The 56680-nt window shown below is 65.6% G+C and carries 49 protein-coding genes and 2 rRNA genes; 31 read left to right on the forward strand and 20 right to left on the reverse strand.

Translation table 11 applies throughout. The annotated features are described in order from the left end of the window. Positions 1-115, forward strand: a 23S ribosomal RNA gene (locus tag LGM56_RS16855); the annotation flags it as partial. A 187-nt stretch (positions 116-302) separates the two neighbouring features. After that, positions 303-415 (forward strand): 5S ribosomal RNA (gene rrf, locus LGM56_RS16860). A gap of 137 nt (positions 416-552) precedes the next feature. Here rrf and LGM56_RS16865 read toward each other — a convergent pair. The 4 genes from LGM56_RS16865 to LGM56_RS16880 all read right to left on the reverse strand — a co-directional run bounded on the left by LGM56_RS16865 (position 553) and on the right by LGM56_RS16880 (position 2580). Then, positions 553-1269 (reverse strand): O-methyltransferase, encoded by a 717-nt coding sequence (locus LGM56_RS16865; RefSeq protein WP_089498229.1) that lies wholly within the window; start codon positions 1267-1269, stop codon positions 553-555. Between the two features lie 106 nt (positions 1270-1375). Continuing rightward, complete coding sequence (locus LGM56_RS16870; RefSeq protein ID WP_413226781.1) at positions 1376-1678, reverse strand: 4Fe-4S dicluster domain-containing protein; 303 nt, start codon at positions 1676-1678, stop codon at positions 1376-1378. Then, a complete protein-coding gene (locus LGM56_RS16875; RefSeq protein WP_226205853.1) occupies positions 1675-1983 on the reverse strand; it encodes a hypothetical protein in 309 nt (102 codons plus the stop codon). The genes LGM56_RS16870 and LGM56_RS16875 overlap by 4 nt, the downstream gene beginning before the upstream one ends. Positions 1984-1995: 12 nt before the next feature. Continuing rightward, positions 1996-2580, reverse strand: a complete 585-nt coding sequence (locus LGM56_RS16880) for an RNA polymerase sigma factor (RefSeq protein ID WP_226205855.1) — start codon at positions 2578-2580, stop codon at positions 1996-1998. Positions 2581-3117: 537 nt separating this feature from the next. On the opposite strand from LGM56_RS16880, the gene LGM56_RS16885 reads away from it, so the two are divergent. Continuing rightward, positions 3118-4947 (forward strand): methyl-accepting chemotaxis protein, encoded by a 1830-nt coding sequence (locus tag LGM56_RS16885; protein WP_226205857.1) that lies wholly within the window; start codon positions 3118-3120, stop codon positions 4945-4947. A gap of 49 nt (positions 4948-4996) precedes the next feature. Here LGM56_RS16885 and LGM56_RS16890 read toward each other — a convergent pair whose 3' ends face one another. The 4 genes from LGM56_RS16890 to LGM56_RS16905 all read right to left on the reverse strand — a co-directional run bounded on the left by LGM56_RS16890 (position 4997) and on the right by LGM56_RS16905 (position 6927). Further along, the gene (locus LGM56_RS16890) at positions 4997-5461 is read right to left on the reverse strand and encodes a GNAT family N-acetyltransferase (protein WP_226205859.1); all 465 of its coding nucleotides are present in this window, start codon (positions 5459-5461) and stop codon (positions 4997-4999) included. 109 nt (positions 5462-5570) lie between these two features. Beyond that, positions 5571-5942: a nuclear transport factor 2 family protein gene (locus LGM56_RS16895; RefSeq protein ID WP_226206382.1), complete on the reverse strand. Its 372-nt coding sequence runs from the start codon at positions 5940-5942 to the stop codon at positions 5571-5573. 93 nt (positions 5943-6035) lie between these two features. Further along, positions 6036-6635, reverse strand: coding sequence for a hypothetical protein (locus LGM56_RS16900; protein ID WP_226205861.1), 600 nt, complete (start codon positions 6633-6635; stop codon positions 6036-6038). Positions 6636-6723: 88 nt separating this feature from the next. Beyond that, positions 6724-6927, reverse strand: coding sequence for a hypothetical protein (locus tag LGM56_RS16905; protein WP_226205864.1), 204 nt, complete (start codon positions 6925-6927; stop codon positions 6724-6726). Between the two features lie 91 nt (positions 6928-7018). Here LGM56_RS16905 and LGM56_RS16910 point away from each other — a divergent pair, with 91 nt between their 5' ends. The 3 genes from LGM56_RS16910 (at position 7019) to LGM56_RS16920 (ending at position 11667) form a co-directional block, all read left to right on the forward strand. Beyond that, on the forward strand, positions 7019-8524 hold the full coding sequence (locus LGM56_RS16910; RefSeq protein ID WP_226205866.1) for an aldehyde dehydrogenase: 1506 nt from the start codon (positions 7019-7021) through the stop codon (positions 8522-8524). An 81-nt stretch (positions 8525-8605) separates the two neighbouring features. After that, positions 8606-9997 carry an aspartate aminotransferase family protein gene (locus tag LGM56_RS16915; RefSeq protein WP_089498237.1) on the forward strand — a complete coding sequence of 464 codons (1392 nt, stop codon included), beginning with the start codon at positions 8606-8608 and terminating at the stop codon, positions 9995-9997. A 284-nt stretch (positions 9998-10281) separates the two neighbouring features. Beyond that, positions 10282-11667, forward strand: a complete 1386-nt coding sequence (locus LGM56_RS16920) for a purine-cytosine permease family protein (protein WP_226205869.1) — start codon at positions 10282-10284, stop codon at positions 11665-11667. A gap of 48 nt (positions 11668-11715) precedes the next feature. Here the strand turns inward: LGM56_RS16920 and LGM56_RS16925 are convergent, their stop codons facing one another. Further along, positions 11716-12735: an AraC family transcriptional regulator gene (locus tag LGM56_RS16925; RefSeq protein ID WP_226205871.1), complete on the reverse strand. Its 1020-nt coding sequence runs from the start codon at positions 12733-12735 to the stop codon at positions 11716-11718. Positions 12736-12879: 144 nt separating this feature from the next. Between LGM56_RS16925 and LGM56_RS16930 the strand changes: the two genes are divergently transcribed. Genes LGM56_RS16930 through LGM56_RS16940 form a run of 3 tightly spaced genes read left to right on the forward strand, consistent with a single transcriptional unit; the run spans position 12880 to position 16546 of the window. Beyond that, complete coding sequence (locus LGM56_RS16930) at positions 12880-14547, forward strand: acyl-CoA synthetase (protein WP_226205873.1); 1668 nt, start codon at positions 12880-12882, stop codon at positions 14545-14547. Between the two features lie 22 nt (positions 14548-14569). After that, the gene (locus LGM56_RS16935; RefSeq protein ID WP_226205875.1) at positions 14570-15337 is read left to right on the forward strand and encodes a 3-hydroxyacyl-CoA dehydrogenase; all 768 of its coding nucleotides are present in this window, start codon (positions 14570-14572) and stop codon (positions 15335-15337) included. 18 nt (positions 15338-15355) lie between these two features. Further along, positions 15356-16546 carry an acetyl-CoA C-acetyltransferase gene (locus LGM56_RS16940; protein ID WP_226205878.1) on the forward strand — a complete coding sequence of 397 codons (1191 nt, stop codon included), beginning with the start codon at positions 15356-15358 and terminating at the stop codon, positions 16544-16546. A gap of 132 nt (positions 16547-16678) precedes the next feature. Here the strand turns inward: LGM56_RS16940 and LGM56_RS36955 are convergent, their stop codons facing one another. Next, positions 16679-17332 carry a response regulator transcription factor gene (locus LGM56_RS36955; RefSeq protein ID WP_089498243.1) on the reverse strand — a complete coding sequence of 218 codons (654 nt, stop codon included), beginning with the start codon at positions 17330-17332 and terminating at the stop codon, positions 16679-16681. A 293-nt stretch (positions 17333-17625) separates the two neighbouring features. Here LGM56_RS36955 and LGM56_RS16950 point away from each other — a divergent pair, with 293 nt between their 5' ends. The 6 genes from LGM56_RS16950 to LGM56_RS16975 all read left to right on the forward strand — a co-directional run bounded on the left by LGM56_RS16950 (position 17626) and on the right by LGM56_RS16975 (position 24573). Continuing rightward, a complete protein-coding gene (locus tag LGM56_RS16950; protein ID WP_089498244.1) occupies positions 17626-18258 on the forward strand; it encodes a DUF1120 domain-containing protein in 633 nt (210 codons plus the stop codon). Positions 18259-18548: 290 nt separating this feature from the next. Further along, positions 18549-19241 (forward strand): DUF1120 domain-containing protein, encoded by a 693-nt coding sequence (locus LGM56_RS16955; RefSeq protein WP_089498245.1) that lies wholly within the window; start codon positions 18549-18551, stop codon positions 19239-19241. A gap of 211 nt (positions 19242-19452) precedes the next feature. Beyond that, positions 19453-20094 carry a DUF1120 domain-containing protein gene (locus tag LGM56_RS16960; RefSeq protein ID WP_175240525.1) on the forward strand — a complete coding sequence of 214 codons (642 nt, stop codon included), beginning with the start codon at positions 19453-19455 and terminating at the stop codon, positions 20092-20094. A gap of 522 nt (positions 20095-20616) precedes the next feature. Then, positions 20617-21390 carry a fimbria/pilus chaperone family protein gene (locus LGM56_RS16965; RefSeq protein ID WP_226205879.1) on the forward strand — a complete coding sequence of 258 codons (774 nt, stop codon included), beginning with the start codon at positions 20617-20619 and terminating at the stop codon, positions 21388-21390. Next, positions 21390-23975, forward strand: a complete 2586-nt coding sequence (locus LGM56_RS16970) for a fimbria/pilus outer membrane usher protein (RefSeq protein WP_226205880.1) — start codon at positions 21390-21392, stop codon at positions 23973-23975. The genes LGM56_RS16965 and LGM56_RS16970 overlap by 1 nt, the downstream gene beginning before the upstream one ends. Positions 23976-23997: 22 nt before the next feature. After that, entirely contained in the window at positions 23998-24573 is a 576-nt protein-coding gene (locus LGM56_RS16975) for a hypothetical protein (protein WP_089498249.1), read from the forward strand. A 75-nt stretch (positions 24574-24648) separates the two neighbouring features. Here LGM56_RS16975 and LGM56_RS16980 read toward each other — a convergent pair whose 3' ends face one another. Next, on the reverse strand, positions 24649-25347 hold the full coding sequence (locus LGM56_RS16980) for a TetR/AcrR family transcriptional regulator (protein WP_226205881.1): 699 nt from the start codon (positions 25345-25347) through the stop codon (positions 24649-24651). Positions 25348-25703: 356 nt separating this feature from the next. Here LGM56_RS16980 and LGM56_RS16985 point away from each other — a divergent pair, with 356 nt between their 5' ends. The 8 genes from LGM56_RS16985 to LGM56_RS17020 all read left to right on the forward strand — a co-directional run bounded on the left by LGM56_RS16985 (position 25704) and on the right by LGM56_RS17020 (position 36414). After that, positions 25704-26984: a Zn-dependent hydrolase gene (locus LGM56_RS16985; protein ID WP_226205882.1), complete on the forward strand. Its 1281-nt coding sequence runs from the start codon at positions 25704-25706 to the stop codon at positions 26982-26984. Positions 26985-27119: 135 nt separating this feature from the next. Continuing rightward, complete coding sequence (locus LGM56_RS16990) at positions 27120-28457, forward strand: NAD(P)-dependent oxidoreductase (protein WP_226205883.1); 1338 nt, start codon at positions 27120-27122, stop codon at positions 28455-28457. Positions 28458-28521: 64 nt separating this feature from the next. After that, positions 28522-29838, forward strand: a complete 1317-nt coding sequence (gene preA, locus LGM56_RS16995) for an NAD-dependent dihydropyrimidine dehydrogenase subunit PreA (protein ID WP_089498253.1) — start codon at positions 28522-28524, stop codon at positions 29836-29838. Positions 29839-29938: 100 nt separating this feature from the next. After that, positions 29939-31447 (forward strand): NCS1 family nucleobase:cation symporter-1, encoded by a 1509-nt coding sequence (locus tag LGM56_RS17000; protein ID WP_226205884.1) that lies wholly within the window; start codon positions 29939-29941, stop codon positions 31445-31447. A 34-nt stretch (positions 31448-31481) separates the two neighbouring features. Beyond that, on the forward strand, positions 31482-32939 hold the full coding sequence (hydA, locus tag LGM56_RS17005; protein WP_226205886.1) for a dihydropyrimidinase: 1458 nt from the start codon (positions 31482-31484) through the stop codon (positions 32937-32939). A 340-nt stretch (positions 32940-33279) separates the two neighbouring features. Continuing rightward, positions 33280-34554, forward strand: a complete 1275-nt coding sequence (locus tag LGM56_RS17010) for a NupC/NupG family nucleoside CNT transporter (RefSeq protein WP_206139005.1) — start codon at positions 33280-33282, stop codon at positions 34552-34554. A 38-nt stretch (positions 34555-34592) separates the two neighbouring features. Continuing rightward, positions 34593-35909 carry a thymidine phosphorylase gene (gene deoA, locus LGM56_RS17015; protein WP_226205888.1) on the forward strand — a complete coding sequence of 439 codons (1317 nt, stop codon included), beginning with the start codon at positions 34593-34595 and terminating at the stop codon, positions 35907-35909. A gap of 115 nt (positions 35910-36024) precedes the next feature. After that, the gene (locus LGM56_RS17020; protein ID WP_089498257.1) at positions 36025-36414 is read left to right on the forward strand and encodes a cytidine deaminase; all 390 of its coding nucleotides are present in this window, start codon (positions 36025-36027) and stop codon (positions 36412-36414) included. A gap of 34 nt (positions 36415-36448) precedes the next feature. Here the strand turns inward: LGM56_RS17020 and LGM56_RS17025 are convergent, their stop codons facing one another. The 5 genes from LGM56_RS17025 to LGM56_RS36810 form a co-directional block, all read right to left on the reverse strand. Beyond that, complete coding sequence (locus tag LGM56_RS17025; RefSeq protein ID WP_039343232.1) at positions 36449-37564, reverse strand: aromatic ring-hydroxylating oxygenase subunit alpha; 1116 nt, start codon at positions 37562-37564, stop codon at positions 36449-36451. A 247-nt stretch (positions 37565-37811) separates the two neighbouring features. After that, positions 37812-38507 (reverse strand): peptide-methionine (S)-S-oxide reductase MsrA, encoded by a 696-nt coding sequence (gene msrA / locus LGM56_RS17030; RefSeq protein ID WP_226206384.1) that lies wholly within the window; start codon positions 38505-38507, stop codon positions 37812-37814. 123 nt (positions 38508-38630) lie between these two features. Continuing rightward, entirely contained in the window at positions 38631-40508 is a 1878-nt protein-coding gene (locus tag LGM56_RS17035) for a cytochrome c biogenesis protein DipZ (RefSeq protein WP_226205890.1), read from the reverse strand. 37 nt (positions 40509-40545) lie between these two features. Beyond that, positions 40546-41076: a peptide-methionine (R)-S-oxide reductase MsrB gene (gene msrB / locus LGM56_RS17040; protein WP_226205892.1), complete on the reverse strand. Its 531-nt coding sequence runs from the start codon at positions 41074-41076 to the stop codon at positions 40546-40548. 216 nt (positions 41077-41292) lie between these two features. Continuing rightward, complete coding sequence (locus tag LGM56_RS36810; RefSeq protein WP_264170923.1) at positions 41293-41424, reverse strand: hypothetical protein; 132 nt, start codon at positions 41422-41424, stop codon at positions 41293-41295. Here LGM56_RS36810 and LGM56_RS17045 point away from each other — a divergent pair. The 3 genes from LGM56_RS17045 to LGM56_RS17055 all read left to right on the forward strand — a co-directional run bounded on the left by LGM56_RS17045 (position 41414) and on the right by LGM56_RS17055 (position 42925). After that, positions 41414-41719 (forward strand): hypothetical protein, encoded by a 306-nt coding sequence (locus LGM56_RS17045; RefSeq protein ID WP_226205894.1) that lies wholly within the window; start codon positions 41414-41416, stop codon positions 41717-41719. The genes LGM56_RS36810 and LGM56_RS17045 overlap by 11 nt on opposite strands. Before the next feature lie 122 nt (positions 41720-41841). After that, complete coding sequence (locus tag LGM56_RS17050) at positions 41842-42378, forward strand: DUF4189 domain-containing protein (protein ID WP_226205896.1); 537 nt, start codon at positions 41842-41844, stop codon at positions 42376-42378. 19 nt (positions 42379-42397) lie between these two features. Then, positions 42398-42925 carry a DUF4189 domain-containing protein gene (locus tag LGM56_RS17055; protein ID WP_226205898.1) on the forward strand — a complete coding sequence of 176 codons (528 nt, stop codon included), beginning with the start codon at positions 42398-42400 and terminating at the stop codon, positions 42923-42925. Positions 42926-42986: 61 nt separating this feature from the next. Here the strand turns inward: LGM56_RS17055 and LGM56_RS17060 are convergent, their stop codons facing one another. The 4 genes from LGM56_RS17060 to LGM56_RS17075 all read right to left on the reverse strand — a co-directional run bounded on the left by LGM56_RS17060 (position 42987) and on the right by LGM56_RS17075 (position 48786). Beyond that, positions 42987-43793, reverse strand: a complete 807-nt coding sequence (locus LGM56_RS17060; RefSeq protein ID WP_226205900.1) for an oxidoreductase — start codon at positions 43791-43793, stop codon at positions 42987-42989. A 37-nt stretch (positions 43794-43830) separates the two neighbouring features. After that, positions 43831-46971 carry an efflux RND transporter permease subunit gene (locus LGM56_RS17065; protein WP_226205902.1) on the reverse strand — a complete coding sequence of 1047 codons (3141 nt, stop codon included), beginning with the start codon at positions 46969-46971 and terminating at the stop codon, positions 43831-43833. Then, positions 46968-48086, reverse strand: coding sequence for an efflux RND transporter periplasmic adaptor subunit (locus tag LGM56_RS17070; RefSeq protein WP_226205904.1), 1119 nt, complete (start codon positions 48084-48086; stop codon positions 46968-46970). Before LGM56_RS17070 ends, LGM56_RS17065 begins: the two co-directional genes overlap by 4 nt. A gap of 82 nt (positions 48087-48168) precedes the next feature. Continuing rightward, positions 48169-48786, reverse strand: coding sequence for a TetR/AcrR family transcriptional regulator (locus LGM56_RS17075; RefSeq protein ID WP_089498268.1), 618 nt, complete (start codon positions 48784-48786; stop codon positions 48169-48171). Positions 48787-48863: 77 nt separating this feature from the next. On the opposite strand from LGM56_RS17075, the gene LGM56_RS17080 reads away from it, so the two are divergent. From LGM56_RS17080 to LGM56_RS17100, 5 genes are all read left to right on the forward strand, one after another. After that, entirely contained in the window at positions 48864-50324 is a 1461-nt protein-coding gene (locus LGM56_RS17080) for an efflux transporter outer membrane subunit (RefSeq protein WP_226205906.1), read from the forward strand. 63 nt (positions 50325-50387) lie between these two features. Further along, complete coding sequence (locus LGM56_RS17085) at positions 50388-50816, forward strand: TetR/AcrR family transcriptional regulator (RefSeq protein ID WP_226205908.1); 429 nt, start codon at positions 50388-50390, stop codon at positions 50814-50816. Positions 50817-51524: 708 nt separating this feature from the next. Beyond that, positions 51525-54218 carry an aminopeptidase N gene (pepN, locus tag LGM56_RS17090; RefSeq protein ID WP_226205909.1) on the forward strand — a complete coding sequence of 898 codons (2694 nt, stop codon included), beginning with the start codon at positions 51525-51527 and terminating at the stop codon, positions 54216-54218. A 638-nt stretch (positions 54219-54856) separates the two neighbouring features. Further along, positions 54857-55348 (forward strand): RNA polymerase sigma factor, encoded by a 492-nt coding sequence (locus tag LGM56_RS17095; RefSeq protein ID WP_071335583.1) that lies wholly within the window; start codon positions 54857-54859, stop codon positions 55346-55348. Between the two features lie 42 nt (positions 55349-55390). Next, positions 55391-56365 (forward strand): FecR family protein, encoded by a 975-nt coding sequence (locus tag LGM56_RS17100; protein WP_226205911.1) that lies wholly within the window; start codon positions 55391-55393, stop codon positions 56363-56365. The last annotated feature ends 315 nt before the right edge of the window (positions 56366-56680 follow it).

A 56680-nucleotide genomic window follows, 5' to 3' on the forward strand; every position in this document is an offset into this window, starting at 1 on the left:
TGGGGACTAGATCCCCTTGAAGGGTCGTTCGAGACCAGGACGTTGATAGGTCAGGTGTGTAAGCGCAGTAATGCGTTCAGCTAACTGATACTAATTGCCCGTAAGGCTTGATCCTATAACAAGTCTGTTTCGACAGTCGTTAGCGCTTCAGCGCTCTACGAATGTCGAACGTCGAGTGCAAGGCACTCGACGTACAGCGGTTGAACTACCGCGTATGTGTGAGATACAACCTCACAACCCAACGAAATTACTGCTTCTTCCCAGATTGGTTGTGCTGCGAAGCAGCGCAACAACCCTCTTTGCCTGATGACCATAGCGAGTCGGTCCCACCCCTTCCCATCCCGAACAGGACCGTGAAACGACTCTACGCCGATGATAGTGCGGATTCCCGTGTGAAAGTAGGTAATCGTCAGGCTCCCTAAGCCAAGAACCCCCGCCCGAAAGGCGGGGGTTTTTGCATTGGCGCGGCAGAAATGCACAAGAAATCGGAGCGGGTGGCGGTGTTCTTTAGCCCGAGACCCCACGGAAGAAACGCTTCAACGGACTCCCCACTCAAGAAACGACGACCGTAAATTCAACCCCCGATTCAAAGTCCAGGGTCGTGGTCGAAAACCGCGGATCGTTGTCGAGGTAGTGCTTGTACGGTCGAACGGCGTCCTCGGCCGTGTACATGTTGTCGGCCAGTACGACCGATCCCGGGCGCAGCAGGCGCTCGATCTGCTTGAAGAGTCTCAGATAGGCGTCGGCCCATACGTCGATAAACACCATGTCGAACGTACCGTCCAGTTCGGCGACGGTCTCGAATACGTCGCCCTCCCGCATGTCGACATAGGCATCCAGCCCCGCCGTCCTGACGTGATCGCACAAGCGTGTGAACTTGAGCGCATCGCGTTCGGTCGCGACGACCACGCCACGGCCCAACGTGCGCAGCGCCTCGGCGAAATACAGCGTGGAGACGCCGCATGAACTGCCGAGCTCGAGGATTCTGGCCGGTCGTTGCGAGAGCACCATGTTGCGCAAGAATCCGCCCGTTTCCGGCGACACGGCCAACGATAGCGGACTGCCTTCGGGGGAATCGAAGTCGTCGCTGGACAGCCCGAGCGTTTCGAGAAATCGCCCCCGCAGACGGGGCGCGATCGCTTCGTATTCCTCGGTGAGCGACAGAAAATCCTCGTTCGATCCCTGGAACTGCGCGCGGGCGCGGGCGACGATTTCGGTCCGGCTTTCTTCGTGGAGCCGCTGCAGAAGAGCGATGGTGGGTGACGCCATGTGCGTTTCCTTGAAGAGATTGATTCGGTCGACGACGTATTCAGCGGCGACATCTCTCATCAGAGATGCCGCGCCGTCGCTCGATATACGCGATACACGGAGGTTGCTATACCGTTCGGGCGAGCGTGATTGCGCGTTCGGGGCACGCCGTCACACACAGTCCGCATGACCGGCACGCGTGCGCATTCGGCGTATAGGCGACCTTCATTCCATGCACGCGCTGCTTCAGGCGATGCATCAGATCAAGGCCGAGGTAATCGACTTTGTCGATGCGCCGGATCTCGAACACGTGCTCGGGACAAACGGCGACACAATCCCCTTTGCCTTCGCAGCGCTTCAGATCGACGACCGGCGCAATCACCCCCGGCTCCTGTTTGCAGCCGCCCGTTGATTTGTCGGGCATGTTCATTCTCCCGTGGGCCGGTTGCTGCCGGATCGCCACGCGGTTCGGAACTGCTCGCGTTCGTCGGGTGTCATGGACTCCCACTTGCGCCAGTGGCGTCGACCGCGCCAGCCGCGATGACCGCGGAATCCGCCGAACAGGATGCGGCTCAACACGAGCAGGCCCAGCGCATGCGCGAAGTCGATCGTACGGGCGCCGACGAATAGCGCCGGCATGACCCAGTTCCATAACATCATGACGACCCATCCGAGCACGCCTATCGCGATCAACACGAGAAGCGCCTTGCCTGCACATCTGATTCGAAAATTCATCTGTCGATTCCTCTAGGTGTTATCCAGTTCGTCATAAATGGGCTGCAGTCGGGCACGCAAATGCAAGACCGCATAGCGTTTGCGTGCGAGCAGCGTATTGAGCGCGACACCGCTTTGTGCGGCCATTTCCTTGAAGGACCGGCCCTCCAGCTCGTGTGCGATAAATACCTCCCGCTGATTCGTCGGTAATTCGTCTAGCGCATCCTGCAAGGCCTTGAGCACCAGCGTGCGCGCGTAGCGTGCTTCGGGGCCGGCATCATGCGCCGGTAGCGCGAGGTCCAGGCGATACTCACCGTTTGTGTCATCGTCGACCTCGGACAGATCGGTCAGCGGCTGTTCCTTCTTCTTGCGAAAACGGTCAACGATGCGGTTGCGCGCGGCACGGAAAAGCCATGCACTCGCCTGCTCGATTGGCGCAGGAAGTCGATACGCCTGTACGAATTCGTGAAACACATCCTGCAGGATGTCCTCGGCGTCGTCCGGGTCGCGAATCCGACGCCGGATGAAATTCACTAGCCTCGATCGTTCACGCATCACTGTCGCTGTGATGTCGCGGTCTGGGTCGGTCATCGTGTGCGAAGTGGGTGGCGATTCCATGTGCCTGAAGACGTTTCAGGCGCGCGAATATTGTGGCCAAAGAAAGAAATCTGCTGCTGAACGTGTCGGCATTGCGTAATACCCGTTACCGCCGGCCACGCGCCAAGGGGACACACATCGTAGGCGACCTATCAAGCACGCTTGCCAGAAAGGAAATGGTTACCTCGTCTCGTCCTCTTGCTTCGGTGCGCTGAATCCGGTGCGCTCCCGCAGTTGCCCATGAGGCAGTCGACCGGATCGCGATGCAGATAGGCGTTCAACCCTTCGGCGAACCGGATCATCGCTACCTTCCGCGTTTCGGGACGACCGTTGCCAGTTCTTCAAGGCTCCCTGCTACACGCCCCGGTCAGTCCGCACGGTAGCCGCTCTTGTCGGCTCGGCCGGTCCGTCTTCCCGTCCACGGTGCTGCCGATCCCGTTGGCCACACTGGTCTGGCCAGTCAGGCCTTAAGTTCCCGCAGCCGCTGTCGTTAAACAGGACGTTGCCCGCTTTCGGCGACCCCATTCATATAACGCGGTAACGGAGATCGAAGTCATCATGTTGTCCTCGATTCGTGCACGGATACTCGCGACCTGCGTCGCCATCGTGGTAACGGCGCTGGCCGTGACCGGCGGCCTGGTCTATTACGTCGTCAAGCAACACAACGACGAGACAATCGACCAGAATCACAAGTCGATCCTCGCCGGGCACGCGCTGGCGATCAACGAATGGGTGGCCAGCAGAGGCCGGGAAACCCAGGCACTCGCGGACACGATCGCAATCGGCGAGGGTGATCCGCTGCCGGCGCTGAAGCTGCTTGGGAAGTCGGGCGGCTTCGAGGTGTTGACGCTCGGCCTGCCGGACAAGACCGCGTTCTCGAACGTGCCGCTCGCGCCCGGCTACGACCCGACAGCACGCCCGTGGTACAAGCAGGCCGTCAGCGCCGGCAGCCTGGTCGTGACGGCACTCTATCGTGACGCAACGACCGGCAAGCCGGCGGTTGCGTTCGCGGTACCCGTGGTGCGCGACGGCACGGTGAAGGGCGTGCTGGCCGCCAGCCTGTTCATGGAAAGTGTGAGCTCGATCGTGACCTCGGTACACCCGACACCTGCGAGCTTCGCATTTCTGGTGGACAAGAGCGGACGCGTGATTGCGTCGGCCAAGACCGACCTGATCATGAAGCCGGCCACCGGTCTTTCGCCGGCACTTGATGCCGACCACCTCGGCGCGCTGCAAACCGCGTCCGAGCCCGTCGCGGTCGACATCGACGGCGCCACCAAGCTGCTGCGGGCCCAGCCGATCGCCGGTACCGACTGGTCGCTCGTGCTCGCGCTCGACAAGGCCGACGTGACGGCCGGCATGCGCGCGGTCGCGACGACGACGCTGTCGGCGATCCTGATCGTGGCCGTGATCGCGGCCGCACTCGTCGGTGCGATGACGAACGCGGCCTTCAAGCGCATCCTGCTGGTGCGCGACGCGTTGACGGATGTGTCGACCGGCAGCGGCGACCTGACGAAACGCCTGCCGGCCGATGGCGCGGACGAAGCCGCGCAGATCGCGCATGCGTTCAACCTGTTCGCCGAAAAGATCAGTACGATCCTGCTGCAGATTCGCGAGTTCAGCGAATCCGTCAACCTCGCGAGCGCCGAGATCGCGCAGGGCAACCAGGATCTGTCCGGTCGTACCGAACATGCTGCATCGAGCTTGCAGGAAACCGCCGCCGCGCTCGAGGAAATCGCCGGCACGGCCCGCAATTCCGCCGATGCCGCGAGCCAGGTGAGCCGTCTGGCGGAATCGGCGTCGGACGTCGCGGTGCGCGGCGGCACGGTCGTCAGCGAAGTCGTGTCGACGATGAACGAGATCACGCAGGCGTCGAGCGAGATCGCCAACATCGTCGGCGTGATCGACGGTATCGCGTTCCAGACCAACATTCTTGCGTTGAACGCTGCCGTCGAGGCCGCACGTGCGAACGAGCACGGCCGGGGCTTTGCGGTCGTCGCGGGCGAGGTGCGTGCGCTCGCGCAGCGCAGCGCGCAGGCCGCCAAGGAAATCAAACAGTTGATTCACTCGTCGGTCGAGAAGATCGAGGGAGGCTCGGGACTCGTCCAGACGGCCGGCACGACGATGAACGAAATCGTCGAGGGCGTGCGCAGCATCACGAGCGTGATTGCGGAAATTACCGTTGCCGCCAAGGAGCAGAGCACGGGGATCGAGCAGGTGAATCAGGCGGTGTCGCATCTCGACAATGCGACGCAGCAGAACGCGGCGCTCGTCGAGCAGTCCGCGGCGGCCGCGACATTGCTGCGCGAGCAGGCCGCCAGGCTCGCGCAGACGGTCGGCGAGTTCAAGCTCGAGGACCGCCGTGCGATGACGTTGCAGTCAGCGTAAGAAGGGCGATACCTGGTGCGTCCGGCGGCGGTGCCGACGGACGCTGCAATCAGATCGTGATCCTCAAGATCGGGAAGAACCTGCCCGGCACGACGCTCGATTCCTTTTCGCCGATTTTTTCAGCGCCGAGCGCCAGATAGAAAGGAACCGCATTGGGGTCCGCTTCGATCACGAAGCTTCTGATCCCTCTCGCGGCGCTTTCCCTGCGGACCTCTTCCCACAATGCCCGGGCGACACCGCGGCCCATGTGGTCGGGATGGACGAACAGCCATCCGGGCGTCGGGCGATCGGATTCCGATGACGCCCGGACCCAGAACCCGATGATTGCCGCGCCGGATTCCGCAACGTATCCGATCGACCCGTCGATCGTCTCCGGCGCAATCGTGAGAGCGCTCTGCCACAAGTCGAGCCAGTCCTGCGGATAGCCCCAGTGTGCCTTCGAAATGCGAGCCAGTCGCGTGAGCGCGTCCGCGTCCGCGGTACGGGCTGCGCGTACGGTGAATGCTTGGTGCATCTCGTCTCCTGTGATGGCCGCCCCCTTCGTTGGGGTATCGCCCGGCTTGCATCGACTCGACGCCGGATTCGCCGCTTGCCGACTCGAAGGAAGGCCAGGCTCGGCGCGGCTACGCGACCTGCGATGCATGCCCGGCGGCGACGCGCCAGCCGGCGGATGATCGGCGCCAGAGCCGAGTATAGGCAAACATGCCGTCGAACGCCGTGCCGTCGAAATGGCCGGCGAGTCTCGCCTTCGTCGTGGTCAGGATCATTTCGCCGATCGCGTATGCGTGTGTTTCCTGCACATCGAGCCTGTCGAGGCGCAGCAGCTTCGCGCGATGCGCGGCCAGGTCGTCCTCCTTCGAGATGACCTGGCCGGTCGGGACGGTGAACACCAGGTCGTCGTCCAGCAACGCATCGAGCGCTTCGACATCGTTGGCCAGCATCGCGGCACGAAGCGCGATTTCGCGGGGTTCGATCGCTGTACGGATTGCATCCATTTCAGGGCCTCGCATCGTCTCTGAAGGTTTGTGGTTCAACTCATAACCGGCGAGCAACAGCAGCAACGAACATACCGCAGCGACGAATACCGTCTATCGCGCGTTCGACAGCGATTGACGCCGGACGAGCATCACCACGCAGATGCCGATCGATGCGATGACGTTGACGGCCGGATAGAACGCGACCGCGACGCTCCATGTGCTCAATGCCAGCAAGGCCAGCACGTACTTGAGCACGCACAGGGTGAAATACGCGAGGCTCTCGCTCCACGGATCGCGGATCGTCTTGCGGACGGTCGGGCCGAGGCCGGCCAGCTCGATCAGCGTGACCAGACAGATCGAGAGCGTCGGGTCGTCGGTCAGCATCCACAGCGGAATGGCCGACAGGGCCGCGACCAGGAAAAACCAGTCGACACGTGTCCAGCCGCGTTCGCCCCGAAAGAGGCTCGCCACCAGCGTCAGAAAGCAGGTAATGGCAATGGCCGCCGTGCACCACGCGGACGGCCCGGCACCCGCGACGAACTGGCCGGCCGCCGCGATCGCCGTGACGACCGACCACACGAGCCAGGTGAACAGATGCGGGCGAACCTTGCGCCGGTAGATGGCGAGCGCATACGGAATCGCCGCCAGCAAAGACACGGCCGTTCCGATCACGCCAAAGATTGAAGCGGTGCCCTGATCGACACTGATCATCGACGCATCCTCGTTCGCGCAGGCCGACCAGTATGTGGTCGGATGGGCCGAGGCGCAATGTCGTACCGGCCAGATGTCGCAGCGGGTGTCACATCGCATCGCGCTGGAACGCCGACGCGATCACACGCAAACAAACGGCACCGGGATTGCGGCGTGGCAGGAAAACCCACTGCACGACCGCAGAATGAATAGAAATAACCTCTTCAATGAGAAGAAAAACTGTTCTTTCAAATCTCTTTTTGACGACCGACAGTTTGCCAACCGGACGACTGCGGCGATGCGCGGCGGTCATGGGCATCGGTCGTGCCCGCTGGCGCTTTCGTCGGGTCGAGTTCAGGCGCAGAACAACGGATAAACGCCTGGTCGTCAAAACGGAGTCTCGAATGAACCCAACTTCAGCAGAAAACCATCAGCACGCGGACTGGAGACGTCTCGCGGCGCAAGTGGTCCCGAGAACACTCGCGCATATCGGCGGGCGCGGCGTGCCGGCTCGAAGCGGCCGGACGTTCGCCGCGATCAATCCGGCGACGGAGGCCGTCATCGCGGAAGTCGCGTCGTGCGATGCACCGGACGTCGACGACGCGGTGCGTGCCGCGCGTCACGCGTTCGAATCCGGCGTCTGGTCACGTTGCGCGCCGGCCGAGCGCAAGCGCGTGCTGTGCCGGCTGGGCGAACTCATCGCGTCGCACGGTACGGAGCTCGCGCTGCTCGACTCGCTCAACATGGGCAAGCGCGTGGCCGACGCGTTCAGCATCGATGTGCCGGCCGCGGGCGGCCTGTTCAGCTGGTACGGTGAAGCCGTCGACAAGCTGCATGGCGAAGTCGCGTCGACCGACCCCGGCAACCTCGCGGTCGTCACGCGCGAACCGTTGGGCGTGGTCGGCGCCGTGGTGCCGTGGAATTTTCCGCTCGACATGGTCGCGTGGAAGGTGGCGCCGGCGCTGGCGGCCGGCAACAGCGTCGTGCTGAAGCCGGCGGAACAATCGCCGCTGTCCGCATTGCGTCTCGCGGAACTGGCGCTCGAGGCCGGCCTGCCGCCGGGCGTGCTGAACGTCGTGCCGGGCTACGGCGAGACCGCGGGGCGTGCGCTCGGGCTGCATCCCGACGTGGACGTGCTCGCCTTCACCGGGTCGACGGCCGTCGGCAAGAAATTCCTCGAATACGCCGCGCAGTCGAACATGAAGCAGGTGTGGCTCGAGTGCGGCGGCAAGAGCCCGAACCTGGTCTTCGACGATACGGACGATCTCGACCTGGCCGCCCGCAAGGCGTGCTTCGGCATCTTCTTCAACCAGGGCGAGGTGTGTTCCGCCAACTCGCGGCTGCTGGTCCAGCGTTCGATTCACGATGCGTTCGTCGACCGGCTGATTGCGCATGCCGCCGCGTTCATGCCGGGCGATCCGCTCGATCCGGCGAGCGGGATGGGCGCCATCGTCGACGAGCAGCAGCATCGGCGCGTGCGCGAGTGGATCGCACGCGGCCGCGATAGCGCGACGCTCGCGATCGGCGGAGGCGCGCCGCGCGTCGACGGCAAGGGCTACTTCATCGAGCCGACGATCTTCATCGACGTGAAGCACGACGACGCCATCGCACGCGAGGAGATCTTCGGGCCGGTGCTGTCGGTGATGGCGTTCGACACCGAGGACGAGGCCGTCCGGCTCGCGAACGATTCGATCTATGGGCTGGCCGCATCGCTCTGGACCGGCAGCCTGTCGCGTGCGCACCGTGTATCGGGCCGGCTGCGTGCCGGCACGGTGTCCGTCAACACGGTCGATGCGCTGAGCGCGCAGACGCCGTTCGGCGGGTTTCGCCAGTCGGGCTTCGGCCGCGATCTTTCGCTGCATGCGATCGACAAGTACACGGGCCTCAAGACAACCTGGATCAGTTACTGATTCGACGCGGCGGCCCGCATGCGGTTGCGCCGCGCAACACGACAACGCTTTTCATCCACACAACGAACCGGAGACTCGCCCATGAATGCGCCCCACTTTCCGCATCGTACGACGCAGGACTATCAACGCAGCGACGCCGCCCATCACCTGCATGCGTTCGTCGACCAGAAGGCGCTGAACGAGGAAGGCGCGCGCGTGATGGTGCGCGGCGAAGGTATCCATCTATGGGATAACGACGGCAACCGTTACCTGGACGGCATGTCCGGGCTGTGGTGCACCAACGTCGGCTATGGCCGGCCGGAGCTGGTCGACGCCGCCGCGCGGCAGATGAAGGAACTGTCCTACTACAACATGTTCTTTCATACGACGCACCCGTCGGTGATCGAACTGTCGGAGCGGCTGTTCGCGCTGCTCGGCAATCGCTTCAGTCACGTGGTGTATACCAATTCGGGATCCGAATCGAATGAAGTGCTGATTCGCACCGTGCGGCGGTTCTGGGACGTGATGGGCAAGCCGCAGAAGAAGGTGCTGATCGGCCGCGTGAACGGCTATCACGGGTCGACGGTGGGCAGCGCGTCGCTGGGCGGCATGGCGTTCATGCACGAAATGGGCGACCTGCCGATTCCGAACATCACGCACGTGGACGAACCGTACTGGTACGCGAATGGCGGCGACCTGAGCCCCGAGGCATTCGGCAAGCAGGCGGCGCTGTCGCTCGAGCGCAAGATCCTCGAGATCGGCGCGGAGCGCGTGGCCGCGTTCGTCGCGGAGCCGTTCCAAGGGGCGGGCGGGATGATCTTTCCGCCGGACGGCTACTGGCAGGAGATCGAGCGTATCTGCCGTCAGTATGACGTGCTGCTCTGTGCGGATGAAGTGATCGGTGGTTTCGGCCGTACCGGTGAGTGGTTCGCGCACCGTCACTTCGGCTTCGAACCGGACCTGATCTGCATGGCCAAGGGGCTGACCTCGGGCTACGTGCCGATGGGCGGGCTGATCATGAGCCGGCGCGTCGGCGATGCGCTGGTCGACAAAGGCGGCGTCTACGCGCACGGGCTGACCTATTCGGGGCACCCGGTCGCGGCCGCCGTTGCGCTGGCCAACCTCGACGTGCTCGAGCGCGAAGGCCTCGTCGAGCGGACCAAGACGGATACCGGGCCGTACCTGCAGAAGGCGCTGCGCGATGCGTTCGGCAATCATCCGCTCGTCGGCGAGATCCAGGGGGTGGGCGCGGTCGGCGCGATCCAGTTCGCGAAGAACAAGGCGACGCGCGAGCGCTTTGCGAACGAGGCCGACCTGACCTGGCACAGCCGGACGGTCGGGTTCGAACTCGGCGCGATCGTGCGTTCGACGAACGGCCGACTGATCGTTGCGCCGCCGCTGGTGATCGATCACGCGCAAATCGATGAACTGGTCGACACGATGCGCAAGGCCGTGGATGCCACCGCGCGCGAAGTGCTCGGGATCGACTGCTGATCGTTGAGCGACGCGCTTCCGTCCGATGAGAGTCGGGCGGGAGCGGATCGAATCATGGGGACCGCTGCGTGCAGCCGCCGCGGCGGCTATTCGACAAGTTGAAGACTGGGCGTCGTGGCCGGTGGTCGCGATAGGGCGATGTGCCGCTGACTGCGTATTGGTAAGGAATGCAAATTGTATGGCCGGCGTATTCGAAGCACGCACGTTTTTGAGCTGGCCACGTATTCCTTGTCACCCTTCAGCCCCCGAATCCACGAACATCACAACAGAAACAAGGAGACGAAATGAGTCACGGCGAGTCCATTGCTCATCTCGAGGAAAGCACCATCCAGCCGATTCCGCTGACCGAGCGGCACGGCAGCGCGAAGGACCTGTTCACGATCTGGTTCGGGTCGAACATCATGATGCTGACGATCGTCACCGGATCGCTCGCGACCACGGTGTTCAAGCAGCCATTCTGGTGGGCGGCGCTCGCCACGCTCGTCGGCAGCCTGATCGGCGCGGTGTTCATGGCGTTGCATTCCGCGCAGGGGCCGCAGCTCGGTGTGCCGCAGATGATCCAGACCCGCGGGCAGTTCGGGTCGTTCGGCGCGCTGCTCGTGGTCGGGCTGGTGGTCGTGATGTACGTGGGCTTCTTCGCGTCGAACTGCGTGTTCGGCGGGCAGGCGCTGCACAGCCTGAGTGCCGACATTCCGCTCGATGCGGGCGTCGTGGTGATCGGCCTGATCAGCCTGCTCGGATCGATCTACGGCTACAAGCTGATCCACGCGTATGCGCGGCTGTTGAGCTGGTGCTCGGGCAGTGTGCTCGTGCTGGCGTTCGTGTGGATCATCTTCGTGCACGGACTGCCCGCCGATACGTTCTCGAAGCATTCGCTGAACCTGTCAGGCTTCCTGGGCGCGATGTCGGTCGCCGCGCTGTGGCAGATCGCCTATGCGCCTTACGTGTCGGACTATTCGCGCTACCTGCCGCCCGATACCGGGCCGCGCACGGCGTTCTGGTCGAGTTACTGGGGCTGCGTGCTCGGCTCTTTCTTCCCGATGCTGCTCGGTTGCCTGGTGGGGCTCGCGACGCCCGACGGCAATGTCGTGAGCGGCCTCACGGGCCTCACGCAAGGGATCAGCGTGCTCGTGATCGTCGTGCTGTCGTTCGGCATCGCGGCCAGCAATGCGATGGAACTGTATTGCGGCGCGCTGTCGGCCATCACCGTGCTGCAGACGCTCTTTCCGTCGTGGTCGGGCAAGGCGCGTGCGCGGGCGATGACCGCGATCGTCCTGTGCGGCATCGCGCTCGCGATCGCGCTGTTCGGGCAGGACAATTTCCTCGCCGGCTACACGAACTTCATCCTGCTGCTGCTGTACGTGCTCGTGCCGTGGACCGCGATCAACCTCGTTGACTATTACCTGGTGTGTCACGGCGAGTACGACGTCGATTCGTTCTTCCGGCAGGATGGCGGCATCTACGGACGCTTCAATACGATCGCCGTCGGCTCGTATTTCATCGGCATCGTCGCGCAGGCGCCGTTCATGGCGACCGATCTCTATACCGGAGAACTGGCGAGCCGGCTCGGCGGCGCGGACGTGTCGTGGATCGTCGGTTTGTCGCTGACGTCGCTCGTCTACTACGCGGGGTGCAAGCTGTTCTCGCGGCCGCTGCAGCGCGTCGCGTGAGCGTTTCCGTGTCGGCCGGGCATTCAGTGTCGACGGCTACGTGCCGCATCATCCGCTCGCCACGCCCGGCTCTCCCTCCGCCGCATTCACGTCCCGCCGGAACGCACCCGGGCTCGTGCCCGTCCACTTACGGAATGCGCGATGAAACGCGCTCGGCTCGGTGAAGCCGAGCTCGGCCGCGATCTCCGCGACGCTGAGCGCATTGCCGCGCAGCAGCGACTGGGCCAGCGCGCCGCGCAGCTCGTCCTTGATTGCCGCGAAGCTTTGCCCTTCGCTGCGCAGCCGCCGCCGCAGCGTCGCGGGCGTCGTGCCGAGGCGCACGGCCAGCGTATCGAAGTCGGGCCACTCCGCGGCCGGTCGCGCCTTCAACTGCGCGCGCGTCTTCGCGACCCAGCCCGTATCGTGCCGGTAGCGGACGAGCAGGTTGCCGGGCGCGCCGCGCAGGAAGGTCTTCAGCGCCTGCTCGGAGCGGATCGTCGGCAGCGCGAGGTATGCGGCGTTGAATGCGAGCCGGCTGTCGGGCCGGTCGAAATGCACGGGTACGCCGAAGAACTGGTGATAGTCGCTGCGCTGGTCGGGGCTCGGGCATGCGAAGTCGATGCGCTGCAGCGGGATGCGCCGGCCGATCAGCCAGCACGCGACGCCGAGCAGGATCAGCCAGAACGACCGGTATGCGAACGCCGGGTAGGGCGCGCCCGTCTGCGTCAGCACGATCTGCGCCTGCCCGTCGGCCACGATGAGCTCGCCATGCGGCTCGTCCAGCACCACGCGCAGGAACTGCAGCGTGCGCCGCAGCGCCTTGTCGAGCGTGCCGGCGTGCAGCACCGCATGGCACAGCAGCGTGAAGCTGCCGCGCCGCATCGGGCGCGCGGCGAGCCCGAAGAATTCGTCGTCGAGCGCAGCGGCGATCGCGAGCCACAGCCGGCCGTACTGCTGCGGCGTGACGGGCTCGCGCACGGCGGCCGGCAGGCCGGCGGCGCGTAGTACGGCCTCCGTCGGAAGGCCTTGCCGGCGCAGGCATGCGAGCGCGTCGTCGACGAAATCCGGCGAAATCATCTGCGGCCCCATTTTCCTGCATCCTCCCGACATGGCAAAAGCGATCACGATTCTAGATTCGGTTTGTCATTGATTGCAATGTACGGGCTGTCTACTATCGAACTATCCCCGACGCGCCCCTGGCTCGCCGGCGGCCATAACGCACAGGAGACACGCATGTCTGATGGAGCTACCGCCCGCGCGGTGCCGGCCTACGCCGACGCCGTGGCCCGGTTCAGTATCGAGACCGCCGCGCAGCAACTGCACGGCGACCTGGAGCGCGGCCTGAACGCGTGCGTGGAATGCTGCGACCGCCACGCATCGGCGGACGCGATCGCGCTCGACTGGATCGACGCCGGCGGCCAGCACCATCGCTACACGTTTGCGCAGATGAAGGCGCTGTCGGCACGCGTCGCGAACCTGCTGGTCGCGCAGGGCGTGAAGCCGGGCGACGTGGTGGCGGGCCTGTTGCCGCGCACGCCCGAACTCGTCGCGACGATCCTCGGCACGTGGCGCGCGGGCGCCGTCTATCAGCCGCTGTTCACCGCATTCGGCCCGAAAGCGATCGAGCACCGGCTGCGCATGAGCGATGCACGCCTGGTCGTGACCAACGTCGCGAATCGCGCGAAGCTCGACGAGATCGCCGATTGCCCGCCCGTTGCGACGGTGCGCGAGACGGGCGAAGCGCTGGCGGAAAGCGACATCGATTTCCGCGCGGCGCTCGACGCGCAGTCCGACGCGTTCGAGCCGGTGCTGCGCAAGGGCACGGACCTGTTCATGATGATGTCGACGTCGGGCACGACGGGCTTGCCGAAGGGCGTGCCGGTGCCGCTGCGTGCGCTGCTCGCGTTCGGCGCATACATGCGCGACGCGGTGGACCTGCGTGCCGGCGACCGGTTCTGGAACATCGCCGATCCGGGCTGGGCATACGGCCTCTATTACGCGATCACGGGCCCGCTGCTGCTCGGCCACGCGACGACGCTCTACGAAGGCAGCTTCACGGTCGACAGCACGTACGACCTGATCGAACGGCTCGGGATCACGAGCCTCGCCGGCTCGCCGACGGCCTACCGGATGCTGATGGCGGCCGGCACGGACGCGGCGGCGCGGCTGAAGGGCAAGCTGCGCGTGGTCAGCAGCGCGGGCGAACCGTTGAATCCGGAAGTCGTGCGCTGGTTCGACGCGGCGCTCGGCGCGCCGATCTACGATCACTACGGCCAGACCGAGCTCGGGATGGTCGTGAACAACCACCACGGCCTCGCGCATGCGGTCCACGCCGGGTCGGCCGGCTTGGCGATGCCCGGCTACCGCGTCGCGGTGCTCGACGACGCGAGCCGCGAGCTCGGCCCCGGCGAGCCGGGCAACCTCGCGATCGACATCGCACGCTCGCCGCTGCTGTGGTTTCACGGCTACTGGCAGCAGGACACGCCGGCGATCGCGGGCGGCTATTACCGGACCGGCGACAACGTCGAGCTGGAGCCGGACGGCACCGTGAGCTTCATCGGCCGCGCGGACGACGTGATCACGTCGTCCGGCTACCGGATCGGCCCGTTCGACGTGGAAAGTGCGCTGATCGAGCATCCGGCCGTGAGCGAGGCCGCCGTCATCGGCGTGCCCGACGCGGAGCGCACGGAGATCGTCAAGGCGTTCGTCGTGCTGTCGAAAGACTACGACGGCACGCCGGCGCTGGCGGAGGAACTGAGCCTGCACGTGAAGCGGCGGCTGTCCGCTCACGCCTATCCGCGCGCGATCGACTTCGTCGACGCGCTGCCTAAAACCCCGAGCGGCAAGATCCAGCGCTTCGTGTTGCGCAAGATGGAAGCCGAGAAGGCCGCTCAACCCTGAACACAACCTGTACGGACTGCGAATGGATATCAAGGATCGCGTTTTTCTGATCACGGGCGCCGGTTCCGGCCTCGGCGCCGCGGTGGCGCGCATGGTGGTCGCGGAAGGCGGCAAGACCGTGCTGCTGGACGTCAACGAAGAAGCAGGCGCGGGCTTCGCGCACGAACTCGGTGGGGCCGCACGCTTCGTGAAGACCGACGTGACGAGCGAAGCCGATGGGCAGGCGGCCGTCGCCGCCGCGCGTGACGCGTTCGGCCGCATCGACGCGCTCGTCAACTGCGCGGGCGTCGCGCCGGGCGAGAAGGTGGTGGGCCGCGAGGGTCCGCATTCGCTCGACCGCTTCGCACGCGCGGTGTCGATCAATCTGGTCGGCACGTTCAACATGATCCGGCTGGCCGCCGACGCGATGTCGAAGCAGGAGCCCAATGCGGAAGGCGAGCGCGGCGTGATCGTCAACACCGCGTCGGTCGCGGCGTTCGACGGGCAGATCGGACAGGCCGCGTATGCGGCGTCGAAGAGCGGCGTGGTGGGCATGACGCTGCCGATCGCGCGCGAACTTGCGCGGTTCGGCATTCGCGTCGTGACGGTCGCGCCGGGCATCTTCGCGACGCCGATGATGGCCGGCATGCCGCAGGACGTGCAGGACGCGCTCGGCAAGAGCGTGCCGTTCCCGCCGCGGCTCGGCCGCCCGGAAGAATTTGCGGCGCTGGTGCGCCACATCGCCGAGAACACGATGCTGAACGGCGAAGTCATCCGTCTCGATGGCGCGTTGCGCATGGCACCGCGCTGACACTGGAGGAAACGAATCATGACGACTCAGGATCCGATCGTAATCGTGGGTATGGCGCGTACGCCGATGGGTGGTTTTCAGGGCGACCTGGCGGCCGCCAGCGCGAGCGACCTCGGCGCGGTAGCGATTCGCGCGGCGCTCGAGCGCGCGAACGTGCCGGCCGAGCGCATCGATGAAATCGTGTTCGGCTGCGTGCTGCCGGCGGGCCAGGGCCAGGCGCCGGCGCGGCAGGCCGCGCTGAAGGCCGGGCTGCCGCTCGCGGCGGGTGCGACCACGGTCAACAAGATGTGCGGCTCGGGGATGAAGGCCGCGATGTTCGCGCACGACCTGCTGCTGGCGGGCTCGGCAGGCGTGGCCGTCGCGGGCGGGATGGAGAGCATGACGAATGCGCCGTACCTGCTGCCGAAGGCGCGCGCGGGGATGCGCATGGGTCACGGGCAGGTGCTCGATCACATGTTCCTCGACGGGCTCGAGGACGCGTACGAGAAGGGCCGCCTGATGGGCACGTTCGCCGAGGATTGCGCGCAGGCGTACCAGTTCACGCGCGAGGCGCAGGATGCGTTCGCGATCGCATCGCTGACGCGCGCGCAACGGGCGATCGCCGACGGGCACTTCGTGTCGGAAATCGCGCCGGTGACCGTGAAGGCCGGCAAGACCGAAACGGTCGTGTCGATCGACGAACAGCCGGGCAAGGCGAAGCTCGACAAGATCCCGACGCTGAAGCCGGCGTTCCGCGACGGCGGCACGGTGACGGCCGCGAATGCGTCGTCGATCTCGGACGGCGCGGCCGCGCTCGTGATGATGCGCCGCTCGGAAGCCGAGCGCCTGGGCCTCACGCCGAAGGCCGTGATCGTCGGGCATTCGACCTACGCGGACAAGCCGGGCCTGTTCGCGACCGCGCCGATCGGCGCGCTGCGCAAGCTGTCGGAGAAAACCGGCTGGAGCCTGCGCGACGTCGACCTGTTCGAGATCAACGAAGCGTTCGCAGTGGTGCCGATGGCCGCGATGCGCGACCTCGACCTGCCGCACGAGAAGGTCAACGTGCACGGCGGCGCGTGTGCGCTCGGGCATCCGATCGGTGCATCGGGCGCGCGCGTGATGGTGACGCTGCTGGCCGCGCTCGAAACGTACGGGATGAAGCGCGGCGTCGCGTCGCTGTGCATCGGCGGCGGCGAGGCGACGGCGATCGCGATCGAGCGCGTCGCGTAACGTATCAAGCGTAGTTCGCACGCTGCGACGCGGGCGACGGGTATCGTGCGGGATTCTTTCGTGCGCTGCTCGTCGCCCGTTTTGTTTTTGGAGGCCTCGTATGGGCCTGTCGATCAATCGATACGAAACCCGCTAGGATGTGACCAAACCGTTTCGTTGTGCGACCTTTACGAGTTCCACCATATTCGAAGTGTGGAGCTTGCTCATGAGACGTACCTTATAGGTACTCACCGTTTTGTGACTGAGCATGAGGGTACGTCCGATTTCCTGGTTGTTCATTCCTTTAACCAGCAGGCCGAGGACCATCATTTCGCGGTCGGTGAGGCCATCGAGTCCTGCGGTCGCGCCGGTGCCTTCACTCGTCGCGACCTCCTGCAAGTTTTCGCGGAGCATGTTGGTGACCACCTGCGGGAAATACGAATAGCCGGCGAGCAAGGCCTTCACGGCCTTGGATATTTCATCCAGCCCGTCGTCCTTGCAAACGAAGCCTGACGCGCCGGCTTGCAGGCAACGCATTGCATAGTTGCGCGTGTCACCGGACGTGAGCACCAGGATGCCGGCGTTCAGTTCGGTGCCGCGCAGGCGCTCCATGACCGAGAAGCCGTCCAGATCGGGAATGACCAGATCCAGGACAACCAGATCGGGCTTGAGCGTCCGGACAGCCTGGACGCCGTCCACCCCCGTGCGGCATTCCGCGACGACTTCATGGCCGTCACGCTCCAGGACCATTCGTACCGCCATTCGAATCAGCGGGTGGTCGTCCACGATCACAATACGACGATTCACTGTCCCCTCTGCGCAATTGATCTCTATTGGCCAAACACACCATCCATAACCTGGTGGCCCCTCTGGCGAATGTTTGTTTGGATGATATTGCCGCTAACCATACTTGAACGCAGATTGATCGCGAATGGGCTGAGTGGCTGGTCAGATATTTCCCGGTGAAAAACAGACTCTTCCGAATGGCCTGTCCCGGGGCCTGGGCGGTAAATTTGTTCACGCGATGGCGCCACGGTTTTTCCGGCGTCAGCACGTTTGGCGGACCATCATTTTTCGGCTCATATTGATCGGAGTAAGACATGAAGAAGAAACTCGCGGGATTGGGACTCGTTGCAGGTGTATTGGCTGTTGCCGGTCATGCGCAGGCGGAAACCTCCGCGGAGATCAAGATCACCGGCAAGATCTTGCCCGATGCGTGCAATCTCACGATCGGCAACGGTGGTGTCTATGATTTCGGCTCCATCGCGTCGGCAAATCTTTACCAGGATAAGACGACGCAACTCCCGGGCAAACTTCAGACCGTGTCCATCTCCTGCAATGCGGCCGCGAAGGTTGCGTTGAACGTGCGGGACAATCGGTCCGGCACGGCCGCCGGCGGCGCGGGCGACGACACCGAATTCGGCCTGGGCAACGGCAAGGTTGGCTACTACAAGCTGAGTCTGGGCGGTGCCACGGGTGACAACAGCGGTGTGGATATCGTGGCCGCTCCGGCTGGATCCGACGCGTGGGCTTCCGATGCGGCGGGGCTGATGACGAAAGGCAGCGCGCGCAAATCGTTTGCGAAACCTGGCGACGTGACGCCCGGCGCATACAAGACCGTCACGGCCAATCTGACCGTGATCCCGACGATCAACAAACTGTCGGAACTGGATCTTTCCGGCGGCAGTGTCGATCTGGATGGCTCGGCGACTATCGAAATGGCCTATCTGTAAACAGGTGAGATCCGGACTGGATCAGGATGTCGGACGGCTGCAACGGCTGACGTTCGAGTCGCCTCTCTCGAGCGCGTGCATTAGCGTGGAGGCCTGAGTGACGAGATACCGGTCCGTATTGCTGCCGTTAGTGGGGGCTGGAATTGGCGTAGCGGCTGTCGACGCATGGGCTCCGGATGCCGCGTGTCTGCCAGCGCTCGGGCGATCGTGCCTTCGAGAGACGCACGTGGGAATGAGGTGAATCGAACCATCGGCACGACGCATCTAGCGGAAAATGATTCGCAATCCGAATGACAATGCTGGAAGTGGACGCCCATGCCATTCCAAACGAAAGGGATATTCAGATGAGCTTGAAGCAGTGGTGTGTACGTTCCGTGCTCGCCTGCACTTTGTCGAGCACGGGCGCGGCATCGGCGGACGATCTTAAATTCAACGGCCAGGTCGACCTGAGTCTCAACGGTCAAATCAGATCGGTCGGCGCGTGCAACTTGACGCTGGAAAACGGCGGCGTCGTCGATATCGGCAATCTGTCGAAAGACGATTTTCCCAAGGATTCGTACTTTACGCTTGAACGCAGCATGTCGTTTCAGGTGGGCTGTCCGCGCCCGACCAAGGTCGGATTCGTGCTGATCGACAACGTCGGTGCAGGCGATCAGAACGATCAATCATTTAGTCTGAGCAATCCGAAAATTGGTTCGTACTACATGGTGTTAAGTACCGGTGACTACCGCGTGGTCGACGGAAAAAGAGCGCAATCGCTTCTCCACTCCTATGGCGACACGTGGAAGAGCGCTTCATGGGGGGGATGGGATGTGATCCGCGGGCGTACCTATTCATGGGGTGTTGGAGGATCGGATCCGGCGGCGGGCACGTGGATGCAAGACATGTTGCGGATCTCGGTCTCTTTCGAGCCTCAAGACATTCCGTTCACCGACGAGATGGAGATCGCCGGTTCCGCGACCCTCGAACTTGTATACCTGTAGCGACCGCTCATTTCGTGGCTGACTCCGCTTGTCGGTCCACTGCGTTCGAGGGAAGTTCTTCAAACCCTGACGGTGGCGCGGGTTTGGAAATAACAGGCACCGGGTGGTCAATGTATCCGCGTGGTGGAGCGATGGTTTGTCCGATATCGGCACGTGTGATGCTTGACTCGGGCCTTCATTTTTTTGGTTCGTTTTCTATTGGAATAAGGCGATGAAGAAGAAACTCGCAGGACTGGGGCTGGTTGTCGGTTCATTGGTCGCTGCCGGTCATGCGCAGGCGGACACGTCGACGGAGATCAAGGTCGCCGGCAAGATCGTGCCCGATGGTGCGTGCAATCTCACGATCAGCAACGGCGGCGTCTATGATTTCGGCGTCATCGCGTCGGAAAATCTTCACCAGAACAAGACGACACAATTCGTTCCCAAGTCGCAGACTGTCGCCGTGACGTGCAATGCAGCCACCAAGGTCGCATTGAGCGTGCGGGACAACCGCGCGGGTACGGCCGCCGGCGGCACGGGAGAAGACTTCGAGTTCGGCCTGGGCAAGGGGAAGGTCGGTTACTACACACTGACCGCTTCCAGCGCCATGAGCGACGGCGGTGACGCCAAGCTGGATGTTCTGGCGGCTCCGGCTGGATCCAGCGCGTGGGCTTACGACGAGGCGAGGCTGATGACGAAAGGTAGCGCGCGCAAAGCGTTTGCGGATCCAGGCAGCTTGACGCCGGGCGCATACAAGTCCATCGCAATCTATTTAGCGGCGACCCTGACGATCAACAAATTGTCGGACCTGGATCTTTCCAGTGGCAATGTCGATCTGGATGGTTCGGCGACCCTCGATCTGACCTATCTGTAAAAAGGCGCGGTCGGAGCGGGCCCGGACGGCTGACGTTCGGCCTGTCGTTTCCCGAACGCTCATTTTCGGCAGGCAGATCAATGACGGGAATGGGCCCAGCAACCGGCCAAGGTCGGATTCGACGTGACCGACAATCGCGCCGGTACGCAACTGCCTTGGCCTTATAAACGGGGAAGGGGATCCGGACCCGATGAGATCGCTTGGGCTACCGTCCCTATTCGTGGAAAGGCAGTGCTGGCGGCGCAGGGGAGCGAGCCCGTGGCGCTCAAGACACCGACGAGCCCGTTTTCCGCCATCGGTCATTTCGAAGCCGGCATCGTTGTTCACGGATGATCTCGTGACCGAGGGTTTCGCCACGCTGGAACTCGCTACCTGTAACGTCCGCCCTCTCGAATAGCGCGCTTGGCGGTAACCGCCACATCGCCGCAGCGGCCTCTTCCGCTGCTCTCGTTGAATTTCCTCAAACCTCGGACGTAACGGTCATTCTCGTCCATAAAATCCATTTAAGTTGGATTGCTAATCATGTGCAGCCGTGTCGTGTGTCTATCGTCTCATATTCAGTCTTTCTCGTCGTGCCGGCATGCATTGGCGAAGGCCATTCTGACGGCCGGATTGCCGATATGCCTGAGCGTTCCGGCCGTTGCGCAAGCGTCGGGCGTCCTGCCGGAATCTTCCGTGGTGATCCTGAACGAAGCGGACGGCGAAGCCACGATGAATGTGAAGAATACAGAGTCGATTCCGCTGCTGCTGCATGCATCCATACAGAACACGCCGGAAGATCAAGCGTTGCTGGTCGTGGCGGTGCCGCCGGTGAGCCGGGTGGAAGGCCAGGATACGCAACTGGTGCGATTCCTGCTGCAGAGCCCGGCGCCGCTCCAGGTGCAACGGCTCAAACGCGTGACGTTCGAGGGCATTCCACCCAAGGGCCCCGACGGCAAGGCGCGCATCAGCATGACGATTCGCCAGAACCTGCCGTTGATCATCCATCCCGCCACGCTCGCGAAGCATGCCTCCCCCTGGACGCTGCTGCAGTGGTCGGTCGCGGACGGCAAGCTGCGCGTGCGCAACGACAGCCCGTATGTGGTGCGTCTGGGGCAAGGCGTGCAACTTCTGCCGGAAAAGACCGCCGTGGATCTGGGCAAGACCTATGTGCTACCCGAAAGCACCGTGGAAGTCTCGCTGCCGAAGGGGGCCGGTGCGCGGGCAACCGGCGTCAAACTGTCGCCGGCGACGATCTACGGCTACGAAGTCGACAGCTACGAGGCCCCGCTCGTCAATCTCACGACGCAACAGTAATGCGGCTCGATCGTGCCGCGCGCCGGGTACGGCCCCAACGCGAATCGAACGCGTACCGCAATGGGACGGCCGCATCGCTGTTGATGTTGCTGGCGAGTGCCTACCCGTCGCGGGCGCACGCGCAGACAGCCACGCCGCCTGACACGGCATCCGCCGTCCAAGCGACGACCGCGCAAACCACGCTCGATCCGGCGTCCGTCGATGCAGCCTTCAACTTCGATACGAGCATCCTGCAGCAGCGCGGGCTCGATCCACAGATCGCCGACTATTTCCGCACCATGCCGCGGTATCGGCCTGGCCGCAGCCGCGTTGTCGTCTACGTCAACGACATTCGGCGAGGGCGGATCAATACGCGGTTCGACGAGAACGGCGCGCCGTGCTTCGATCGCGCGTTTCTGGATGCGGCCGGAATGGTTGTGCCCGACGCAAAGTGCGGGATACCCGGCGATGCGGAACCCGACACGTGCTACGACTTCGCGCGGGCATTCCCCGGCACGGATGTGGCGCTCAGGCCGGGGCGGGAAGAGGTTCGGCTCGTCGTACCGACCACGGCGCTTCGTCAGGCGGTAGCGGACTTCTCCGGTTACAGCCGGGGCGGCAACGCGGCGCTGCTGAACTACGAGCTGATGACCCTGCGTAGCGAGGCGAGCGGCATGCCGGGCTCGAACTTCCTGTCGCTCAACACTGAAATCGGCGTGAACGCCGGCGACTGGATCCTGCGCAGCCGCGCCTATTCTCAACGTCAGGACAATTCAGGATTCCAGAGTCGCCACCTCTACGCATACGGCCAGCGAACCTGGCTGCGATGGGGCGCCACGTTGCAGGCCGGACAGATCAATATCGCCAACTCCGTGCTGACCGGCGCGCCGTTGACCGGCATCCAGGTGTTTCCCGATGCCGCGCTGAGCAAGCAGGAGCGCAACATCGTCATGGTCGAAGGCGTGGCGCAATCGCAAGCGCGCGTCGAGGTGCGACAGGCGGGCGGGTTGATCTATACCACGATCGTGCCGGTCGGCCCCTTCGCGCTTACGGACTTGCCGCTGCTCAACGACAGCAACGACCTGGAGGTGACCGTCATCGAGTCCGATGGTGCGCGACGCAGCTTCGTCGTGCCCGCTGCGTCGATCGGCGCGGGGGCGCTCGGGCAGCGGCCGGGCTACGCGTTCGCGCTGGGGAAGCGTCGCAATCTCGACGGCAACAAGGCCCGCAATCCGTGGGTGGCGAGCGCGAGCGGCAACTGGGCGCTCGGCAAGCGCGGTAATGTCGGCGTGGCAGCGCTGTTCGCGCCCGGATACCAGGCCGCCAGTTGGGGCGTGGATATGCGCGTGTCGCAGTCGAGCAGCGTCAAGTTGCAGCAGCGTATGTCGTTGCAGGCCACGAAGTCGGGCACGGAAATCGAGGTCTCGGGCATTTTCGGCGGGTTGCACGAGAACCTGAGCATGAGCTTCAGCAGTGCGTATCAGAGCAACGGCTATCGCACGCTGGACGATTTCACCGTCGATGTCGGCCGGACCGGGTTCGCTGCATCGCGTTACCGGAGCCGGCATACCGCGGCGCTGGCCTGGTCCGATGCGAGGCTGGGCGGTCTGACGTTCGGCTACGCATTCACGAATCAACAGAACGGGGAGCGTACGCAGCGGCTGAATTTATCTTGGGGCAAGAGCTTCGCGTTCGGCACCGTGTCGCTTAACGTCGAGCGCGATCTCAGCCCGCGCCGGGAGGGCCGATATTACGGGAGCCGTGCATATGACAGGCCCGGCAACACCTATTACGCGTCGTTGAGCATCCCGTTCGGCAAGCGCAGTGTCCGCACCTATGCAAGCAATACGAGCGGCTATACGCGTTTCGGCGCCAGCTACAGCGAGCGGATCGGCGATAACCTGAATTACTCGGTCAACGTGGATCGCAACACGCGCGACCGGAGCAACGCGGTGGCAGGTCAAATGGCGGCGACGCCGCGCATTGCCCAGGTCAACCTGGGTTTCTCCGATACCGGCAAGCGCGCCCGGTCGTATTACGCCGGGGCCTCGGGCGGCGTGGTGCTGCACGCGAACGGAGTGACGCTCTCTCCTTATCCCGTGCAGGACACGTTCGGCATCGTGTCGGCGTCGGGCGTATCGAACGTGAAGATCAATACGCCGCAGGGGCCGGTGTGGACCGACCTCTGGGGGCGTGCCGTGGTGCCCCGGCTCTCTGCATACAGCAGCAATCGCGTGGAGGTGATGACCCATACCTTGCCGCGCAACGTCGATATCGGCAACGGTACCCGGCAGGTCGATCCGGGGCGCGGATCGGTGAACCGGATCGACTTCGAACTTGCCCGCGTGCGCCGGGTGCTGCTTAATGCGCGCGACGCCGACGGCATTCCGCTGCCAGCCGGTGCCTATGTGCTGGATGGCCGCCAGCGATATGTCGGCATGGTGCTCGAGCAGGGGCAGGTGTTTCTGAACAACGGCGCCGGCGACGAGGTGTTGCAGGTGGCGTTGCCGGACGGCAGGCAGTGCCGGTTGCAATATGCATTGCCCGAGCCCTCGGGTTCCGGTGCGCTGTTCGAAAGCGCCGATGCCCGATGCATTCTTCAATGAGCCCCTGGCTTCGAGAGACGACATGTTGCAACAACCGAAACGCATTCGCCGGTGGGCGTGGACGATGTGCGCGGGCCTGAGCCTGGGCGGGGCCGCGCAGGCCGCGGACAATTGCCGGATGCATACCGGGCACGCACAACTCGACTACGGTGCCCAGTACCGGCAAACCATTCTGGGGCAGCCCGCATCGCCCTTCGGATACTCGTTGGGAAAACGCCTCGTGTCCGTGAGCATCGTCTGCAAGGAGCCGGTGCGCATGGCGATTTTCCTGCGCGGCGACGCGCTCGACGACGGCGCGTTTCGCTTCGGTCAGCAGGGCGTGCTTTCCGTGACAGCCGGCGACGCCAATCTGGATGGCAGGTCCGTTGCATTGGGCCGTGTCGAGCATGCCGGTCAGCAACCTTCGGAGCCGGCCGGCAGAGTCGGCTTGCATCCGCGCTCGGGCGTTGTCGTCTTGGCGCACGGCGTGCCGGAGGCGGGGAGCCGGTTGAGTTTGCAACTGGAACTGGAACCCGTGATTCCACGCAGCGCGATCGACGTCGTCAACAGCGAATCGCACTGGTCCAGCAGCCATGCGCTGGAGCTGGTTCCGTTCTGAAGGCAACCGGCCGGCGAGCTATTCCGTGACGGCGCAGCGATGAGCCGCGCAGCGGCGGGATGGGCTTTATAGCGCTCATTCCGATCGCTTCGCCTCCGGCGACACCGCCCCGCACGCGCGAATCACGAGCTGCACGACCTGTTCGGTCTTCTCGTCGTACGCCTTCTGCGTGAACGTGCGCTTGCCGCTCAGCGCGCGGATCTGCGCATCGAAATCCGCGTAGTGCTGCGTGGTGGCCCAGATCAGGTACATCAGCGCATGCGCGTCGATCGGCGCGAGCAGCCCGCGCGCGATCCAGCCGTCGATGACCTTCACGCGCGTATCGAACCACGGCTTCACGCGTTCCGACAGGATGTCCTGCATGTGCTCCGCACCGTGGATGATTTCGTTGGCCCAGACCTTCGAGCCGAGCGGGCGCCGCCGCGACAGCGCCATCTTCGCGCGCACGTAGCCGCTGATCGCTACCACCGGATCGTCGTCGGCCTCGAATGTCCCGGCCGCGCGATGCCATTCCTCGAACAGGTCGTCGAGCACGCGGCGGTACAGCGCAAGCTTCGTCGGGAAGTAGTAATGCAGGTTGGCTTTCGGCAAGCCGGCGCGCTCCGCGATCATCGCGGTGCTCGCGCCGTCGAGCCCGCGTTCCGCGAACACGGCCTCCGCGCAGGCGAGCAGATGCGCTTCGTTGGACTCGCGGATGTGCGCCTTGCGTCGCCGCAAAGGCACGGGCGTTTCGTCGCTGTCGGTGGCTGCGGTTGCCGCCTCGTCATGTCTCATCGTTGCCCTCGCGCGGCGGGGGTGCCGCGTTGGGCTTCATTCTAGCCGCTGATTCGCATCGAACGCACGCGTACCGATTTCGCGTAGTCATCGCCATGCTGCGTTGCGGTGGCACGTTTCTCGCTCCATTCATTCACGCAAGAAAGAGATTGATTTGGTCATTTTGATCGTCTAAAACCTGTCCAATCGGACAGGATTCGACGCGCGGCAGAAACCTTTCGGCCCGATTCGTCGGACGATCTTCGCGTATGACCAGGGCATGCACCGCGCTTGGGCGGCGTTGCCCCGAAACAGGCATGACACGCACCGGCACAGACCGGGCCGACGACATCACCGACCCCACAGGAGCGATACGAATGAGCGCGGTATCGGAAACAGTGAAGCGGGCAACTTTCGACACGTCGATCAAGGTCGACGGCAAGCGGTTGTGGGACAGCCTGATGGAAGTCGCGAAGATCGGCGCGACGCCGAAGGGCGGCGTGTGCCGCCTCGCGCTGACCGATCTCGACAAGGCCGGCCGCGACCTGATCGTCAGCTGGGCGAAGGCCGCCGGCTGCACGGTGACGGTCGATACGATGGGCAACGTGTTCATGCGCCGCGCGGGCCGGGTGGCCGATGCGGCGCCGGTCGTCACGGGCTCGCACGCGGATTCGCAGCCGACCGGCGGCCGCTTCGACGGCATCTACGGCGTGCTCGGCGGCCTCGAGGTGATTCGCAGTCTCAACGATCATGGCATCGAGACCGAGCATCCGGTCGAGGTCGTGATCTGGACCAATGAGGAAGGCTCGCGCTTCGCGCCGGCGATGGTCGCCTCCGGCGTGTTCGCGGGCGTGTTTTCGCTCGAATATGGGTTGTCGCGCAAGGACGTGGACGGCAAGACGATCGGCGAGGAGCTGGCGCGGATCGGCTACGCGGGTGACGTGCCGTGCGGCGGACGCAAGCTGCACGCGGCGTTCGAACTGCATATCGAGCAGGGGCCGATTCTCGAAGCGGAATGCAAGACGATCGGCGTCGTGACCGACGCGCAGGGGCAGCGCTGGTACGAGATCACGTTCACCGGCCAGGAAGCGCACGCGGGGCCGACGCCGATGCCGCGGCGGCGCGATGCGCTGCTCGGCGCGTCGCGCGTGGTCGATCTCGTCAACCGGATCGGTCTCGATCATGCGCCGTTCGGCTGTGCGACGGTCGGCATGATGCAGGTCTACCCGAACTCGCGCAACGTGATTCCGGGTCGCGTGTTCTTCACCGTCGATTTCCGTCATCCGGACGACGCGGTGCTCGCGAAGATGGATGCTGCATTGCGCGAAGGTGTGGCGCGCATCGCGGGCGAGATCGGGCTCGAGACCGAGCTCGAGCAGATCTTCTATTACAAGCCGGTCGCGTTCGACGCGGCCTGTGTGGAAGCGGTGCGCAGCGCGGCCGACCGCTTCGGCTTCTCGCATCGCGACATCGTGTCGGGTGCCGGCCACGACGCGTGCTACCTCGCGCAGGTCGCGCCGACGTCGATGGTGTTCGTGCCGTGTGTCGACGGCATCAGCCACAACGAGATCGAGGACGCGACGCCCGCCTGGATCGAGGCCGGCGCGAACGTGCTGCTGCACGCGATGTTGTCGCGCGCATGCGAGCCGGTTTCATGACGCCAGGGCCGTAGCAACCGGCAGGCTGCTCGACGCCTGGCAGCCTGACCGTAGCATTCCTAACAACGACCGCCCCGACTGTGCATTCACAGCCGGCGGGGACGGCTTTGTCTCCACCCAGTCGAAGGAACGCGTATGACCACCCAGCCAACCGGCGATATCGCCGCGCATCGCCTGTCGTCCACGCAACTCTCGTGCGAATTCGCCGACATCGCGCCGCTGCTCGATCCGACTGCCGCGGCGGCCGCCGCCAGCCGCTGCCACTACTGCTACGACGCGCCGTGCGTGCAGGCCTGCCCGACGCAGATCGACATCCCGAGCTTCATCCGCAAGATCGGCAACGGCAACCTGAAGGGCGCCGCGACCGACATCCTGTCGGCGAATCCGCTCGGCGGGATGTGTGCCCGCGTGTGTCCGACCGAGATCCTGTGCGAAGGCGCGTGCGTGCGCAACCATCAGGATGCGCAGCCCGTCGCGATCGGCGCGCTGCAGCGGCATGCAACCGATTGGGCGATGGAGACCGGCGCGGTGCGCTTCACGCGCGCGCCGGACACGGGCCGCCAGGTCGCGGTGGTCGGCGCGGGGCCGGCCGGGCTCGCATGCGCGCACCGGCTCGCGCTCGCTGGGCACCGCGTCACGCTGTTCGACGCGCGCCCGAAGGCCGGCGGCCTCAACGAATACGGAATCGCCGCGTACAAGACCGTCGACGACTTCGCGCAGCGTGAAGTCGAGTGGCTGCTGTCGGTGGGCGGCATCACGTTGCAAACCGGCGTCGCGCTGGGCCGCGACATCACGCTCGGCGCGCTGCGCGAGCAGCACGACGCGGTGTTTCTCGCGATGGGGCTCGGCGGCGTGCGTGCGCTGTCGATCGACGGCGAGCAACTGAACGGCGTGATGAACGCGGTCGATTTCATCGTGCAGGTGCGGCAGGCCGATGCGCTGGAGAACGTGCCGGTCGGGCGGCGCGTGGTGGTGATCGGCGGCGGCAATACGGCCATCGATGCGGCGGTGCAGAGCCGCAAGCTCGGCGCCGAGCGCGTGACGATGGTGTACCGGCGCGGCGTGGAGGCGATGAGCGCGACGTGGGCCGAGCGCGAGTTCGCGCAGAAGAGCGGCGTCACGCTCGTCACGCACGCGAAGCCGGTGTGCATCGCGGGTGAGAACGGGCAGGTGACGGGTGTCGAGTTCGAGGCGGCATCGGGCGAGCGCTTCACCGTCGAAGCGGACATGGTGCTGAAGGCGATCGGCCAGACGCTGGTGCCGGACGCCATCGACGCCGCGTTGCTGACCGCGGACGGCGCGCGCATCGCGGTGGACGCCGACGGGCGCACCGCATGGCCCGACGTGTGGGCCGGCGGCGACTGCGCGGCGACGGGCGGCGTCGACCTCACGGTGCAGGCCGTGCAGGACGGCAAGCGCGCGGCCGCGTCGATCGACGCCACGCTCGCGCAGCGCGACGCGAAGGCCGCGTGAGCGCACCACGCGCGTCACGCACCACGAGCACAACCAACACGACCCCACTCTCACGGAGCCGACCATGGCCGACCTTCGCTGCACCATCGCGGGCATCACTTCGCCGAACCCCTTCTGGCTGGCGTCCGCGCCGCCGACCGACAAGGCCTACAACGTGAACCGCGCGTTCGAGGCGGGCTGGGGCGGTGTCGTGTGGAAGACGCTCGGGCTCGATCCGCACGTCGTCAACGTCAGTTCGCGCTATGGCGCGGTGCAGTGGAACGGCCAGCGCATCGCGGGGCTGAACAACATCGAGCTGATCACCGACCGTCCGCTCGACGTGAACCTGAGAGAGATCGCGCAGGTGAAGCGCGACTGGCCGGACCGCGCGCTGATCGTGTCGCTGATGGTGCCGTGCAACGAGCGCGACTGGAAATGGATCCTGCCGCTCGTCGAGGACACGGGCGCCGACGCGGTCGAGCTGAACTTCGGCTGTCCGCACGGGATGAGCGAGCGCGGGATGGGCGCGGCGGTCGGGCAGGTCCCCGAATATGTGGAGATGGTCACGCGCTGGGTGAAGGAGGGCACGAAGCTGCCGTGCCTCGTGAAGCTCACGCCGAACATCAGCGACATCCGGATGGGGTCGCGCGCCGCGTACAAGGGCGGCGCGGACGGTGTGTCGCTGATCAACACGATCAACTCGATCGTCGCGGTCGATCTCGACCACATGGCGCCGATGCCGATGGTCGACGGCAAGGGCACGCACGGCGGCTATTGCGGCCCGGCGGTCAAGCCGATCGCGTTGAACATGGTCGCGGAGATCGCACGCGACCCGGAAACGCCGAACCTGCCGATCTCGGGCATCGGCGGCATCTCGTCATGGCGCGACGCGGCGGAGTTCATGGTGCTCGGCGCCGGCAGCGTGCAGGTGTGCACCGCCGCGATGCATTACGGATTCCGGATCGTGTCGGACCTGGCCGACGGATTGTCGAACTGGATGGACGAGAAGGGCTACGCAGCGCTCGACGACATCCGCGGCCGCGCGGTGCCGAACGTGACCGACTGGAAATACCTGAACCTGAAGTACGACATCAAGGCGCGCATCGACCAGGACCGCTGCATCCAGTGCGGGCTGTGCCATATCGCGTGCGAGGACACGTCGCACCAGGCGATCACCGCGACGAAGGACGGCGTGCGCCACTTCGAAGTGGTCGATTCGGAATGCGTCGGGTGCAATCTTTGCATGCATGTGTGTCCGGTCGAGCAATGCATCACGATGGAGCGTGTCGATTCGGGCGACTACGCGAACTGGACCACGCATCCGAACAATCCGGCAAGCGCGGAGGCGGGGGCGAGTGCAGGCGCGGCGGCCCCCGAGAAGCACGCGAAGAAGGCTGCTTGACGGCGTCCGGCGAGGCGGGTCATCCTGCATCGCCGCCTTTCGTTCCACCCGGGCCGGCATCGGTTGATGCCGGCGCTGACGTTTTAGTGGAGTGCGTTCGATGAATCACGCAGCGAATCCCGCCGATCCCGACAGCGCCGCGGCGCAGGGCGGCAGCCTGTACAACGACGACCTCGCGCCGACGACGCCGGCGCAGCGCACGTGGAAGTGGTATCACTTCGCGGCGCTGTGGGTCGGGATGGTGATGAACATCGCGTCGTACATGCTGGCGGCCGGGTTGATCCAGGAAGGCATGTCGCCGTGGCAGGCGGTGATGACCGTGCTGCTCGGCAACCTGATCGTGCTCGTGCCGATGCTGCTGATCGGCCATGCGGGCGCGAAGCACGGGATTCCATACGCGGTGCTCGTGCGCGCGTCGTTCGGCACGCAGGGCGCGAAGCTGCCGGCGCTGCTGCGGGCAATCGTCGCGTGCGGCTGGTACGGGATCCAGACCTGGCTCGGCGGCAGTGCGATCTATACCTTGCTGAACATCCTGACCGGCAACGCGCTGCATGGCGCGGCGCTGCCGGTCATCGGCATCGGGTTCGGGCAGCTCGCGTGCTTCCTCGTGTTCTGGGCGCTGCAGCTCTACTTCATCTGGCACGGCACCGATTCGATCCGCTGGCTCGAGAGCTGGTCCGCGCCGATCAAGGTCGTGATGTGCGTGGCGCTCGTATGGTGGGCGACGTCGAAGGCGGGCGGCTTCGGCACGATGCTGTCGGCGCCGTCGCAGTTCGCCGCGGGCGGCAAGAAGGCCGGGCTGTTCTGGGCGACCTTCTGGCCGGGGCTGACCGCGATGGTCGGCTTCTGGGCGACGCTCGCGCTGAACATCCCCGACTTCACGCGCTTCGCGTATTCACAGCGCGACCAGATGATCGGGCAGTCGATCGGGCTGCCGTTGCCGATGGCGCTGCTGTCAGTGGTGTCGGTCGTCGTGACGTCGGCGACCGTCGTGATCTACGGCAACGCGATCTGGGATCCGATCGACCTGACGAGCCGGATGACGGGCATCGGCGTGGGCATCGCGCTCGTGATCCTCACGCTCGACACGATGTGCTGCAACCTCGCCGCGAATCTCGTCGGCCCGGCCTACGACTTCTCGAGCCTGTGGCCGAAGGCGATCTCGTACCGCACCGGCGGGATGATCACCGCGACGATCGCGATCGTGATGATGCCGTGGAAGATCCTCGCGACGACGGACGGCTACATCTTCACCTGGCTCGTCGGCTATTCGGCGCTGCTCGGGCCGGTGGCGGGGATCCTGATGGTCGACTACTTCCTGATTCGCGGCACGCGGCTCGACACGCGCGCGCTGTTCGACGAGCGCGGCGGCTTCAGCTACGCGCGCGGCTGGAACCCGGCCGCGCTGGCCGCGCTCGCGGTCGGCGTGCTGCCGAACCTGCCCGGCTTCCTGCATACGGCCTTTCCGGCGTCGTTTCCGAACGTGCCGGCGTTCTTCAACACGCTCTACACGTACGCGTGGTTCGTCGGCCTCGTGCTGGCGTCATGCGTGTACGGCACCTGGATGAAATGGCGCGCCGGACAGCACGCGCAGATCGTGCGCGCTTGATGCGGCACCCGACAGTCAACGAGGAGGCAACCCCATGGCAATCCTGATTCGTGGCGGCACCGTGGTCGATGCGGACCGTTCCTACCGCGCGGACGTGCTCTGCGCAGCGCCGGAGGATGGCGGCACGATCCTGCAGATCGCCGAGCAGATCGACGCGCCGGCCGGCGCAACCGTCGTCGACGCGCACGACCAGTACGTGATGCCGGGCGGCATCGATCCGCATACGCACATGGAACTGCCGTTCATGGGCACGACCGCGAGCGACGATTTCTACTCGGGCACGGCCGCCGGGCTCGCGGGCGGCACGACGAGCATCATCGACTTCGTGATCCCGAGCCCGAAGCAGCCGCTGATGGACGCATTCCACGCGTGGCGCGGCTGGGCCGAGAAGGCCGCGGCCGACTACGGCTTCCACGTGGCCGTGACGTGGTGGGACGAGAGCGTGCACCGCGACATGGGCACGCTCGTGCGCGAACACGGCGTGTCCAGCTTCAAGCACTTCATGGCGTACAAGAACGCGATCATGGCCGACGACGAGGTGCTCGTGAACAGTTTCTCGCGTGCGCTCGAACTCGGTGCGTTGCCGACCGTGCACGCGGAAAACGGCGAGCTCGTGTTCCAGTTGCAGAAGGCGCTGCTCGCGCGCGGGATGACGGGGCCGGAGGCGCATCCGCTGTCGCGGCCGCCGGAGGTGGAAGGCGAGGCCGCGAACCGCGCGATCCGCATTGCGCAAGTGCTCGGCGTGCCGGTGTATATCGTGCATGTGTCCGCGAAGGACGCGGTCGATGCGATCACCAAAGCGCGCAGCGAAGGGCTGCGCGTGTTCGGCGAGGTGCTGCCGGGCCACCTGGTGATCGACGAGGCCGTCTATCGCGATCCGGACTGGACGCGTGCGGCCGCGCACGTGATGAGCCCGCCGTTCCGCTCGGCCGAGCACCGCGAGGCGCTGTGGCGCGGGCTGCAGGCGGGGCAACTGCATACGACGGCAACCGACCACTGCGTGTTCTGCGCATCGCAGAAGGCGATGGGTCGCGACGACTTCACGAAGATCCCGAACGGCTGCGGCGGTGTCGAGGATCGCATGTCGGTGCTGTGGCATCACGGCGTGAATCATGGCCGCATCACGCCGAACGAGTTCGTGCGGATCACGTCGACGAACGCCGCGCAGATCTTCAACCTGTATCCGCGCAAGGGCGCCGTGCAGGTGGGCGCCGATGCCGATCTCGTCGTGTGGGACCCGGCCGCGACGAAGACGATCTCGGTGAAGACCCATCATCAGCAGGTCGACTTCAACGTGTTCGAGGGGATGACGGTGCAGGGCGTCGCGACGCACACGCTCACGCGCGGCGCCCTCGCGTGGGCCGACGGCGATCTGCGCGCCGTGCGCGGCGCGGGCCGCTACCTGAAGCGGCCGCCGGCGGCCAGTTACTACGAGGCCGCGCGGATCGCGAACCGGTTGCGCGAGCCGCATCCGGTCGAGCGCACCGGCTGAGCGTTGCGTGTCGCGCGGGGCGTGTCGGTTGGAACGACGCGCCCCGCGCATGTTTGAGCGCGCGTCTCCGTTCGTGCCGGCACCGCGCATGCCGCCTCCCCGCATCACGCCAATGCTCTCAATATTTGGGACGAGTGAAAGCGTCGATCGCGCCTTTCCGATCTCCAGGTACATAGAACAACTGAGCAAGTCGACGCAACACGCGATGTCGCGCAAATGCGACCATTTTGTTTGCGTTGTCGGCGTGCATACCGGCGAGTAATATCCACCGACGGCGTTGCGCAGGCGTGCCGGGCCGCTCGCCGAACAGTCCAACAACATTGAGAGCAAGGAGTACGAGGTGGATATTCTGCGCAGTCTCCTGGGTATGCTGTTCCTGCTGCTGGTTGCCTATCTGCTGTCGAACAACCGGCGCGCGGTGAGCGGCCGGACCCTGATCGCCGCGCTGTGCACGCAGCTGGCGATCGGTGCGCTGGTGCTGTTCGTGCCGGCGGGCCGCACGGCGCTGGCGGGGGCCGCGAACGGCGTCAATCGCGTGCTCGACATGGGCAATCACGGCATCGCGTTCGTGTTCGGCGGGCTCGTCGACAGCCGGATGTTCCAGCTGTTCGGCGACGGTGGGTTCGTGTTCGGCCTGCGCGTGCTGCCGATGATCATCTTCGTGACCGCGCTGATCGCGGTGCTGTACTACATCGGCGTGATGAAGTGGATCGTCGCGATCCTCGGCGCGGCGCTCGCGAAAGTGCTCGGCGTGAGCCGCATCGAGGCATGCTCGGCCGTGGCGACGATCTTTCTCGGGCAAAGCGAGATGCCCGCGCTCGTGAAGCCGTTCGTGCGGAACATGACGAGCGCCGAGATCTTCACGGTGATGGCGAGCGGCATGGCGTCGGTCGCGGGTTCGGTGCTGGTCGGCTACGCGGGCCTCGGCGTGCGGATGGAATACCTGCTCGCCGCGTCGTTCATGGCGGTGCCGGGCGGGCTGCTGTTCGGCAAGCTGCTGTATCCGACGGTCGAGCCGAGCCGCGTCGTGGTCGACGGGCTCGACTTCGACGACAAGCGGGCCGCCAACGTGATCGAGGCGGCGGCGTCCGGCGCGTCGGTCGGGCTGCGAATCGCGATCAACGTCGGTGCGATGCTGATCGCGTTCGTGGGGCTCATCGCGCTGATGAACCTGATCGTCGGCGGCGTGGCCGCGTTCGCGGGCTTTCCGCAGATCACGCTGGTGGGTATCATCGGCCACCTGTTCGCGCCGCTCGCGTGGATCATCGGCGTGCCGTGGCACGACGCGGCGCTGGCCGGCAACTTCATCGGCGAGAAACTGATCTTCAACGAGTTCGTCGCGTATGGCGACCTGTCGCCGTACCTGAAGGGCGGCGAGCACGTCGCGGCCGCCGGCCTGCAGGTGCTCGACCCGAAGACGCTCGCGATCGTGTCGTTCGCGCTGTGCGGTTTCGCGAACTTCTCGTCGATCGCGATTCTCGCAGGCGGCTTCAGCGCGGTCGCGCCCGAGCGCCGCTCGGAAGTCGCGCGGCACGGCCTGCGCGCATTGACGGCCGCGACGCTGTCGAACCTGATGAGCGCCGCGATCGCCGGCCTGTTCTTTTCCCTGCACTGAGCCCGCAGCGGCCATCGACCGATCGAGGAGAGGCAACGATGTTCTTACCGCAGGAATTCATTCGCCGGAAGCGCGACGGGCAGCCGCTCGATCGCGACGGGATCGCCGCGTTCGTGCGCGGCGTGACCGACGGCAGCGTGACCGAGGGCCAGGTGGCCGCGTTCGCGATGGCCGTGTATTTCAACGACCTGAGCACCGACGAACGCGTCGCGCTGACGCTCGCGCAGCGCGACTCGGGCGACGTGCTCGACTGGCGCGCGCTGGCGCTCGACGGGCCGGTGATCGACAAGCATTCGACCGGCGGTGTCGGCGATGTCGCATCGCTGATGCTCGGGCCGATGGTGGCCGCGTGCGGCGGCTACGTGCCGATGATCTCGGGGCGCGGGCTCGGACACACCGGCGGCACGCTCGACAAGCTGAGCGCGATTCCCGGCTACAACGTGGCGCCCGACACGGACGCGTTTCGCCGCACGGTGCGCGACGTCGGCGTCGCGATCATCGGGCAGACCGCGCGGCTCGCGCCGGCCGACATGCGCATCTATGCGATTCGCGACGTGACGGCGACCGTCGAGTCGGTCGCGATGATCACCGCGTCGATCCTGTCGAAGAAGCTCGCGGCCGGGCTCGGCGGGCTCGTGATGGACGTCAAGGTCGGCTCCGGCGCCTTCATGCCGACCGCCGAGAAATCGGCGGAACTGGCGCGCAGCATCGTCGACGTCGGCAACGGCGCCGGCATGAAGACGACCGCGATCCTCACCGACATGAACCAGTCGCTCGCGCCGTGCGCGGGCAATGCACTCGAAGTGGTGTGCGCGATCGACTATTTGACGGGCAAGTCGCGCCCGGCGCGCCTGCATGAGGTCACGATGGCGCTTTCCGCTGAGCTGCTCGTTACCGGCGGGCTGGCACGCGATGTCGCAGACGCGCGCGCGAAGTTGCAGCAGGCGCTCGATACGGGGGCGGCCGCGGAACGCTTCGCGAGGATGGTCACGGCGCTCGGTGGCCCTGCGGATCTGATCGACGCACCCGCACGTCATCTCGCGCGGGCGGAGGTGATCGTGCCGGTTCCGGCGCGCACGAGCGGCGTGGTGCAGCGCGTCGATTGCCGCGCGCTCGGGCTGGCGGTCGTCGCGCTCGGCGGCGGCCGCACGCGCGCGGCGGATGCGATCGACTACAGTGTCGGCCTGACGGCGCTCGCGGAGATCGGGCAGCGTGTCGAGGCCGGTGAGCCGCTCGGCTACGTGCATGCCCGCGATGCCGCATCAGCCGCGCACGCGGTGGACGCGATCCAGCGCAGCTACGTGCTGGGCGAAACCGGTGACGCGCCGCCGACCATTTATCAGCAGATCGGCTGATCGATCGTCAGGCGCGGGCATCGGCGATCACTTCACTTCACGTCACGGGTGTATCGCGACGGTCAGGGGTTGGCCGCGCCGATACCTCCCCGCACACAATCGAGGCTACGACGAGATGGAACGACACGAACTGATCGACGCGGCGAAGGCGGCGCGCGAACGCGCGTATGCGCCGTATTCGCGCTTCAAGGTCGGCGCGGCGCTGCAGGCGCGCGACGGGACGATCTTTCATGGCTGCAACGTCGAGAACGCGTCCTACGGACTCTGCAATTGTGCGGAACGCACGGCGCTGTTTTCGGCCATCGCCGCCGGTTATCGTCCGGGGGATTTCACGCGGCTCGCGGTGGTGGGCGACACGGACGGCCCAATCGCGCCGTGCGGCGCGTGCCGTCAGGTGATCATCGAGATCGGCACGCCCGACATCGAAGTGATCCTGGCCAACCTGAAAGGGGCCGTCGAGGTCACGACGGCCCATGCATTGCTGCCGGGCGCGTTCCGGTTGTAACGGCGCGCGCTTCTCCAGTCACGCGCCGCCCGTATCACGCGCCGTCGCGCGCGTCGCGGATCGGGATCACCGTGCGCGCGCCGCACTGGCGCAGCAGGTCGCGCAGCTCGTTGATGACCGGAAACACCTCGTGGTTCCAGTCGGCGCCCTGGGCGTCGTGCGCTTCCTGCTCGCGCTCGACGATCCAGCGATCCTCGCGGAAGATCCGCTCGGTGAACCAGACGAGCAGCGGCCACGCGAGATCGAGCGCGAACGGAATGCCGGGCTTGTGGATCGACAGCAGTCCGAACGTGCGGTTGGTGCGCTGCTCGGCGTCGAGCGGCACGTAGACGATCCACAGGTCCATCACGAGCGTGCCTTCGCTCGAACGGATCTGCAGCGTCTGGTACGGGTAGCCGGTGCGCACCGTCATCACGCTCTTGTCGGACTGGTCGGCCGGCTTCTTGCTGGCGCCGAACACGAGCGCTTCACCCACCGGCTGCTTGCCTTCCATCCGCGCGAACGTGTAGTCGACCTCGACCCAGTCGTCGCCGCGGCGCCGGCCCACCGAGCGCGCGCGCATCTGCCCCATCTGCTTGCGATGCAGGAACTGATGGTTCATGTCCATCAGGTTCTCGTGCATGAACGAGTAGTGGCACTTGACCTCGCGGCCGAAGCGGCGCGTCTTGTATGCGCGGTTGTCCGCCGATTCGAGCGCGGGGAACGGCCGGGTGTCGGCGAGCGTCGCATCGCCCGGGAAGACGAAGATCAGCCCGTGCGCTTCGCGGCACGGATACGCGCGCACGCCGTTGGGCAGCCGCTCGCGGCCGAGGTACGGCACGTCGACGCAGCGGCCGCTGTCGCACGCGTAGGTCCAGCCGTGATAGCAGCAGCGCAGTGTCTCGCCGCTCACGACGCCCGCGTGCAGCGGCACCTGGCGGTGCGCGCAACGATCCTCGAGCGCGTACACGGCGCCGGATTCGGTGCGCACGAGCACGATCGGATCGCCGGCGAAGCGCACGCCGAGCGTCTTGCCGCGTTTCAGCTCGCGCGACCACGCGAGCGGGTACCAGTGATCGGGATGAATCGGCACGCGGCGCAGGTCGCGCACGGCCGCGCCGGAAGAGGGTTCTCCAAGGGTGCCGCTGTCAGGAATGGGCACTGCGCGCATGCGTGACGTCTCCGGGCTGAACGGGGATTCCAGGCGCCGCGTGACGCGGCGGGATCTGGAGAAGTCTACGCGAAGTTGCCGGTCGCGGCGGACGCGATGCGGGTTTGCCCCGGCACGGCGGCCGCGGTTTCGTTGATGCAGCGCAATCCGGGTCGAAGGCGGCGCGCGCCTGGCCTGGGGTGGCCGCACGGGCGCAGGCCGCGCGGCAGGCACCACGCCGTCACCCCGTCACGCGGCCGCTTGCCGGTCACGAGCGCGCATCGCGCCACAGTACCGCGTCGGTGCGGTACAGCGCCGGGAAGTGCTGCTTCAGCCCGGTGATCTTCGGCATGTCGTTGTACGCGATGTACGGCGCGTCGGGGTGCAGTTCGAGGTAGTTCTGGTGATACGCCTCGGCCGGGTAGAACCCCTTGTAGTCCTCGACGCGCGTGACGACGGGCGCCGGAAACACGTGCGCGGTGCCGAGCTGCGCGATGTAAGCGGTCGCGACCGCGCGTTGCTGCGCGGTGGTCGGGAAGATCGCCGACCGGTACTGCGACCCTCCGTCGGGGCCCTGCCGGTTGAGCTCGGTCGGGTCGTGCGCGACCGAGAAGAACACCTGCAGCAGCCGGCCGTACGTGATCTGGGTCGGGTCGTAGACGATGCGAACCGATTCCGCGTGCCCGGTCAGCCCCGAGCCGACGAGCGCGTAGTGCGCGGTTTCGGACGCGCCGCCCGCATAGCCGGCCGTGACCTGCTTCACGCCCTTCACGTGCTCGAACACGCCCTGCACGCCCCAGAAGCAGCCGCCGGCGAGCACGGCCGTCTCGTCGTGCGACGCGCCCGGTGTTTCGTCGAGCGTCGGGGCGGGCACCGTGCGCATCGGTTCGGCGGAATTGACGATGCGCTGGTAGCCGAACACGGCGGCGGCCGCGACGGCGATCGCGCCGATGCGGCGCAGCATCGCCGTGCGCCGTTGCGGTGCTGGGCCGCGGGGAGAAGTGGTGTTCACGGTGTGCTCCTTCGAAAGGCGGTACGGGAAGCGGGTGGCCCGGACGCGGCGCCGGTGCGCCGCGTCCGGCCGGGATCAGCCGAACGTGAACGCATACGCATTCACGCCGGGATCGAGAAACTCGATCGAGAACGTGCGGTCGGCGATCGCGCCGGGCTGCCGGACCAGCTGGTACAGGCGCTGCCCGGTCACGGTGCCGTAGCCTTGCGCATCGACGTCGCTGCCGTGCGCGGCACCGGGCGCCGCGCCGTCGAGCGTCACGCGAAAGCGCACCGGCTTGCCGTCCTCGCCGGGGCCGAGCACCAGGTGCAGGTCGCGTGCATGGAAGCGGTAGACGATGCGGCCGGCCGGCGCCGCGAGCGTCGCCCGTTCGGCGCCGACCTGCCACATGCCGGCGAGGCCCCAGTCGTTGAGATCGGGACGGGCCGGCTCGGCGTAGTGGTACGCCGCGTCGCGCACCACCCCGCCCGGCGACATGAAAGCCTCGGCGCGTGCGTAGCCGACGTAGGTCTCGGGCGAGCGGACGTCCGCGCTGTCGGCCGCGGCGAGCGCCCCCTTCGCGGGCGCACCGGCGAGCCCGATCGGCACGTTCAGCGCTTCCGGATGGCCGGCCTCGGCGAGCAGCGACTGGATCGCGCGCTCCGATTCCGCGTATTCGCCTTCGCCGAAGTGGTGGCGGCGCACGCGCCCCTGCGCGTCGACGAAGTAGTGCGCGGGCCAGTATTCGTTGTTGAACGCGCGCCAGATCGTGAAGCGGTTGTCGATCGCGACCGGGAAGTCGATGCCGAGGTCGTGCACGGCCTTCTTCACGTTGCCGATGTCGCGCTCGAACGCGAACTCGGGTGCGTGCACGCCGATCACGACGAGCCCGTACGGCGCGTACTTGCGTGCCCAGGCGGTCGTGTACGGCAGCGTGCGCAGGCAGTTGATGCACGAATACGTCCAGAAATCGACCAGCACGACCTTGCCGCGCAGGCTGGCCGCCGTCAGCGGCGGCGAGTTCAGCCACTGCACCGCGCCGTCGAGCGACGGCAGCGTGCCTTCGACGGGCAGCGCGGCCGGCGCATGCGTCGTATCCACCGCGCGCATCATCGCGCCGCCGGCGATCACCCCGCCGTTGGCCTGGGTGCGATCGGCCGCCGCGGCCATCATCGCGCCGCCATTCGTGTCGTCGGCGGCGTTGCCGGTCGCGGCCATCGCCGCCGGTGCGCCCGGTGCGCCGTTCGAACGCCCGCCGAGCCGGTCGACGAGCTTCGTCTCGAGGCCGCCCGTCGTGACGGTCGACAGCTGCGCGAGCGCACCCGTATCGAGGCCGAGCGCGATCGCGCCGACGCCGGCCAGCAGCGCCACGCCGATCCCGCGCTTGATCCATTCTCCGGCGCCGAGCGAGCGCTTCATCGCGGCGAACACCTTGCCGCCGATCACGAGCGCGACGCCGAGCGACGTCGCCGCGCCGGCCGCATACGCGACCAGCAGCAGCGTCGTGCCGACGCTGGCGCCGCGCAGCGCGGCGCCGGTCAGCACGAGCCCGAGGATCGGGCCCGCGCAGGGCGCCCACAGCAGGCCGGTCGCGACGCCGAGCAGCAGCGACGACGCGGGGCCGGCCGGGCGGCCGTCGCGTTGCGCGAAGCCGGTGAGCCGGTTGCCGGCGGCGACGAGCGGGCGGGTCAGGTGCTCCGCGAGGCGCGGCATCAGCAGGGTCAGGCCGAAGATCGCGAGCAGCACGATCGCGACCCAGCGGCCGGCCTGGTTGGCCTGCGCGACCCAGCCGCCGCCCACGGCGGCGAGCGTCGCGACGACGGCGAACGTGAGCGCCATGCCGACGAGCAGCGGCAGGCCGCTGCGGACGAACGGCTGGTCGGCGCGCGCGAACACGAACGGCAGCACGGGCAGGATGCACGGGCTCAGGATCGTGAGCACGCCGCCGAGGTAGGCAAGGACGATGAGCAGCATGGTGCGTTCTCCAGTCGGTCGGGAGTTCGGGGCCGGATCAGGCGGCGGCGGGGTGGAAGGTGAGCGCGAGGCCGTTCATGCAGTAGCGCAGGCCGGTCGGTTGCGGGCCGTCGTCGAACACGTGGCCGAGATGGCCGCCGCAGCGGCGGCAGTGCACTTCGGTGCGGATCATCCCGAACGATGCGTCGGTGTTGGTGGCGACCGCGTGGTCGAGCGGTTTCCAGAAGCTCGGCCAGCCGGTATGGCTGTCGAACTTGGTGGCCGACGAGAACAGCGCGAGGGCGCAGCCGGCGCACGCGAACGTGCCTTGCCGGTGCTCGTCGTTCAGCGGGCTGGTGTACGGCCGCTCGGTGCCGGCTTCGCGCAGGACCGAGTACTGGGCGGGCGTGAGCCGGCGATGCCATTCGGCATCGCTGAGGGTGACTTCAAACGGGGCGGCCGTCTGCGGGGTGGCCGGCGGGGCGGCGAACGCACGGCCGACCAGCGCGCGGCGCCCGACGGACGACAGCGTCGCGAGCACGGCGAGGCCGGTGGCGCCGGCGAACAGCAGATGTCTGCGGGTGGGCATGATGGGCTCCTGGCGGCAGGTCCTGAAAATATGCGCCCATCGTAGTCAGCGGCCGGTGTCGAAGTCCTCACGGAAAGTTAAATGAATTGTGATGTCTCAGGTGTTCCGTCGGAGTGTGCTGGAATCCGTCGAAGCTCCAATCGGCAAGGGCCTTTGAGTGGGCGAGCCGCCGATGTTTACCGAGTACCGGTTCGAGCCGCGTTTTTTAGTGTTTTTTTAGTGTTCGTAGCGTTGCGCGGTGAATCCGGACTTTGGCTTGCCGATCAAATCGGACTGGGGAATGAACGTTGTTTGACGGCGGTCGCGAATCACACCGAGCGCTGAGCCGCCCGAGCCCATGTCGGACATCGCCATCTTCGACTCGCACTGCGCTCGCGCCTACATCGACAACCAAGGTGACTTCGCCTACGCTCCGTATGGGTTGGACATCCTGGAAGGATTGGTCGGCGCGAGCAACAAGCTAAAGGTTCGGGCCACGGCGGACAAGGCTGCGAATGCCCCGAGCCATCCCGCCTATGCTGGCCTCGCCGGGGAGCAAAACGAAGTCGCCAGAAAGCTGCTCGGCATCCCTGCCAAGACGAAGGCAGAGGACATTGAGATACTGGCCACGCTCAGGGAAAGCGAACAGGAGCGGCTCGCCTAGGTACAATTTGGTTCGCGATTTCGCGGCACGTTGTTGTGTGACGACCGCTAACAACTGTCACGTCTACTACACCCATTGCAGCCTTCCGATCAGAACACAGTAGATGGATTCCGAGGCCCAACATGCTTGCTCTCAATCAAGGTCGTCCCAAGATTCTCTTGCTACTGCTGGTTTTGTCGTTCGTGCTATGCCATCACTTACCTGCGCGGGCGCAGGTCGCTTGCCCTCCTGGGATGATTCCCTACGGCACCGGCGCTAACCAAAGTGTCTGCGGGGAGGATCCGAGTTATCAATCGCCGTCGATACCGGCTCCGCAGCCGCAGGCACCCCCTGTCAAATGGGCTTCCCGTTGGGGTGCCGTCGCGACCGATGGCCATCGCGGAACCCTGGGTGTGGCCTCCGATATGTCGAGCCAAAGCTCCGCCGAGAAGCAAGCCATGAAGGACTGCAAAGACAAAGGCGGGGAGCAGTGTGTTCTAGATGTTTCGTATGGAAATAGCTGCGTTGCCATGATTGTGGGCGATCGCGGCTACAGCGTTAAGACTGGACGAACACCTGAAGAGGCCATCGGATTTGCGGCCAAATCCTGCAGCGCCTCCGGCGATAACTGCCGTCGCGTCTATTACACCAATTGCAGTCTTGCGATCAGAACACAGTAGACGGATTCCGAGGCCCGGCATGCTTATTCTCAATCGACGTAGTCTCAAGATTCTCCTGGTGCTGCTTGCTTTGTCGTTCTCACTATTCAATCACGTCACCGCGCGGGCGCAGGTCGCTTGCCCTCCTGGGATGATTCCCTACGGCACCGGCACCGATCAAAGTGTCTGCGGGGCGGATCCGGGTTATCAATCGCCGTCGGCTCCGCCACCCCCGCTCGTGAAGTGGGCCGAGCGATGGGGTGCCATCGCAACCTATGAGCCGGCCGGCGTTTTGGGTCAAGCCACCGGCATGGCGAGCAAGTCCGATGCTGTAAACACCGCCATGAGTGAGTGCCAGAAACGAGGCGGCGGCTCCAACTGCAAGCTGGATATCTGGTACAGCAATCAGTGCGTGGCAATGGTGGTCAGCGATAAGGGCTATAACACTTCCACAGGCGTGACAACGGATTTTGCTGCCCAAAAAGGCATGAAGACATGCACCGCTTCGGGTGACCCGAACTGCCATGTGTATTACTCCGCGTGCAGCATGCCGGAGCGGATTCAGTAAATTAGAACGAAGCAGCCTTGGGCATGAACCGCGTTCAAGACTGTTTCGTCGGCCCGCCGTGTCACGCGAGATGGAATTTCTTCCGGAGGCTCGCATCGACCGGGCCGGCCGGCATGAAGCGCCGCAACTTGCGCAGCAGCGACGCCTCGCCGTTGGGTGTATGCCGCATACGCCACGCGCCGAGCGCCGCGTCGACGACGGTGGCGGCCACGCCCCCGGGGAGCGGCGCGGTTTTCACGCTGTCGACGACGGCGCGCGACGCAAGCGTTCGCTCGCGGTCGTACTCGGCGATCGGCGCGCTGGCCTGCGGCGCATTGACGTCCAGGTGGGTCCGCGTAAACGACGGCTCGACCAGCGTCGCGCGAATGCCGAATTGGCGCAGTTCGTGATCGAGCGATTCGGTCAAACCTTCCACCGCATGTTTGGATGCCGAATAAAGCCCCATGTACGGCGCCGGCAGGAAGCCGAGCACCGAGCTGACATTGACGATCCGGCCGCGCCGTTGCGCCCGCATGTGCGGAAGCACCGCATGGGTCGTACGCAGGAGGCTGAATACGTTGGTGTCGAACAGGGCCGCTGCCTCGTCCACCGACGTTTCCTCCACCGCGCCGATCAGGCTCATGCCCGCATTGTTCACGAGCACGTCGATACGCGCGGCGCGATCGATGATCGTCTGGAATCCGGATCGAACGGACGCGTCGTCACGCACGTCCATCTCGATCAGCTCGACGCCGGCAACCGGCGCCGTTCGCGCGATGCCGCGCACGGTGCCGAACACGCGGCAGCCGCGTTTGGCGAATCGTTCTGCGGCGGCGCGCCCGATGCCCGACGACACGCCGGTCACGACGACAACGGTGGAATTCGACATGGCTGCTTCCTTTGATACGGTGAATGGATTGGCGTAATCAATCGCGCGCATCCAGCACGGGCTGAAGCGCGGGCTCGCCCGGCGCTGCCGGTTCATGGCCGCCGTGGCGCGCGGCGGCGGACTGACCCGGCCGGATCCTGAACCAAATCGCATACATCGCCGGCAGGAACATCAGCGTGAGGATCGTCCCGGCGAACGTGCCGCCGATCAGCGTGTACGCGAGCGTGCCCCAGAACACCGAATGCGTGAGCGGAATGAACGCGAGCACCGCCGCCATCGCGGTGAGAATCACCGGGCGCGCCCGCTGCACGGTCGCTTCGACGACCGCGTGGAACGGATCCAGCCCCGCCTGTTCGTTCTGGTGGATCTGGCCGATCAGGATCAGCGTGTTGCGCATCAGGATCCCGGATAGTGCGATGAGGCCGACCAGCGCATTGATGCCGAACGGCTGCCCGAACAGGATCAGCGTCGGCACCACGCCGATCAAGCCGAGCGGGCTCGTCATGAACACCATCACCATCGCGGAGATCGAGCGCACCTGGAAGATGATGATGACGAGCGTGACCGCCAGCATGATCGGGAAGAGCGGCAGCATCGCCTTCGTGGCCTTGCCGGATTCCTCGATGGAGCCGGCTTCCTCGATTCGATAGCCGCTCGGCAGCGCGGCGACGATCGGCTGAAGCTGCTTCGTGATCGCGGCCGACACGTCCGGCGGCTGCAGGCCGTCGGCGATGTCGCCGCGCACCGTGAGCGTCGGCACGCGGTCGCGCCAGCGCATGATCGGCTCCTCCATCCGCACGTCGACCTTGCCGACCTGCGACAGCGGGATGCGCTGTCCGTTCGCGCCGGCGAGCGTGAAGTCGTCGAGCCGCGCCGGGTCGAGCCGTGCATCGCCGCTCGAGCGCGCGATCACCTGCACGGTCCGGATGTCCTCGCGCACCGCGGTGACGGGCACCCCGGTCAGCAGGAACTGCAGCTGCTGCGCGACCGCGCTGGAGGTCAACCCGACTGCCTGCAGGCGGTCCTGCTGCAACGTGAAGTGCAGCGTCGGCGCGCGCGTGCCCCAGTCCGCATTGACCGTGCGCATCATCGGGCTGCCGTTCATCACACGCTCGACATCCGTCGCGATGCCGCGCAGCGTGTCCGGATCGGGGCCCGTGATCCGGTAGGCCACCGGGAACGGCGAATACGGACCGAACACGAGCTGCGTCACGCGCACGCGCGCGTCGGGCGCGAGGCCGTCGGCGATGGCCCGTCGCAGGCGCGCCTTCAACGCGTCGCGCTCGTCCTGGCTGTCCGTGCGGATCACGATCTTCGCGAACGACGGATCGGGCAGTTCCGGCCCCATCGCCAGATAAAAACGCGGCGCGCCCTGGCCGACGTACGCGGTGACGATCCTCGCTTCCTTCTGCTTCGCGAGCCACGCCTCGACCTTCGACGTGGCGGCGCTCGTTTGCGAAATCGACGTGCCGTACGGCATCTGCACCTCGATCAGCACCTCGGGGCGATCGGAGATCGGGAAAAACTGCTTCTTGACGATCGCCATGCCGAGAATCGCGAGCACGAAGAGGGCGACGACCGACCCGGCGACGAGCCATTTGCGGGCGATCACGCGCGTCAGCAGTTGCCGGAAGCGGTTGTAGCGGGGCGTGTCGTAGATCGCATCGTGGCCGCCTTCGAACTTCTTGAAGTTCGGCAGCATCTTCACGCCGAGGTACGGCGTGAACGCGACGGCGACGACCCACGAGGCGATCAGCGCGATCCCGACGATCCAGAACATGTTGCTGGTGTATTCGCCGGCGGTGGAGCGCGCGAAGCCGTTCGGCATGAAGCCGACCGCGGTGACCAGCGTGCCGGCCAGCATCGGCGCCGCCGTATGGCTCCACGCGTAGGCTGAAGCAGCCACGCGGTCGTAGCCTTCCTCCATCTTCACGACCATCATTTCGATCGCGATGATCGCGTCGTCGACCAGCAGCCCGAGCGCGAGGATCAGCGAGCCGAGCGTGATGCGGTCGAAGTTCTTGCCGGTGGCGGCCATCACGACGAACACCGCGGCCAGCGTCAGCGGCACGGCCGCGGCGACGACGAGGCCCACGCGCCAGCCCATGCTGACGAAGCTCACCAGCATCACGACGAGCAGTGCGGCGAAGAACTTGATCATGAACTCGTCGACTGCCGAGCTGATGTTCACCGACTGGTCGGTGACCTTGGTCAGGCTCATGCCGAGCGGCAGCGCCGCGTTGATCGCGCCGACTTCCCGGTCCAGCGCGCGGCCGAGCTCGAGCCCGTTCCAGCCGTCGCGCATCACGACCCCGAGCAGCAGCGCGGGTTCGCCGTTGTTGCGAATCAGGAACGTGGACGGGTCTTCGTAGCCGCGCTCGACGGTCGCGATGTCGGACAGTTTCAGCGTGCGGCCCTGTGCGACGATCGGCGTGTCGCGAATTTTCTGCAGCGTGTCGAACGCGCCGTCCACGCGAATGAAGATCTCCGGCCCGTGCGTCTCGACGGAGCCGGCCGGCGTCAGCAGGTTCTGGCCGTTGAGCGCGGCAAACACGTCCTGCGGGCTCACGCCGAGCGTTGCGAGCCGGTCGTGCGACAACTGCACGTAGATGCGCTCCGCCTGTTCGCCGATGATGTCGACCTTCTTCACGCCCGGCACATGCAGCAGGCGCTGGCGCTGCGTCTCCGCATCGCGCACCAGCAGGCGCTGCGGTTCGCCCTTGGCCTTCAGCGCGAACAGCGCGAACGTGACGTCCGCGTATTCGTCGTTGACCAGCGGTCCGATCACGCCGGCCGGCAGGTCGTTCGCCACGTCGCCGATCTTCTTGCGCGCCTGATAGAACTGCTCCTGTACCTCGGACGGCGGCGTGCTGTCGAGCAACGTCAGCGTCGTGAACGCGAGGCCGGGGCGCGTGTAGGTTTCGCTGCGGTCGTACCAGCGCAGCTCCTGCATGCGCTTTTCGATCTTTTCGGCTACCTGGTCGTGCATTTCCTGCGCGGTCGCGCCCGGCCATGCGGTGACGATGGTCATCACCTTGACGGTGAAGGCCGGGTCTTCCGCGCGGCCGAGCTTGAAGAACGACACGAGCCCCGCGAGCGAAATCAGGCAGATCAGGAACAGTGTGATCGCGCGCTCGCGCACCGCGAGCGCCGACAGGTTGAAGCGGCGTTCGCTCACGGTCGTGCTCCTTCGCTCGCGAGCGTGGCGGCCGGCGCGGCCACGCGAACCACATCGCCGTCATGCAGCAACTGCGCGCCGAGCGCGACGACCCGCTCGCCTTGCCTGAGTGAGCCGGACACGCGCGCGCTGTCGTCGTCCAGATGCTCGACCGTGACCGGCCGCCATCCCACCTTGGCCGGATCGCCTGCGACGACCCACACGCCGGGCCCTTTGCCCCCGTCCAGCAGCGCGCCGATCGGCACCTGCAGGCCGGCCTGCGGCGTCACGCGTGCGTCGTCCGGTAGGCGGATCGTGACGGTCGCGCCCAGCGGCGCGGCAGCCAGCGGGCCTTGCAGCACGTAGCGCGCCTCGAACGTGCGCGTACGCGCATCGGCGGTATCGGAGAGCTGGCGCAGCGTGGCGGGGACACTCGAGCCCGGCTTGCCGAACAGCTCGGCCTGCGCGACGGAGCCGACCGCGGGGCGCAGGGTTTCCGGTAACTGGATCACGGCTTCCCGGCTGCCGGCGTGCGCGAGCCGCACGACCGGCTGGCCGGCGCTGACGACCTGGCCGGGCTCCGCGAGCGTGTCCATCACGACGCCGTCGCCGTCCGCGACGAGTTCCGCATAGCCGGTCGCGTTGCGTGCGACGCCGGCGTCGGCCTCGGCGGCGCTCAGCTGGGCTTTCGCCGCATCGGCCGCTGCCTTGACCTGGTCATAGGCGGATGCCGATATCGCGCCGGTGCCGCGCAGGTCGCGGTAGCGGGCTTCGTCCTCGGCGGTCTGCCGCGCGCGTGCCCGTGCCGCGGCCACGGCTTCGTCGCGTGCGCGCGCCGCGAGCTTCAGGTCGACGGGATCGATTCGCATCAGGAGCTGGCCGCGCCGGACGGTTTGTCCGGTATCGACGAGTCGCTCCAGCACCTTGCCGGACACCCGGAACCCGAGGTCGCTCTGCACGCGGGCGGCGACGGTGCCGGTAAACGAGCGGGACGCGGGCGCGGCTGCCTGGACGATGGCGGTACGCACGAGCGGCGCCTCCGTGCGCGGATCGGAAGGCGCTTTTCCGCTGCAGGCGGCTAGCGCGAGGGGCAGTGCGGAAGCGACTGCGAGGAGAGCGAGGCGACGCCGAACCATGAAAGACCCACTGACGAAGTGATCGGGGCTTTCATTGTGTATCTAGTGACCAATATAGTCAATGGTCACAATCGATGCAGGTTCAAGGGGCGAGGCTGCGGAGTACCAGGCTCGACAGCTGCGCGGGCGCGGCGTCGGTCGTGTCGAGGTTGTATTGCAGCAGCAGCGGATTCAGGTACGGCCGCATCACGAGGTAGATCGCCGTCGCGGTTTCGTCCAGCGGCGTCTTGCGCTCGAACTCGCCGCTTTGCCGGCCCGCCTGCAGCACCTCCTGCAGCAGTTGCTGCACGCGCGCCTCATAGGCCTGCACCGACTGCCAGTTGCCGGTGGCGGCCGACGCGGCGATGTCGTACAGCTTGCGGTCGCGGAAGAACAGCCGCAGGCTCGCTTCCGTAAAGACCTTGAACATGCGCCGCAGCTTTTCGGTGGGCCGTTCCGCTTCGGCGACGGCGGTGCGCACGTCGGTTTCGATTTCGTGCAGGCAGTTCGCGCAGATCATCTCGCCGATCGCCTGTTTCGATTCGAAGAACTTGTAGATATAGGCCTTCGAGAAACCGATGGACTTCGCGAGGTCGGACACGGTCGTCTTCTCGTAGCCATACCGGCTGAAGTGCTCGGTGGCGGCAGCCACGATCTGATCGCGCACGTCGTGATCGGCCGGGCCGCGCGCGGGCGCGGGGGAAGCGGTGGTTTCTTTCATGGATTGCGGCTGGCAGGGATGGACAACGAGTGACTATTTGGTATTATAGTCACCACCTGATCTCGGCTGAAACCGTCATGCTACCGAAACCCATCGTTGCCGCGGTGCTCGCCGCGCTCCTGTCGGCGGGATGTGCCGTCGGTCCCGACTACGTGCGCCCGGACATCGCCATGCCGCAGCGCTTCCAGGGCCAGAGTGCCGTGGAGCAGCGGCGCGCGGCGGCCGAGGCGGAGCTCGCGACTTGGTGGACAGGCTTCGGCGATCCGCAGTTGACCCGGTTCGTCACGCTCGCGCTCGCGCAGAACCTCGATCTCGCGCAGGCCGCGGCACGCGTCACGCAAGCGCGTGCCGGGCTCGGTGCGGCCAATGCAGCGCTGTTGCCTTCGGGCAATGTGACCGGTCAAGCCGCGCGTGTCTACCAGTCGGTCGAAACGCCGTTGGGGCGCGTGCTGAATTCCACGCCCGGTTTCGACCGTCACGGCAGCGACTACGAGGCCGATTTCAACGCGAGCTGGGAGGTGGACGTGTTCGGCGGGTTGCGCCGTGGGCGGGAAGCCGCGCTCGCCGACTATCAGGCCTCCGAAGCAGCGGTGGTCGCCACGCGCCTTGCCGTGGCCGCGCAGACGGCGGACATCTACATCACGATTCGCGGGTTGCAGGGCCGGCTGAAGGTCGCGCGGCATCAGGTGCAGACCGAACAGGATCTGTTGTCGACCATCAATCTGCTGTATGGAAAGGGGCTCGCGGCGGAGCTTCAGGTCAGGCAGGCCGAAGGTGCGCTCGCTCAGGTTCGTGCCACGGTGCCGGTACTCGAAGCGGCGCTGGACACGGCGATGAATGCGCTCGACGTGATGCTCGGCTCGCCACCCGGTACGTATCGCGCGGAATTGCTCGACGGCGGCGACGTGCCGGTCGCCCCGCGGATCGCGGCGACGGGCACGCCGGGCGAACTCCTCAGGCGGCGGCCCGACCTGATCGCCGCCGAGCGGCGCCTGGCGGCGTCGAACGCGCGCATCGGCGTGGCCATTGCCGAGTATTACCCGAAGTTCTCGTTGAGCGGGTTGCTCGGCAGCGCGACGACGATGGGCGCGGGCAACCTGTTTGCCGGCGGCGCGAACCAGGCTGCCGGCGTGCTCGGCCTGCGCTGGCGTTTGTTCGACTTCGGGCGGATCAATGCGCAGATTGCCGACGCCAAAGGAAAGGATGCCGAAATGCTGGCCGCGTATCGGCTCGCGGCGCTGCATGCGACCGAGGACGTCGAGAACGCGTTCTCGGCTCTCGTCAAACGCGACGAACAGGCGGCCGTGCTCGCCGACGGTGTCGATTCGCTCGGCCGCGCACGGGCCGCGTCGTTCGCGGCGTACCAGAAGGGCGTCGTCAGCCTGATCGAAGTGTTGCAGGCCGATGAAAGCCTGCTGCGCGCGTCGGACGAGCGCGTGCAGGCGAAAACGGAAGCGGCCCGGGCGTCGGTGGCTGCGTTCAAGGCGCTCGGCGGTGGATGGCAAGGGCCGGCGTCCGAGGCCGTCGCCAGTCGATAACGGCCGTACGTGCCGACGTGTTGGCGGGGCGTGACGTCGTCGTCACTGTTCTTGGTGCGATGCATGCTCTGGAACATGCGGCCCACACGAATGACACGCGCGGAAAGCCGTTCGTTCACCCGTCGGGATCCGCTCGATGCTGCCGCGCCGCGCATCGCCGAGAAGGGACTGGCGGTATCGAGCGTCGAGGACATCGTGGCGCGCGCCGGATACATGTGCGGTGCGTTTTACTCGAAATTCAGGAGTACGAGCGGGCTTTTCGTCGAACTGCTTCGCGTCAAGCATCGCGACATTCAAGACAATCTGGAGACGTTGATGCAGGATGCCGCGGTATCGTCCGAGCTGTTCAACAGCAGCTCGCTTTGCTGTATGCGCGCTGCCATTCGAGCAACGTCGACTCAGTCGTTTGGGCCGAGGCCCGCCTGCAGGCAGGACGCGATGTGTACTTGCGCGAGCATGTGGAGGCCATGTGTGTTGATCGATGCGACATGATTGCGCGCTTCTTGGATCACGGAGGCTAGCATCGCAGCACAAAAGCAGCGGCCCCGTCCGCCGATCGTGCGCTTATCCTGATCGCGATCATGGATGGCCTGCGGTACTTGGGGAGATCGTAATTTCCATGCATGTTTTCGGTTAGAGCGATCTAACGGGGTGCTGGCCAGGCCAAAGTAGGGTGTTGTGAATGACGCGCGCTGAGCACCGCTCGGCGCGTGCGGCGGACATCCCAACCCACCATCGATACATCGTGCCGTACGAAACCTGGCTCCAAAGTATGCGGATCGTGTCGCGGGCATGAGGGCGCCCGACGACACTATGACCCGGCTTCCGAGCCGGTCTTTTTTGTGTCTGGCGGCAGCTCGGGGTAATTGCGCACGGCTGCAGGGGCGTCAAGGTTTGTGGAGGGGGGGGGCGTCTGCGGCATTTAATAGTTTCAGTCAATGGAATCGAGGTTCTGAATCCGAATTTCCAATTGAGTGCGACTGGTCCAATGGCCGTTCTGAATCGTCTTAAGCGATTCGGAGCACGCATCGAATGGGCGAGCGCGGCGCGCGTGCGTTTCGCGCACGGCGCGATGCTCAGGTGCGTGAAAGTCCGATCAGGCGTCGCGATTTCGCGTTGACCGCTTGATCGTTCCTGGCGCATCAGCCCAAGCCGATGCGAGCAACGTCAGAGCGAGAACCCCTTTCCTGAAGTATGACCATGGCTGAAAACATCGCCCAAACCGTGATCCGCCGCGCCGACTACACGCCGCCGGCCTTCCTCATCGATGCCGTCGCGCTCGCATTCGATCTCGCGCCGGCCCGTACGATCGTCAGGAACACGATGCGCGTGCGCCGCAATCCGGACGCCGCGCCCGCGCCGCACCTGGAGCTGATGGGCGAAGCGCTCGAATTCGTCGGCGCCTGGCTGGATGGCGCGCCGCATGGCGCCGTGCGCGCGCACGAACACGGGCTGACGGTCGAGAACGTGCCCGATGCCTTCGAGCTGACGCTCGAAAGCGCATGCGCACCCGACCAGAATACGACGCTGTCCGGCCTCTACGTGTCGAGCGGCAACTTCTTCACGCAGTGCGAAGCCGAAGGCTTTCGCCGCATCACCTATTTCCTCGACCGTCCGGACGTGATGGCGTCGTACACGGTGACGCTGCGCGCCGACAAGGCCGCGTACCCGGTGCTGCTGTCGAACGGCAACCTCGTCGATTCCGGCGACCTGCCCGACGGCCGCCACTTCGCGAAATGGGAAGACCCGTTCCGCAAGCCGAGCTACCTGTTCGCGCTCGTCGCGGGCAAGCTCGTTGCGATCGAGGAAACGATCACGTCGGGTTCGGGCAAGGAGAAGCTGCTGCAGGTGTGGGTCGAGCCCGCCGATCTCGACAAGACGCGTCATGCGATGGACTCGCTGATCCACTCGATCCGCTGGGACGAGCAGCGCTTCGGCCTCGAGCTCGATCTCGACCGCTTCATGATCGTCGCGGTGGGCGACTTCAACATGGGCGCGATGGAGAACAAGGGGCTCAACATCTTCAACACGAAGTACGTGCTGGCGAACCCCGAGACCGCGACCGACACCGACTTCGCGAACATCGAATCGGTGGTCGGTCACGAGTACTTCCACAACTGGACCGGCAACCGCGTGACCTGCCGCGACTGGTTCCAGCTGAGCCTGAAGGAAGGCCTGACGGTATTCCGCGATCAGGAGTTCTCGGCCGACATGGCCGCGGGCGACGACCTCGAATCGGCGGCCCGCGCGGTCAAGCGCATCGAGGACGTGCGCGTGCTGCGCCAGCTGCAGTTCGCCGAGGACGCGGGCCCGATGGCGCATCCGGTGCGCCCGGAAAGCTACGTCGAGATCAACAACTTCTACACGATGACCGTCTACGAAAAAGGCTCGGAAGTCGTGCGGATGTATCAGACGCTGTTCGGCCGCGACGGCTTCCGCAAGGGGATGGACCTGTACTTCAAGCGCCACGACGGGCACGCGGTGACCTGCGACGACTTCCGTCACGCGATGGCCGACGCGAACGGGCGCGACCTCGCGCAGTTCGAACGCTGGTACAGCCAGGCGGGCACGCCGCGCGTGTCGGTGCGCACCGCGTACGACGCGGCCGCGCGCCGCTATACGGTGACGCTCGCGCAGGGCTACGGCGACGCGTCGCCGGCCGCGCGCGACACGCAGCAAGGGCCGCTGCTGATTCCGTTCGCGATCGGCCTGATCGGCCGCGACGGCCGCGACCTGCCGCTGCGTCTCGACGGCGAAGCCGCAGCAGCAGGCACGACGCGCGTGCTCGACTTCACCGACACCGAGCAGACCTTCACGTTCGTCGACGTGCCGGAACAGCCGCTGCCGTCGCTGCTGCGCAATTTCTCGTCGCCGGTGATCGTCGAGTACGACTACAGCGACGACGATCTCGCATTCCTGCTCGCGCACGACAGCGATCCGTTCAACCGCTGGGAAGCCGGCCAGCGCCTCGCGACGCGCGCGCTGCTGACGCTCGCCGCGCGTGCGGCCGCGAACGAGCCGCTCACGCTCGGCGAGAACTTCGTCGCCGCATTCCGCCGCGTGCTGACCGATGAAAGCCTGTCGCCGGCATTCCGCGAACTCGCGCTGACGCTGCCGTCGGAAACCTACCTCGCCGACCAGATGGCCGAAGCCGATCCGGCCGCCGTGCATCGCGCGCGCCAGTTCGTGCGCCGCCGGCTCGCCACCGCGCTGCGCGCGGAATGGCTCGCCGCCTACGCGCAGCACCAGACGCCCGGCGCCTACGAGCCGACGCCGGAGGCCTCCGGCCGCCGCGCGCTGAAGAACCTCGCGCTCGCGTATCTCGCCGAACTCGAGGATCCGGCCGATGCGGTGCGCCTCGCCACTGCCCAGTACGACGCGGCGAACAACATGACCGATCGCGCGGCCGCACTCGGTGCGTTGCTGTCCGCCGCGGCCTCCGGCGCGACCGAACCGGCCGAGCACGCGCTCGACGACTTCTATCGTCGCTTCGAGAAGGAAGCGCTCGTGATCGACAAGTGGTTCGCGATGCAGGCGGCACAACGCGGCACGCCCGCGCAGCCGACGCTCGCGAAAGTGCGCAAGCTGCTCGCGCACCCGGCGTTCAACCTGAAGAATCCGAACCGCGCGCGCTCGCTGATCTTCAGCTTCTGCGCGGCCAACCCCGCGCAATTCCATGCGGCGGACGGCTCGGGCTACGCGTTCTGGGCCGAACAGGTGCTCGCGCTCGACGCGATCAACCCGCAGGTCGCCGCACGCCTCGCGCGCTCGCTGGAACTGTGGCGCCGCTTTACGCCGGCGCTGCGCGATCGGATGCGCGAAGCGCTCGAGCAGGTCGCCGTCGGTGCGAAATCACGTGACGTGCGCGAAATCGTCGAGAAGGCGTTGGCTTGACGGTTGGACGCGTCGGCGATTTCAGTTGATCCGGTGGTGCGGGATTCCATGTGTCGTGCAGATCGATGGCCAATGCCGAAGGCGGCGGTCACGTATCTGCCCATCATATGCGGAGCATTTGTCACCGAATGGATTCTTCGGTGACGGGAGACGCCGGCGGCCCCGCATCGCTCGCGACAGACGTGACGCAATGTCGGACAGCTCCGCTCTGTATTGCCGACGCAATCACATGGTCATACTAATTTTAATTCGGAAGATTTCAATTCGTATGTCGAATTTATCGATGTAACGACGAAGCGATTCCGAATAAAAATACTTTCCATATTTCTTTCGCGAGATCGTACCGCTTATCGCGAGGGGTTTCTTTTCAGGCTTGTCAGAAGTCGTTGCGCCGGGATTTATGCGTTCCTGATTCGTCATATCAAGTGAAACGTAATATATCGGGAGGGCGGTAGGAAATTATGTCGCGACAAAAGTGAAAAGCGCCCAAAAAGAGAAATTCATTCTAAATTGGCGTCGCTATGATGATGTCATCTTAGGGGCGAACGCTTGAAATTGATTTGGTCAGATCACGGCGCGGCAGCCGGTCAATTCTTACGATCTCCATGTATCGCTGGATGTGGGACGGAGCAACGCAAATGGCTAGCTTTATCGATGATCTCTTGCGGGGCTACGCCGACCTCCGCCGTGTTCTCACCCGGGAGTTGAGCGCCGACGATGCCGCCGATATTGCGCAGTCGTCCTTCGAGCAGGTGCTCCGCTATGCGGGGCAGCGCCCGGTTGAGTCGCCGGCCGGCCTGCTGTTCGCCATCTCGCGCAACCAGCAGATCGATTCCGCTCGACGCAGGAAGCGTGTACCGCACCAGTCGCTCGACGACGTCGACGGACTCGCCGACCAGTTGCCCGTATCCGAACTGACGCCGGAGCGACGCTATGCCGCGCGTCAGCGGATGGAGATTCTCGGCAAGGCGCTGGATGCGTTGCCACCCCGTTGCAGGGAGGCATTCGTGTTGTGCAAGTTGCACGGTCTTTCGTATGACGAGACCGCGCAGGAGATGGGAATCAGCACGACCGTCGTGCGCAAGTACCTGGTCCAGGCGATGAAAGAATGCAGAATCGCCTTGCTGTAGAATGAATCATTCGATTCGCTACGGATTGTGCCATTTTCAACGATGACATGGACCGAGTCGCAAAAGGACGAGGCTGACGAACTCCTCGTAACGATCCATTTTGGTCGCGGCGAGGAGCGAACCCTTGCGCGTGCTGCGCTCCAGCGCTGGGCTGGAGACGATCCGAAACGTCTGGCGTATATCGCCGAGCATATGAGCGTCGACCGAGAGGTTGACACTTTCGTGCACGAACTGCGCGGTCGCTACAGGCGTCATCTTTCACCCTCCCGGGAAGCAGTGGTGCGGCGCGCGCCGAGATGGCCCGCAATCGCGAGTGCGATCGGTTTCAGTGCGTGTGCATTCGCCGTGGCCGCATGGGCGGTCAATCCGGTACTGTCGGAGCAGCGTTTTTCGTCGGCTGTCGGTGAGCAGGTCGACGCCGCTCTGGATGACGGCAGCCATGTGCGCCTCAACACCGCGACGTCGATACAGTTCGTCAATCGGCTCCGGTCTCGTGAAGTGACGATGCTCGAAGGCGAGGCGCTCTATGCCGTCAAGCACGATTCCCTCCGTCCTTTTCATGTGATTGCCGGCGCGACCGATATCCGCGACGTCGGCACGCGCTTCTCCGTACGCGTTCGTCCCGCCGATGTGGACGTCGCGGTACTGGAAGGGCGCGTCGAGCTGTCGCTCCGCTCGGGCGGCCCTGTCGCCGATCTCGACGCGAACGAAGCGGCGAGGGCAACCGGAACCCAGATCGTCGAAGTATCCGACAGGCAGGCATTCGACGCGATGGTGAGCTGGAAGGATCGGCGCCTGCAATTCGACGGTACGCCGCTGTCCAGCGTCATACACGAATTGCAGCGGTACCGGGTCGCCCGCATCGTGCTGGCGGATAACGTCGCGGCGCGGTTTCGCGTGACGGGCGGGTTTTCAATTTCGGATCCCGATGTTTTGCTGAGATCGTTGCCCATGGTCGCCCCCGTGACGGTGAAGTTTCAGCCGGACGGGACCGCCGTGATCGCATCGCGTCGATAGCGTCGCTTCCGCGTGTTGCTGCTGCCGTCAATGTCCGCGCCTGACGAGGCGACGCCGGCGTTACACGTCCTCGCATAACGAAAACGCCGAAGAATGCTTTCGCGCTGGCAAGAGGCCAGCTGTCCATCGATCGGGCCTGGTCTGCGATCGTCGCAGCACCCGGTGCGCCCAAGCACGGCCGCGCGCTCGTCATCGAAGCGCGATATCTTCCAGCAGCGCTTCACCCCAGTCCTCACAACTTGCCTCTGCCGAGCGGCTTCTTGATGGCGACATACAACCGACAAGCCGTTCTTTTGCGCGCGTGCAGGCAGCGCG

The organism is Burkholderia sp. AU38729, assembly GCF_020419725.1.
Taxonomy (GTDB): domain Bacteria; phylum Pseudomonadota; class Gammaproteobacteria; order Burkholderiales; family Burkholderiaceae; genus Burkholderia.

Excerpts from the sequence above, each read along its gene's own strand:
- LGM56_RS17050 (WP_226205896.1), top strand. The coding sequence starts at position 41,842 with ATGCTTGCTCTCAATCAAGGTCGTCCCAAGATTCTCTTGCTACTGCTG.
- LGM56_RS16895 (WP_226206382.1), bottom strand. The coding sequence starts at position 5,942 with ATGGATGCAATCCGTACAGCGATCGAACCCCGCGAAATCGCGCTTCGT.
- LGM56_RS16970 (WP_226205880.1), top strand. The coding sequence starts at position 21,390 with ATGCGGCTCGATCGTGCCGCGCGCCGGGTACGGCCCCAACGCGAATCG.
- LGM56_RS17060 (WP_226205900.1), bottom strand. The coding sequence starts at position 43,793 with ATGTCGAATTCCACCGTTGTCGTCGTGACCGGCGTGTCGTCGGGCATC.
- LGM56_RS16975 (WP_089498249.1), top strand. The coding sequence starts at position 23,998 with ATGTTGCAACAACCGAAACGCATTCGCCGGTGGGCGTGGACGATGTGC.
- LGM56_RS16880 (WP_226205855.1), bottom strand. The coding sequence starts at position 2,580 with ATGGAATCGCCACCCACTTCGCACACGATGACCGACCCAGACCGCGAC.
- LGM56_RS17085 (WP_226205908.1), top strand. The coding sequence starts at position 50,388 with ATGCTCTGGAACATGCGGCCCACACGAATGACACGCGCGGAAAGCCGT.
- LGM56_RS16985 (WP_226205882.1), top strand. The coding sequence starts at position 25,704 with ATGAGCGCGGTATCGGAAACAGTGAAGCGGGCAACTTTCGACACGTCG.
- LGM56_RS17025 (WP_039343232.1), bottom strand. The coding sequence starts at position 37,564 with ATGCGCGCAGTGCCCATTCCTGACAGCGGCACCCTTGGAGAACCCTCT.
- LGM56_RS16875 (WP_226205853.1), bottom strand. The coding sequence starts at position 1,983 with ATGAATTTTCGAATCAGATGTGCAGGCAAGGCGCTTCTCGTGTTGATC.
- LGM56_RS17045 (WP_226205894.1), top strand. The coding sequence starts at position 41,414 with ATGTCGGACATCGCCATCTTCGACTCGCACTGCGCTCGCGCCTACATC.
- LGM56_RS16865 (WP_089498229.1), bottom strand. The coding sequence starts at position 1,269 with ATGGCGTCACCCACCATCGCTCTTCTGCAGCGGCTCCACGAAGAAAGC.
- LGM56_RS16885 (WP_226205857.1), top strand. The coding sequence starts at position 3,118 with ATGTTGTCCTCGATTCGTGCACGGATACTCGCGACCTGCGTCGCCATC.
- LGM56_RS16940 (WP_226205878.1), top strand. The coding sequence starts at position 15,356 with ATGACGACTCAGGATCCGATCGTAATCGTGGGTATGGCGCGTACGCCG.
- LGM56_RS16910 (WP_226205866.1), top strand. The coding sequence starts at position 7,019 with ATGAACCCAACTTCAGCAGAAAACCATCAGCACGCGGACTGGAGACGT.
- LGM56_RS16900 (WP_226205861.1), bottom strand. The coding sequence starts at position 6,635 with ATGATCAGTGTCGATCAGGGCACCGCTTCAATCTTTGGCGTGATCGGA.
- LGM56_RS17000 (WP_226205884.1), top strand. The coding sequence starts at position 29,939 with ATGAATCACGCAGCGAATCCCGCCGATCCCGACAGCGCCGCGGCGCAG.
- msrA (WP_226206384.1), bottom strand. The coding sequence starts at position 38,507 with ATGCTGCGCCGCATCGGCGCGATCGCCGTCGCGGCCGCCGCCGTGTTC.
- LGM56_RS17020 (WP_089498257.1), top strand. The coding sequence starts at position 36,025 with ATGGAACGACACGAACTGATCGACGCGGCGAAGGCGGCGCGCGAACGC.
- msrB (WP_226205892.1), bottom strand. The coding sequence starts at position 41,076 with ATGCCCACCCGCAGACATCTGCTGTTCGCCGGCGCCACCGGCCTCGCC.
- LGM56_RS16955 (WP_089498245.1), top strand. The coding sequence starts at position 18,549 with ATGACAATGCTGGAAGTGGACGCCCATGCCATTCCAAACGAAAGGGAT.
- LGM56_RS16935 (WP_226205875.1), top strand. The coding sequence starts at position 14,570 with ATGGATATCAAGGATCGCGTTTTTCTGATCACGGGCGCCGGTTCCGGC.
- LGM56_RS17035 (WP_226205890.1), bottom strand. The coding sequence starts at position 40,508 with ATGCTGCTCATCGTCCTTGCCTACCTCGGCGGCGTGCTCACGATCCTG.
- deoA (WP_226205888.1), top strand. The coding sequence starts at position 34,593 with ATGTTCTTACCGCAGGAATTCATTCGCCGGAAGCGCGACGGGCAGCCG.
- LGM56_RS17095 (WP_071335583.1), top strand. The coding sequence starts at position 54,857 with ATGGCTAGCTTTATCGATGATCTCTTGCGGGGCTACGCCGACCTCCGC.
- LGM56_RS16965 (WP_226205879.1), top strand. The coding sequence starts at position 20,617 with ATGTGCAGCCGTGTCGTGTGTCTATCGTCTCATATTCAGTCTTTCTCG.
- LGM56_RS16890 (WP_226205859.1), bottom strand. The coding sequence starts at position 5,461 with ATGCACCAAGCATTCACCGTACGCGCAGCCCGTACCGCGGACGCGGAC.
- LGM56_RS16925 (WP_226205871.1), bottom strand. The coding sequence starts at position 12,735 with ATGGGGCCGCAGATGATTTCGCCGGATTTCGTCGACGACGCGCTCGCA.
- LGM56_RS17055 (WP_226205898.1), top strand. The coding sequence starts at position 42,398 with ATGCTTATTCTCAATCGACGTAGTCTCAAGATTCTCCTGGTGCTGCTT.
- LGM56_RS17075 (WP_089498268.1), bottom strand. The coding sequence starts at position 48,786 with ATGAAAGAAACCACCGCTTCCCCCGCGCCCGCGCGCGGCCCGGCCGAT.
- LGM56_RS16920 (WP_226205869.1), top strand. The coding sequence starts at position 10,282 with ATGAGTCACGGCGAGTCCATTGCTCATCTCGAGGAAAGCACCATCCAG.
- LGM56_RS17080 (WP_226205906.1), top strand. The coding sequence starts at position 48,864 with ATGCTACCGAAACCCATCGTTGCCGCGGTGCTCGCCGCGCTCCTGTCG.
- LGM56_RS16980 (WP_226205881.1), bottom strand. The coding sequence starts at position 25,347 with ATGAGACATGACGAGGCGGCAACCGCAGCCACCGACAGCGACGAAACG.
- LGM56_RS16930 (WP_226205873.1), top strand. The coding sequence starts at position 12,880 with ATGTCTGATGGAGCTACCGCCCGCGCGGTGCCGGCCTACGCCGACGCC.
- pepN (WP_226205909.1), top strand. The coding sequence starts at position 51,525 with ATGGCTGAAAACATCGCCCAAACCGTGATCCGCCGCGCCGACTACACG.
- LGM56_RS16960 (WP_175240525.1), top strand. The coding sequence starts at position 19,453 with ATGAAGAAGAAACTCGCAGGACTGGGGCTGGTTGTCGGTTCATTGGTC.
- LGM56_RS16870 (WP_413226781.1), bottom strand. The coding sequence starts at position 1,678 with ATGAACATGCCCGACAAATCAACGGGCGGCTGCAAACAGGAGCCGGGG.
- LGM56_RS16915 (WP_089498237.1), top strand. The coding sequence starts at position 8,606 with ATGAATGCGCCCCACTTTCCGCATCGTACGACGCAGGACTATCAACGC.
- LGM56_RS17070 (WP_226205904.1), bottom strand. The coding sequence starts at position 48,086 with ATGGTTCGGCGTCGCCTCGCTCTCCTCGCAGTCGCTTCCGCACTGCCC.
- LGM56_RS36810 (WP_264170923.1), bottom strand. The coding sequence starts at position 41,424 with ATGTCCGACATGGGCTCGGGCGGCTCAGCGCTCGGTGTGATTCGCGAC.
- preA (WP_089498253.1), top strand. The coding sequence starts at position 28,522 with ATGGCCGACCTTCGCTGCACCATCGCGGGCATCACTTCGCCGAACCCC.
- LGM56_RS16905 (WP_226205864.1), bottom strand. The coding sequence starts at position 6,927 with ATGACCGCCGCGCATCGCCGCAGTCGTCCGGTTGGCAAACTGTCGGTC.
- LGM56_RS16950 (WP_089498244.1), top strand. The coding sequence starts at position 17,626 with ATGAAGAAGAAACTCGCGGGATTGGGACTCGTTGCAGGTGTATTGGCT.
- LGM56_RS16990 (WP_226205883.1), top strand. The coding sequence starts at position 27,120 with ATGACCACCCAGCCAACCGGCGATATCGCCGCGCATCGCCTGTCGTCC.
- hydA (WP_226205886.1), top strand. The coding sequence starts at position 31,482 with ATGGCAATCCTGATTCGTGGCGGCACCGTGGTCGATGCGGACCGTTCC.
- LGM56_RS17100 (WP_226205911.1), top strand. The coding sequence starts at position 55,391 with ATGACATGGACCGAGTCGCAAAAGGACGAGGCTGACGAACTCCTCGTA.